We start from the raw sequence: 57,671 nt of genomic DNA on the forward strand, positions 1-57,671 counted from the left end.
GGCAGCCGCAGGAGCCGCAGCAGCGGCACCTTCGACTTCCAGCTCCAGCAGTTCGTCGCCTTCTTTCAGGCGGTCGCCCAGCTTCACTTTCAGGCTCTTGATGATACCGGCCTTCGGCGCAGGCACTTCCATGCTCGCCTTGTCCGACTCAAGTGTCAGGATGCTCTGGTCGGCTTCGATACGGTCGCCGACCTTCACAAACAGTTCAATTACTTCACCTTCACCGCTGCCGATGTCAGGTACGCGAATGAGTTCGCTCACAGAATCTCTCCTCAGCAGTCCAGTGGGTTGCGTTTTTCCGGGTTGATACCGAACTTGGCGATGGCTTCAGCCACCACTTTAGGTTCGATGTCACCACGGTCAGCCAATGCTTCCAGGGCTGCCAACACCACGAAATGACGATCGACTTCGAAGAAGTGACGCAGCTTTTTGCGGCTGTCACTGCGGCCGAAACCGTCGGTGCCCAGGACTTTGAATTCCTTGGACGGGACCCACTGACGAATTTGCTCAGCGAACAGCTTCATGTAGTCGGTAGACGCGATGACCGGACCTTGACGGCCGTTCAGGCACTCTTCGACGTAGCTCAGTTTAGGCTTCTGGCCAGGGTGCAGACGGTTGGTGCGCTCGACGGCCAGGCCATCGCGACGCAGTTCGTTGAAGCTGGTAACGCTCCACACGTCGGCGCCAACGTTGAACTGCTCACGCAGGATCTTCGCCGCTTCACGGACTTCACGCAGGATGGTGCCGGAGCCCATCAGCTGAACGTGGTGCGCCGCTTCGCGGGTGTCTTCTTCGAGCAGGTACATGCCCTTGATGATGCCTTCCTCGACACCGGCCGGCATGGCTGGCTGCTGGTAGGACTCGTTCATCACGGTGATGTAGTAGAAAACGTCCTGCTGCTCTTCGGTCATCTTCTTCATGCCGTCCTGAATGATCACCGCCAGCTCGTAGCCGTAGGTTGGATCATAGGTGCGGCAGTTCGGGATGGTGGCAGCCAGGATGTGGCTGTGACCGTCTTCGTGTTGCAGGCCTTCGCCGTTCAGCGTGGTCCGGCCGGCGGTGCCGCCGATCAGGAAGCCACGGGTACGGCTGTCGCCGGCAGCCCAGGCCAGGTCGCCGATACGCTGGAAGCCGAACATCGAGTAGAAGATGTAGAACGGCAGCATTGGCTGGTTGTGGCTGGAGTACGAAGTACCGGCAGCGATGAAGGAGCTCATGGCGCCCGCTTCGTTGATGCCTTCTTCGAGGATCTGGCCCTTTTTGTCTTCCTTGTAGAACATCACCTGGTCTTTATCGACTGGCTCGTAGAGCTGGCCGACGGAGGAGTAGATGCCCAACTGACGGAACATGCCTTCCATACCGAAGGTACGGGCTTCGTCCGGGATGATCGGAACGATGCGCGGGCCGATTTCCTTGTCCTTGACCAGCTGCGCGAGGATCCGCACGAAGGCCATGGTGGTGGAAATTTCACGGTCGCCCGAGCCGTCGAGGATCGCCTTGAGCGTATCCAGCGATGGCGTCGGTACGCTGAAGCTCTGCGCGCGGCGCTGTGGCACGAAGCCGCCCAGTGCAGTGCGGCGCTCGCTCAGGTAGCGGGCTTCGGCGCTGTTTGGCTCTGGCTTGAAGAACGGCAGGTTTTCCAGCTCGTCGTCTTTGACCGGAATGTCGAAACGATCACGGAACAACTTCAGGCTGTCTACGTCGACTTTCTTGGTGTTGTGCGCAGTGTTTTTCGCTTCGCCGGCACCGGTGCCATAACCTTTGATGGTCTTGGCCAGGATGACGGTCGGTTGTTCTTTGTGGTTGACCGCTTCGTGGTACGCCGCGTAGACCTTGTACGGGTCGTGGCCGCCACGGTTGAGTTTCCAGATTTCGTCGTCGGACAGGTCTGCAACCATCGCCTTGAGTTCTGGCGTGTTGAAGAAGTGTTCACGCACGAACGCGCCGTCTTTGGCTTTGTAGTTCTGGTACTCGCCGTCGATGACTTCGTCCATGCGACGTTGCAGGATGCCGTCGACGTCTTTGGCCAGCAGTGGGTCCCAGAAACGGCCCCAGATGACTTTGGTCACGTTCCACTGAGCACCGCGGAACACGCCTTCGAGTTCCTGGATGATCTTGCCGTTGCCGCGAACCGGGCCGTCGAGGCGCTGCAGGTTGCAGTTGATGACGAAGATCAGGTTGTCGAGCTTCTCGCGGCCAGCCAGCGAGATCGCGCCCAGGGATTCCGGCTCGTCGCACTCGCCGTCGCCCAGGAAGCACCAGACTTTCTGCTTGCCTTCCGGAATGAAGCCACGGGCTTCCAGGTACTTCATGAAGCGCGCCTGGTAGATTGCCTGGATCGGGCCCAGACCCATGGATACAGTCGGGAACTGCCAGAAATCAGGCATCAGCCAAGGGTGCGGGTAGGACGACAGGCCCTGACCGTCCACTTCCTGGCGGAAGTTGTTCATCTGGTCTTCGGTGATGCGGCCTTCCATGAACGCACGGGCGTAAACGCCTGGCGAGGTGTGGCCCTGGAAGTAGATCAGGTCGCCGCCGTGTTCGTCGGTCGGGGCCTGGAAGAAATAGTTGAAGCCGATGTCGTACAGGGTTGCGCTGGAAGCGAAGCTGGAGATGTGACCGCCCAGGTCAGAATCTTTCAGGTTCGTGCGCATCACCATGGCCATCGCGTTCCAGCGTACCAGCGAGCGAATGCGGCGTTCCATGAACAGGTCGCCAGGCATGCGTGCTTCGTGGGTAACGGGAATGGTGTTGCGGTATGGCGTGGTGATGGCGTAAGGCAATTGCGAACCGCTGCGGGTTGCGAGTTCGCCCATACGGGTCATCAGATAGTGAGCACGGTCTTCGCCTTCTTTGTCGAGAACCGATTCCAGGGCGTCCAGCCATTCCTGGGTTTCGACGGGATCGAGGTCTTGCATGGCTTGCTCCAGGGCGGAAAGGCTTCCAGAATCGGTTGCCTGAGTTTGCGACTGGCCTTGTGGGCAGACGATATAAATTCTTGGATTGCCGAGAGGTAGGATTCGGCGGCGTGTAGTTTTACTACAAATCATCGGGCATTTCAGCTATTCGAATGTATATACGAGTAGTAAAACTACAGATGAGCGGCTTGTGGCCTCCGGCTACGTTGTGAGAATAATCGTTAAGGTTGGTCTTTTGCCAACCGAAAAAGGTGAAAGCTTGATGCTGCCTGCCAAAAATAAAGAAATTTCAGCTATTTCTAACCTTTGTTCGACAGTCGATCAGGTAGTGCAATTTGAAAATTCACTACATGCAGCCTCCTACACGCCGATCAAGGATAGACCATGAGCCTCCCTACGCTTGCTGAACTGCCCGGCATTCTCCTGCCGTTTGTCACCCGCGCCGAGCAGTCGTTCCGTGCGGCCGTCGAGGCTCTTGATAATGATCATGGCCTGTCCGCCTGGACGCCTGAGCGCTGGGCGCAATTCGCCCGCGTCACCGCCGCCAGCGACTTCGTGATTGAACAGAGCGTACGTGACCCTTTGATGTTGCTGGCGCTGGTGCAGTCCGGTGAGCTGGACCGTGGCTATGCTCCCGGCGAACTGTGCGCGCAGATTGCGGCAGCGGTGAACGCGGCTGAAACCGAGGACGAGCTCGGTCGCGCCCTGCGCCGTCAGCGCACCCGCCATCAAGTGCGGATCATCTGGCGCGACCTGACCCGTCAGGCCGATCTGGTCCAGACCTGCCGCGACCTCTCGGACATGGCCGATGCGAGCATCGATCAGGCCTATCAGTGGTTGTACTCGCGGCATTGCCAGCAGTTTGGCGTGCCCACCGGGCGACGCAGCGGCGAGCCGCAGCAGATGGTCATTCTCGGCATGGGCAAGCTTGGCGCGGTCGAGCTGAACCTGTCGTCGGACATCGACCTGATCTTCGCCTACCCCGAAGGCGGCGAAACCGTCGGCGTGAAACGCTCGCTGGATAATCAGGAATTCTTCATCCGCCTCGGTCAGCGCGTGATCAAGGCGCTGGACCCGATGACCGTCGACGGCTTCGTGTTCCGCGTCGACATGCGCCTGCGCCCTTACGGTTCGTCGGGTGCGCTGGTGTTGAGCTTCAACGCGCTGGAGCAGTATTACCAGGATCAGGGCCGAGACTGGGAACGCTACGCGATGATCAAGTCGCGGGTGGTGGCCGGCGACCAGGTGGCCGGCGCGCAACTGCAAGACATGCTGCGCCCGTTCGTTTACCGGCGTTACCTGGACTTCTCCGCCATCGAAGCGCTGCGCACGATGAAGCAGCTGATTCAGCAGGAAGTCCGGCGCAAGGGCATGGCCGACAATATCAAGCTCGGCTCCGGCGGCATCCGCGAAGTCGAGTTTATCGCCCAGGCGTTCCAGCTGATCCACGGTGGCCGCGACCTGAGCCTGCAACAACGTCCTCTATTAAAAGTACTGAGCACGCTGGAAGGTCAGGGTTACCTGCCGCCGGCGGTGGTCAGCGAGCTGCGCGAAGGCTACGAATTCCTGCGTTACACCGAGCACGCGATCCAGGCGATTGCCGACCGCCAGACGCAGATGTTGCCGGACGGGGCGCAGGATCAGGCGCGCATTGCCTTTATGTTGGGCTTCGCCGATTGGGACGCTTTCCATGAGCGGCTGATGTATTGGCGCGGTCGTGTGGCCTGGCACTTTGGCCAAGTAATCGCTGACCCTGATGAAGAGGAAGGCACTGAAAGCGAAGTGGTGGTCGGCGGGGAATGGCTGCCATTGTGGGAGGAGGCGCAGGACGAAGAGGCCGCTTGTCGCCAGTTGGAGGAGGGCGGTTTCGCCGATGCCACCAAAGCGCTGAAAGCCCTGGCCAGCCTGCGCAGCAGCCCGCAATTGCGCGCGATGCAGCGTCTGGGGCGCGAACGCCTTGATGCGTTCATTCCACGGTTGCTGGCCCAAGCGGTCGAGCACGCCAACCCGGACCTGGTGCTGGAGCGCGTGCTGCCACTGGTCGAAGCGGTGGCCCGACGCTCCGCGTACCTGGTGCTGCTGACTGAAAACCCCGGCGCGCTGCGACGTTTGCTGACCTTGTGCGCCGCGAGCCCGTGGATCGCTGAACAGATCACGCGCTTCCCGCTGCTGCTCGACGAATTGCTTAACGAAGGCCGTTTGTTCAAGCCGCCCTTGGCGCCGGAGCTGGCCGCCGAGTTGCGCGAGCGCCTGACACGAATCCCCGAGGACGACCTCGAACAACAAATGGAAGCCCTGCGCCATTTCAAACTGGCGCACCGTTTGCGCGTCGCTGCGTCGGAAATCGCCGGCAGCCTGCCGCTGATGAAAGTCAGCGATTACCTGACCTGGCTCGCTGAAGCGATCCTCGAACAGGTGCTGGCCCTGGCCTGGCGCCAGACCGTGGCCAAGTACGGCACGCCGCAGCGCACCGATGGCACTTTGTGCGATCCCGGCTTCATCATTGTCGGTTACGGGAAAGTCGGCGGTCTGGAACTCGGGCATGGTTCGGACCTGGACCTGGTATTCATTCATGACGGCGATCCGCAGGCAGAAACCGACGGGCCGAAACCGATCGACGGCGCGCAATTTTTCACCCGGCTGGGGCAGCGGATCATTCACTTGCTCACCGCCCAGACCAACTCCGGTCAGCTGTATGAGGTGGACATGCGCCTGCGACCATCCGGTGCTTCGGGCCTGCTGGTGAGTTCGCTCGGGGCGTTTGCCCGTTATCAGGAAAACGAAGCCTGGACCTGGGAGCATCAGGCGCTGGTACGGGCGCGGGTGCTGGTGGGCAGTCAGGATGTCGGCCAGGCGTTTGAGAAGGTTCGTGCGGCGATATTGGGCAAAGTTCGGGATTTGCCGACCTTGCGTCAGGAGGTCAGCGAGATGCGCGCGAAGATGCGCGATAACCTTGGCAGCAAGAGCACCGCAGCCGGCACCGGGGCGAATGCCTTCGAAGCCACGGCGCCGTTCGATCTCAAGCAGGACGCGGGAGGTATCGTCGATATTGAATTTATGGTGCAATACGCGGCTCTGGCGTGGTCCGAAACACACCCGCCATTGCTGCGCTGGACCGACAATATCCGCATTCTGGAAGAGCTGGAACACGAAGGGTTGATGCCCGCCGAAGACGCCAGCCTGTTGCGAGAGGCCTATAAAGCCTACCGCTCCGCCGCACACCGGCAGGCCTTGCAGAAGGACGCCGGGGTGATACCGGGCGACCAGTTCGCGGACGAGCGGCGGCAGGTATTGCGGATCTGGAAAGAGTTGGGGTTAAGCTGAAACCGGCTACTTGAAACACCAATAACCCCTGTGGGAGCGAGCCTGCTCGCGATAGCGGAGTGTCAGTCACCATCAATTCAGGATGTGATGGCCTCATCGCGAGCAGGCTCACTCCTACAGGTGATCTGCAGTGTTTTGTAGAATTCTCGAGGCGGGGAGGCGTATGCCTCCCCGGTTCGTTTTTGGAAACCACATGAAAATTCTGATCGTTGGGCCCAGTTGGGTCGGTGACATGGTGATGGCGCAGACACTGTTTCAGTGTCTTAAACAACGCCACCCGCAATGCGAAATCGACGTGCTGGCCCCCGAGTGGAGCCGGCCGATTCTTGAGCGCATGCCCGAAGTTCGCCAGGCCTTGAGCTTTCCGCTCGGCCACGGCGCGCTGGAACTGGCGACGCGTCGGCGCATCGGCAAATCCCTGGCCGGTCAGTACGACCAGGCGATCCTGCTGCCCAATTCCCTGAAGTCGGCGCTGGTGCCGTTTTTCGCCGGCATCCCGAAACGCACCGGCTGGCGTGGCGAGTTCCGCTACGGCCTGCTCAATGACGTGCGCACGCTGGACAAAGAACGTTACCCGCTGATGATCGAGCGCTTCATGGCGCTGGCGTACGAGCCCGGCCTTGAACTGCCGAAACCGTATCCGCGCCCGGCCTTGCAGATCGATCCGGTCACCCGCGAAGCGGCGCTGGCCAAATTCGGCCTGAGTCTCGACCGTCCGGTGTTGGCGCTGTGCCCCGGTGCCGAGTTCGGCGAGTCCAAGCGCTGGCCGTCCGAGCATTACGCCCAGGTCGCCGAAGCGAAGATTCGCGAAGGCTGGCAAGTCTGGCTGTTCGGTTCGAAAAACGATCACGCCGTGGGCGAAGACATTCGCGCGCGGCTGATTCCCGGCCTGCGTGAAGAGTCTGTGAACCTCAGCGGCGGCACGTCCCTGGCCGAGGCTATCGACCTGATGTCCTGCGCGGACTCGGTGGTGTCCAACGATTCCGGCCTGATGCACGTCGCGGCGGCACTGAACCGCCCGTTGGTGGCGGTGTACGGCTCGACGTCGCCGGGTTTCACGCCACCGCTGGCCGAACATGTCGAGATCGTGCGCCTGGGCATCGAATGCAGCCCGTGCTTTGATCGCACGTGCCGCTTTGGTCATTACAACTGCCTGCGCCAGCTAATGCCGCAAGCGGTGAACGAAGCCTTGCAGCGGTTGCAGGGCACTGCGGTCGAGGTCAAATAGTTTGCGGGTTCTGCTGATCAAGACTTCTTCGCTGGGTGACGTGATTCATGCGTTGCCGGCGTTGACCGACGCATCCCGGGCGATTCCCGGCATCACGTTCGACTGGGTGGTGGAAGAAGGTTTCGCCGAGATCCCGACCTGGCACCCGGCCGTGGGCAAGGTGATTCCGGTGGCGATCCGTCGCTGGCGCAAGAACATCTGGCAAACCATCAAGAGTGGCGAGTGGAAGCGCTTCAAGCAAAGCGTTCGCGCCACGAAATATGATCTGGTGATTGACGCGCAAGGCCTGTTGAAAAGCGCCTTGCTGACCCGCTACGTCAAGGCGCCGGTGGCGGGCCTGGATAAAGGATCGGCGCGAGAGCCGATTGCTGCGCGTTTCTATGATCGACGCCTGGCGGTCGCCCGTGGTCAACACGCGGTGGAGCGAGTGCGTCAGCTGTTCGCCATCGCCTTGGGCTACGACTTGCCAAAAGGTCTGGGCGATTACGGCCTGAACGTCGAGCGCCTGGTGGAATTGCCGCGCAAGAATCCTTACGTGCTGTTCCTGCACGGCACCACCTGGGACACCAAGCACTGGCCTGAAGCCTATTGGCGCGAACTGGCCGAGCGCGTTGGCTATCTGGGCGTCGGCGTGAAGCTGGCGTGGGGCAATCCGGCCGAGAAGGCCCGGGCTGAACGCATCGCCAAAGACATGCGCCACGTCGAAGTGCTGCCCAAGTTGAACCTGGCGGGCATCGGCAAAGTGCTGGCCGGCGCGCAAGCGTGCGTGGCGGTTGACACCGGTCTCGGTCACCTCGCGGCCGCACTCGATGTGCCAACGTTGTCGCTGTTCGGTCCGACCAACCCTGGCCTGACCGGCGCGTATGGCAAGGCACAGATTCACATGGCCAGCGATTTCCCCTGCGCACCCTGCCTGCAAAAGAAATGCACCTATCAACCGACGGCCGAAGATGCCCGCCGGTTTGACCTGAAACGCGAGTCGCCGCTGTGCTTCACGCGTTTGAATCCCGAGCGTGTCGCGACCCGACTGAGCACGTTGTTACTGGCTGAGGAGCTGCGCTGATGCAATTGGCATTCGTCTTGTACAAGTACTTTCCGTTCGGGGGCTTGCAGCGCGATTTCATGCGCATTGCCCTGGAATGCCAGCAGCGCGGTCATCAGATTCGTGTCTATACGCTGATCTGGGAAGGCGACATCCCGCCGGGTTTCGAAGTGCTGGTGGCGCCGGTCAAGGCGTTCTTCAATCATCGTCGCAACGAGAAACTCAGCGAGTGGATGGAGGCAGATCTGGCCAAGCGTCCGGTGGACCGTCTGATCGGTTTCAACAAAATGCCAGGCCTGGACGTCTACTACGCCGCTGACGGCTGTTTCGAGGACAAGGCGCAGAACCTGCGCAACTCGCTGTACCGTCGTTGGGGCCGCTACCGGCACTTCGCCGAGTACGAGCGCGCGGTGTTCGCCAAGGACGCCAAGACAGAAGTGCTGATGATCTCCGAAGTCCAGCAGCCGCTGTTCATCAAGCATTACGACACGCCGCTGGAACGCTTCCATTTGCTGCCGCCGGGCATTTCTCAGGACCGTCGCGCGCCACCGAATGCGGCTGAGATTCGTGCCGGGTTCCGTCGTGAATTCAACCTGCAGGACGACGAGTTGTTGCTGGTGCAGATCGGCTCCGGGTTCAAGACCAAGGGCGTGGATCGCAGTCTCAAGGCGCTGGCCGCATTGCCCGCTGACCTGAAGAAACGCACCCGGCTGTTTGTAATTGGCCAGGATGACCCCAAGTTATTCCAGGTGCAGAGTGCCACCTTGGGGCTCGGCGACAACGTGACGTTCCTCAAGGGTCGCAGCGATATCCCGCGTTTTCTGCTGGGTGCCGACCTTTTGATTCACCCGGCGTACAACGAAAACACCGGGACCGTGTTGCTCGAAGCCCTGGTGGCCGGGTTGCCGGTACTGGTCAGCGCCGTGTGCGGTTACGCTCATTACATCGCTGAGGCCGACGCCGGCCTGGTGCTGGACGAACCCTTTGATCAGGCGCAACTGACGCAATACCTGACCAGCATGTTGAACGACGCTCAAGCACGGGCGGCCTGGAGCCGCAACGGTCTGGCCTTCGCCGAAACGGCCGACCTCTACAGCATGCCGCAACACGCGGCCGATGTGATTCTGGCGGAGCACGCTAAATGAAGTTGATGCTGGCTGAACCGTTCAAGAGCCTTTGGGCCGGACGCGACCCGTTCGCCGAAGTCGAAGGCTTGCAGGGCGAGGTTTATCGCGAGCTGGAAGCGCGTCGGACCTTGCGCACTGAAGTGAACGGCAATGGTTTTTTCGTGAAGATCCACCGTGGCATTGGCTGGGGCGAGATCTTCAAGAACCTGCTGACCGCCAAACTGCCGGTGCTCGGTGCGGGCCAGGAATGGAAAGCCATTCAGCGCCTGCAGGAAGTCGGCGTGCCGACCATGACCGCCGTCGCCTACGGTGAAAAGGGCAGCAACCCGGCGGACCAGCATTCGTTCATCGTTACCGAAGAGCTGGCGCCGACCGTCAGCCTCGAAGATTTCAGTATCGACTGGGTCAAGCAACCGCCGGAGCCCAAACTCAAGCGCGCGCTGATCGCCGAAGTCGCGCGCATGACCGGCATGATGCACCGCGCCGGGGTCAACCATCGCGACTGCTACATCTGCCACTTCCTGCTGCACACCGATAAACCGGTGACCGCCGACGATTTCAAACTTTCGGTGATCGACCTGCACCGCGCCCAGACCCGCCCGACGATTACCCAGCGCTGGCGTAACAAGGATCTGGCGGCGCTGTACTTCTCGGCCCTGGACATCGGCTTGACCCAGCGCGACAAATTGCGTTTCCTCAAGGGCTACTTCCAGCAACCGCTGCGCCAGATTCTGTCGGAAGAAGCGGGGCTGCTCGCCTGGCTGGAAGGCAAGGCCAACAAACTCTACGACCGTAAACAGCGATACGGGGATGCGCTCTGATGTCGGGCTGGAAACTGGAACCTGCTTATAGCGAGCTGGCAGAAGATTTCGGCAGCCTTGAAGCGGTGTTTGCGCTTAAGGGCGAGCGACTGACTCACGACCCATTGTCCGAAGTCATCCGCGTCAATCGCAATGGCGTCAACTATTACGTCAAGCGTTACGTCGGCGCGGGCAAGGGCTTGCGCCGTTATCTGGGCAAGCCACGGGTGAAAATGGAGTGGCAGAACCTCAAGCGCTTCGCCAAATGGGGCATTCCCACTGCTGAAGTGGTGGCCTGGGGGCTGGAGCGGCGTGGTGCGGCGTACGCTCGCGGGGCGATGATTACCCTTGAACTGCCGCATACCGTAGACCTGTCCATCCTGGCTGAACGGCATGATCCAAAACTGGCGGACCGCGCCTGGGTCGATCATGTCAGTCGGCAATTGGCCGGTTATACCCGGACCATGCACGACCACCGCTTTACCCATAACGATCTGAAGTGGCGCAACCTGTTGATCGACGACCAGGCCCGGCTGTTCCTGATCGATTGCCCCAACGGTAATTTCTGGCGCGGCTTCTGGCTCAAGTACCGTATCACCAAGGATCTGGCGTGCCTGGACAAGGTCGCCAAGTATCAGCTGTCGGCGACTCAACGCCTGCGCTTTTACCTGCAATACAGCCAACGGACACGACTCAATGCCGCCGACAAAAAACGGATCCGGCACGTGGTTAGATTTTTCGAGGGACGCGAATGACTGATTTTCTGGCTGCTGAAGACCGTGCGCTACTGGAGCGCCACGGCCTCGGCAACTTCGATGCGCTTTGGGTCAGGCAGCTTGATGCTGTGGATGAGCCCAACACCGTGCGCGGTGGCTGGAGCAGCGTGTTTCGGCTGGATCTTGAAGGTCACGGCTTCTACCTCAAACGGCAAAGCAACTACCAGATGCGCACGTTGCATGCGCCGTTTGGCGAACCCAGTTTTGCCCGGGAATTTCGCAACATCAGTCGTTATGAAAAGCTTGGCATTCCGGCGCTGAAAGCGGCGTTCTTCGGTGAGCGCAAAGTCGAGGGCGAAGTCCGGGCGATTCTGCTGACCCGTGCGCTGGACGGTTGGGATGACCTGGATTCGCTGTTGCAGCGCTGGTCGGAGCTAAGTGGCGCGCAGCACTCGGCGATTTTGCAGGCGTGTGGCGAGCTGGCTCGGCGCCTGCACGCGGCGCGTCAGGTTCATGGCTGCTTCTATCCCAAACACATTTTTCTGCGGGCCACCGGCGATGGTTACCAGGCCCAATTGATCGATCTGGAGAAAACCCGGCCGCTGCTGTGGGGCCGGCGTGACCGGGTCAAGGATCTGGAGCCGTTGACGCGGCGGGCGCCCGAGTGGAGCGATGCGCAGGTGCGTGAATTGCTGGCCGCTTACCTGGATCAATCGCAGGACAGTTCGCTGATCGATAGCTGGCTGGCGCGACTGACCGCGCGGCGCAGCCACAAGGAGGCGCGCTGATGCGTTTGTCCGAACTGAAAAGCGCCGGCCGTAGCCCGGCTCTGCCGCTGAGCGTTTCACTGGCCGATGCCGCCGGCCCTGCCGAGTTGCAATTGTTGAGTCTGTTGCGGGTGTTGCCGGGCCAGCGTTATGTCGGCGCCGGTGTCTGGCGTGGCCGTCCGGTGCTGGCCAAGTTGTTGGTCGGCACCAAGGCGGCCCGGCATTTCCAGCGAGAACTGGACGGTGTGCGCTTGCTCGCCGCTCAAGGTCTGACCACGCCGCAACTGCTGGCCGACGGCTTGAAGGACGGCGAGGGCGGCTGGCTGCTGTTCGATTTCCTTGAAGGCGCCGAGAGCCTGGGGGATACCTGGAAACAGGTCGAGCACTTGCCGGTGCTCGCGGATGGGCAAGGGGCCGTGTTGGCCGAGGCGTTGGGCGCGATCGGCCAGATGCACCGCAAAGGGCTGTGGCAGGAAGACCTGCACCTGGACAACCTGCTGCGCCAGGGCGGTCGACTGTATCTGATCGACGGCGCGGGGATCTGCAGTGAAACCCCCGGCCAGCCATTGTCGCGGCAGAAAGTCCTGGAAAATCTCGGGGTGTTTTTCGCCCAGTTGCCCAAGGCGCTGGAGCCTTTCACCGAAGAATTGCTGGTCTATTACCTGCTGAGCAATGGCGAGCATGCCTTGCCCATGGAAGCGTTGCAGAAACAGATCGACAAGGTCCGCAGCTGGCGCCTGAAAGACTTCCTGATCAAGGTCGGACGCGAATGCACGCTGTTCAGCGTGCAGCGCGGGGCCTTCGGGTTGCGGGCGATTCGCCGCGAGGAAGAAGCGGCGATGTCGCCGGTGCTGGAGCAGGCCGATGCATTGCTCGATCAGGGCCATCTGTACAAGACCGGCGGCGCGGCGAGTGTCGGAAAAGTCGCGGTGGACGGTCGGACGCTGGTAATCAAGCGCTACAACATCAAAGGCTTTGCCCACTGGCTCAAGCGCTTCTGGCGCCCGAGCCGTGCCTGGCACTCATGGCGCGAAGGCAATCGGCTGGCATTCCTCGGTATAGCCACGCCGAAACCGCTGGCCGTGCTGGAAAAACGTTTTCTCTGGTTGCGCAGCCGGGCGTATCTGGTGACCGAGCATTTGCCGGGCCCGGACATCATCGAGCGGTTTGCGCCGTACGTTGAAAGCGGTGAAGCGCCCGAGGCAGAGCTGGTTGCACTGGATCTGTTGTTTGCAGAACTGATTCGCGAGCGGATCAGTCATGGCGACTTCAAGGGCCACAACCTGTTCTGGCAGGAAGATCGCTGGGCACTGATCGATCTGGACGCGATGCGTCAGCACGGCTCGCTCGCCAGCTTCGCCCCGGCGTATGCGCGGGACCGGGCGCGGTTCATGCGCAATTGGCCTGAGAGCAGCGCGCTGTATCAGGTCATCGATCAGCGGCTGCCCAAAGAAATCGCCAGCGCTGCCTGAATCGGGCCTTCGGTCCTATCGTCGGAACGCCGCCCGGAGCCGGCTCGCTCCCACAATGGATCTGTGTTCACAGTACTTCCATTGTGGGAGCGAGCCTGCTCGCGATGGGGCCGGAACAGTCACCCGAGATTGGCGGACAAGTTCTTGTGAAATGTCCTACATGATCTCCGGACCCCATGAACTGTGCCCTGAATAGCCGCAATGCTAGTTTGCCTGACGTTCATGGAGGGCAAATCTTGACGATCAAAACGGCTGTTCTGCTCGGCACATTCTCACTGGCGCTATCTGGCTGCGGCACCGCCGTCACCGTCCTGCAAAATGACGAAGACGCGGCGCGTGACCTGCGCAAACAAAAAACCTACTGCCAGTCCATCCCGCGTATCTACAGCGGCATGGCCTACGATTTTTGTGTGCTGAATGCACCGCCAGACCCCACGGGTTTTCTTGTACCACTGGTTTTGCTGGACCTGGCATTGTCCGGTGCGCTGGACACCGTTGCCTTGCCGTACACGATTTACCGGCAAGGGGTCGATGGCAATCTCAGGATTTACTGGCGGCCGGGTCGCGGATGATCCTGGCCGTGCGTCCTGACCTTGGGTCATGTTTACGCCGCTGATAACCGTAGGGTCATTCCCGGCATGTTTACGCTATAATCCCGCCCTTTAGCTGTCTCTCGCCCCTTGCGAGGGCACATTAATTTTTGAGGCGCGTTGCGCCTGCATGCAGACTAAAGAGGCTAGACCCCTGTGGCATTGACGATTCTTGGCCTGTCCGGCGCCCTTAGCCATGATCCTTCCGCAGCCTTGTACATCGACGGCAAGCTGGTCGCGGCGGCTGAAGAAGAGCGCTTTGTGCGCGATAAACATGCAAAGAACCGCATGCCTTACGAATCGGCGAAGTTCTGCCTCGAGCAGGCGGGCATCAAGCCGTCCGACGTTGACGTGGTTGCGATTCCGTTCGCACCGATCAGCCTGTTCGGCAAGGCGCGCTGGCACTACGCCAAGCGTTACTGGTACGCCCCGGACCGCGCCCTCGACGCGATCCTGATGGGCAACCGTCGCTACAAGCGCTATCGCAACAAGATCGTCTGGTGCCTGGAGCAACTGGGCTTCGATCCGAAGAAAATCAAGATCGAGCCCGTCGAGCATCACCTGGCTCACGCTTCCAGCGCTTACCACTGCTCCGGTTTCAAAGAGAAAACCGCGATCCTCGGCATCGACGGCAAGGGTGAGTACGCCACGACCTTCTTCGGTTACGGCGAAAACGGCAAGATCCACAAGATCAAGGAATTCTTCGATCCGGACTCCCTGGGCGGCCTATACGGTGCGATCACCGAGTTCCTCGGTTTCGAGATGCTCGACGGCGAGTTCAAGGTCATGGGCATGGCGCCGTACGGCGACGCCAGCAAGTACGACTTCTCGCGCCTGGCCTCGTTCGAGAACGGCGAGCTGGTGATCAACACCGACTACGCCAACGTCATCGGCCTGCGCCGTTATAAAGAGAAGGGCAAGGGTTTCTACTTCTCGCCGAAGCTGATCGAGTGGCTGGGTCCCAAGCGCGAAGGCGACATCGCCGACGAGCCGTACATCCACTACGCCGCGAGCATGCAAGCGCTGTTCGAGAAACTGGCGTTGCAGATGATCGACCATTACCTGGGCGACGTGCTCAAGGAAACCGGCAAGCTGGCCTTCGCCGGCGGCTGTGCGTTGAACGTCAAGCTCAACCAGAAAATCATCGCCCGTGACGACGTCAAAGAGCTGTTCGTCCAGCCTGCGTCCGGCGATGCCGGCACTGCGGTCGGCGCAGCGGCTTACGTGTCTCACGCCCGTGGCGTGCCGGTCGAGAAGATGGAACACGTCTACCTCGGCCCGTCGTACAGCAACGAAGACGTGCTGGCAGCATGCGCCCGTCACCCGAGCAAGCCGGTATGGCGCAAGCTCGAGAACATGCCGGAAAACATTGCCAAGATCATGGTCGACGGCAACCCGGTCGCATGGTTCCAGGGTCGCATGGAGTTCGGTCCGCGTGCCTTGGGTGGTCGTTCGATCATCGGTTGCCCGAGCGCGACCGGCGTGGCTGACCGCATCAACCACCAGATCAAGTTCCGCGAGCGCTGGAGGCCTTTCTGCCCGTCGATGCTCGACACCGTCGCACCGCAGATGATCAAGATCGATCACCCGGCGCCGTTCATGACCTTCACCTTCGAAGTGGCTGAAGAGTGGAAAACCCGCGTGCCGGAAGTCGTCCACGAAGACGGCACGTCCCGGGCCCAGGTGCTCAAGCGCGAATACAACCCGCGCTACTACGACATGATGAAGGCGCTGGAAGTGCTGACCGGCAACGGCGTGTCGCTGAACACTTCGCTCAACCGTCGTGGCGAGCCGATGATCTGCTCGCCTACGGATGCCCTGAACATGTTCTTCGGCTCCGACCTGCAGTATCTGATCATGGAAGACATCCTGGTGGTCAAAGAGGGCGCGGACGCATATGACACGCTCGGCTGAACGCCATGTGCTGCAGTTCTGTCACGGCTATGACGGGCCGTTTCTGGACTGCGCCCGGCAGTACGCCAGCCTGTTCGCGGGGACCGGTTATCGAGTGACCACGGTGTTTCTGACCGGGGTTGCAGACAGCGAGGTTGCCGCGGGCTGTGCTTCCGATGAAGTGTTGTTCATGGAGTACAGCTCCAAGGCCATTCGTGGCCTGAAGCTGGGGGCCATCGGCGATCTGCGCAAGATCGCCGCTTCGCGCAACTTCAGCTTCTGCATCGCTCATCGTTTCAAGCCGATCTACATCGCCTTGTTGGGCACTTCGTTGCCGGTCATCGGTGTGCATCATGCGTTTGATGACTACAAGCGCGGCACACGCAAACTCTTCGCCCATATTTTCCGCAAGCGCCTGAGCCTGCTCGGGGTTTCCGACGCGGTGCGCGATGACATGCGCAGTTGCTTGCCGAAATGGCCGGCCGGGCGGATTCAGACACTCTATAACCGCATCGATGTGCAAACCTTGCAAGACAGCCAGGTGTCCGTTCGTGAAGCCCGGGAAACCCTGGGGTTGTCGATGGATGCCTGGGTTGTCGGCAACGTCGGGCGGCTGCACCCGGACAAGGATCAGGCCACGTTGCTGGAAGGTTTTGCGACGGCTCTGCCGGGTTTGCCGGCTAACAGCCAACTGGTCGTTTTGGGTACCGGTCGGCTGGAGCAGGACCTCAAGGCCCAGGCCCGCGAGTTGGGCATTGGCGATCGCGTACTGTTCCTTGGGCAGGTGCCCGAGGCTCGGCGTTATTTCCGTGCCTTCGATGTGTTTGCCCTGAGTTCCGATCACGAGCCGTTCGGCATGGTGCTGCTGGAGGCCATGGCTGCCGGCGTACCGTTGCTCGCCACGGCGTGTGGCGGCGCGAAGGAAGTGGTGGAAGGCGTTGGCATTCTGTTCCCGTTGGGCGATGCCGGGCACCTGGCTCAAGGGCTGCACCATCTGGCCGCAATGGATGAGCAACAACGTCGCCAGTGCGCCGAGCTGATGCTCGACCGCTTGCGTGAACGCTTCTCCGACCGTGCCGTACGCGATGCTTTCTGGCGTTTGCCACACGTTACCGAACTGGCACCGAGGGGCTGATGCTCAACCGACTACAAGGCTGGCGCGAGCGTGGCTGGGCGGTGGTCGATGCCTCGACATACGCCGAGGCCTGGCACCGTTATGGCGGCAGCGTCGCGACGCATCCGATGGTCGTCGAGCGACTGGCTCATTTGGCCGGCATTCCCGTGCGCTATCTGGCCTGGGCGCAAAACGGTGACGTCCAGGCGGCCATCCCGACCTGGGGGCGCGACCTTGCCTTGTCCAAGGACGTGCTCAAGCGCAACGGTAAAAAAGGCCTGTTCGACCTCGGCAATGCCGAGCTCATCCTGCCGGCCGCTGCTGATACGCAAGCGCCCCTGCGCCATCGCGCCCGTTATCTGTCAGCACTGAATGAAGGCCGGTTCGCCGGCATCAGGTTGCAGGCTGAACAATTGGCCATGGCCCGCACTCCGGAAGAGTTGTCGAAAAAGTTTCGCTACAACCAGCGCCGCGAATTGCGCTTGCTGGAGGAGGCGGGCGGTGTGGTGCGGCCAGTCAGCGAGTTTTCCAGCCGAGAACTGGCCGCGATTTATTGCGACCTGTTTAAGCGTCGCTGGGGCTTTGCTGCCACCGGCGCCGAGCGCATGGGCGAAGTGATCGAGTTGTTGCGTGATTTGTTGATCGGCTCGGTGATTTTCCTCAACGACGCGCCGATCGCGATTCAACTGGTTTACCGCGTCGAAGCGCCGCAATGGATCAGTGTCGAGTACATCAATGGCGGCGTGGATCCGCAAACCCGCGAGTTCAGCCCTGGCAGCGTGCTGAGCTTTCTCAATACGCAAAGTGCCTGGGAGCATGCACGGGCGCTGGACAAGCCCCTGCGCTTCTCCTTCGGTCGCGCCGATCGTGAATACAAGGATCGCTGGTGCAATCCTGTGCCAGTCTTCACCGTATGAGCCAATCCATGAGCCGTAAACAGCAATTGCTCAAGCGCCATCGGCGCCAGAAACGCATCGGCCTGCTGGTTGCGCTGGTGCTGTTGATTGCCATCGGCGTGCTGGTGGCCTGGTGGTTGCCGCTGATTCTGGCGGTCCTGGGCTGGATCGCTCACGAAGCATGGTTTGCCGACCATTTGTTTTATTCGCCCAAAGACGATTACGAGTACAGCTTCCCGCCCTATACCCAACAACCCAAGGTTCACCTGGACGGTGAGCATTTGCGGCTGGATGACGGCGTCATGTTGGTTGACGACGCGACCCTGGTGCTGGCGTTACGGATCAAAAGCACCTGGCTGGGGCGCTTTCTCGACCCGATAGTGGAATTGTCGGGTGGCGACAGTCCGGACCGGCAAGTCTTTGAGCGTGGTGTGAACGGTCTGCGTTACCTCAACCTCAGCGGCCAGGCGCAGGTTCTGTCCAAAGGCGAGCTGCGTCTGCGCGGGCGTTTCTGCCGATTGCTCGGCGAACCGGTGCTCTGGGCGTTCGAACATCCGGATTACAGCAATCGGCGGGTGATGGTGATCGCGCCCCATGCCGACGATGCCGAATTGGCCGCGTTCGGCTTGTACAGCAGTGCCAGCGAAAGCTGGATCGTGACGTTGACCGCCGGTGAAATCGAGGCCGAACACTATCAACAGATGGGGCTCAAAGGCGTCGAAGCATCCCGGTTGAAAGGATCGCTTCGCGCCTGGGACAGTATCAGCGTGCCATTGTGGGGTGGCGTACCCCAGGAGCGCTGTGTCCAGCTGGGCTACTTCTGTCTGCAGTTGCCTGCCATGCAAAACGCGCCGGCCGAGGCCGTGCTGTCCCGCGAGGCGCAACTGGACGATACCCGCTATTTTCGCCGATTCAATCCGTTCGCCCTGGGCAGTGACGTGGATGGCGTGCCGTCCTGGAACAACCTGCTGGCCGACCTGAAAGAACTGATCGAGCGCATTCAGCCTCAGGTCATTGTCTTGCCGCATCCGCGCTTTGACCCGCACCCGGATCATCAGTGCTCGCAGCAGGCGGTGATGCAGGCGCTGGGCGGTACAGCCTGGCAGCCCGAAACCTTGTTGCATTACGCGAATCACCTGCACGATAACGATCGCTGGCCAATGGGTGATGCTGGCGCGGGTGTGGCGATGCCTCCGCAGATCAGTGCCGAAGAGCCGTTGCGCCCTTGGTCGCTTTGCCTGTCGACCGAAAAACAGTGGCATAAGGCCATGTCGTTGGGCATGATGCACGACCTTCAGCCGCGACTTCCCCTCAAGCGTTTACTTCGCCGGGCGATACAGCGTTGTCTGGCGGGCAGACACTGGCCGGCTTTTGGCGAAAACGAGTTCTTCCGTAAAGCGGTGCGACGCCATGAGTTGTTCTGGGTCCATGAGCTGTCGGGAAAGAGAGAGACCAATTGAAAGTTCTGTTTCTGGTGCAGAAAGAGCAGCGAGCGATCCTCGATCGACTGTATGACGGTATCGCCGAGCAGTGCGAGTGTGACAAACGCGAATTGACCAGTGAGGAACAGGACGACTTGCGTGGCTACTTTCGCAAGCACGTAGATGTCTCCCGCTATGACCGGATCGTGTTCTTCCTGCGCTTCAAAAAAGAAATCAGACAGGTGAGGTTCATACAGACCCTGCCCAATCTGGTTATTCTGGAACACGATGCTTACCAGAATTACATTCCGTGCAAGTACACCGGAAAGTTCAGCGCCCATTACCGCAAGTTGCCCTGGGCGCGGGTGATCAGCTCGGGTTACATGGTCAGCCAGCGCCTGTGCGATGAAGGCTTCGACGCGCATTTCGTGCCCAAGGGCTACGATCAGGCGCTGTTGCAGAACCGTCAGCGTGAACGTGATATCGAGCTGGGTTTCGTCGGCAGCCTGAACAGTGTTGCCTATGCCGGGCGCAGGGCGATGCTAGAGTCCGTGGCCGAAGTCGAAAACCTGCTGATCACGCGCACCAAGTCGGGTGAGGAATACTGCGAGACGTTGAGCCGGATCCGTTATTTCGTGAGTGCCGATGTCGGCATGGGCGAATACATGATCAAGAATTTCGAGGCTATGGCCTGTGGTTGTGTGTTGTTTGCTTACGATCAGGGCGAAGAAGAGAATCGCGCACTGGGTTTTGTCGATATGCACAACATTGTGCTTTATCGAACGCGCGATGAATTGAGGGAAAAACTCGCGGTGTTGCGTGAGTCCCCGCAGCTGACCGAGTCCATTTCATTGGCCGGGCAGGCTCTGGTAGAGCAGCGTTACACCTTCCGCGCCGTTGGGCATGCGATTGTCGACGCCTTGCGCGCGCCGCTACGCGAGCACGTTCCGCTGGGCTGGAAAGAAAAAATACGCTTAACGCTCGGGCTGTGAAGCCGGCGGTAAAACCACTAATGGAGCGGTGTAAATAAATGCTGTTCAGCGAGACTAGCGACATTTCGGTCGTCATCACCAGTTGCGGTCGCTTCGATCTGTTGAAGCGAACCCTGGAGACGTTTGACCGGTTCAATACGGCTCCCATCCGCAGGGTATTCATTACCGAGGACTCCGGCGACAGCGCCGTCGAGGCCTGCATTCCGGAGCACTGGCGGGCGCATACCCGGTTCTTCATCAACAATCCGCGACTGGGGCAGCTACGATCCATCGATGCGGCCTATGCCGAGGTGCAGACCTCGTGGATTTTCCACTGCGAAGACGACTGGGACTTCTACCGCGAAGGCTTTATCGAAGAGTCCCAATGCTTGCTGGAAGAAGATCCGCAAGCCTTGCAGGTGTGGCTGCGCAGCTTCAATCATGACCTCAAGGTTCACAGCCCTTATGTGTTTTTGAACGAGCGCAAAGTCAGCCACGGCATTCCTTTCTACGTATTGGGCTCGCACAAGGCGGACTGGCAGGGTTTTTCCCTGAATCCAGGGCTACGCCGTCGCGCGGATTACCTCATTCATGCGCCGTATGCTGCGTACTCCGGGGAGAAAGACCTGTCGCGGCTGTATGCCGGGGAAAACCGCTATGCGTTGATTCTGGAAAACGATGCGGTCTTGCATACCGGTTTCGGCGAGCATGTGGTGGTTCCGCAGGAACGCAAAAACAAGTTACGGCGCAAGCGTCTCGATCGGATCAAGTTGATCGTGGCTCTTATTCTCGGAGTGGCAATAGGTTGGGCAGTCAATGGGATTTAGTGGCATGAAGCCAGAAAGAATTACCCTCACGTCGTATTTTGGATTGGCGCTCTGCCTGTTTCTCTTGAGCTTTGTGGTGGGTTGGTCATCGAAGTGGACCAATAATCTGTTTTACGGCCTGATGGTCTTGCCGGGCCTGGTGTTCCTGATCAAGGAGAAAGGCGCGGGCCTGCTCAAGCAATCGCTGGCGTGGGGATGGCTGGCTTTGCTTCTGTGGTTTTTGGTGCCTGCGATGAATGCCGGTGAGCCACAGTTCTTCAAACACATCGTTTATGTGCTGATGTTTGTCATGGTGGCCGGTGCGTTCACCGATCCGCAGTTTTTCCGCAGTCTTGCGTTTGTTCGCGCGCAGTTCTGGATCTTGACGCTGTACATTTTCATTTGCGCGTTCCATAGCTGGGCGACCGGTGAGTTCGCGTTCGGCAGTCGTGTTGCGCTGCTGCCGGCACGTTTGCAGAACGTCATTTATGCCAGCATCTGGCTGTTCTGTTCGTTGGCGCTGGCATTGCCGGTCTGGCTCAGAGAGCGAAAGCTGATTGAAGCTGCCGTTGCCATCGTCTTGTCGGTGTTCGCAGTGGTGTTCGTCCTGCAGACGCGTACTGCGTTGGTGGGTGCCGTGTTTCTGTTGGGCTGCTGGGTGCTTTATGGCGTTTACCAGAAGCCGCGACTGGTTGGCAGCGCCCTGGCGATCTGCCTGGTAATCCTGGGCCTTCTGTTCCTGGCGGTACACAACGAACCCTGGTACCTGAGCCTCTGGACGCGGGGTGATTCGTACCGTATCGAGATTTTCCACATCATGGTCGGCGAGTGGGAACGTTGTGGCTGGACGTTGGGCTGTGGCGTCGGTTTCCATACCGATCAGTTGCTCAATGGCACGATGCCGATCCAGCATCCGCATAACATTTTCGTGGCCATGGGGCTTTACGGCGGCGCGGTGGCGCTGGTGTTGTTTGTCGCGCTGATGGTGGCTTCGCTTTGGCAGGCCTGGCGACTGCGTGATGCCTGGGGCATGTACCTGGCGTGTGCGCTGGTGATGCTGAACTTCGATGGCAGCCTGCTGATCGGCAACCCTGACGAGTTATGGCCACTGGTGTTGCTGCCTTCGGCGATGATTCTCTCGCGTGCATTGAAAGCGCAGCGCCAGGCTCTGGCGTAATGCCTGACCTTCGCCTCCTCCCCGGAGGCGAAGGCGTCCAGATCATTTTTGCAGGGCGATGCTCAGTTCTTCCGCAGAGCAAACGCTTTGGGTCTGGCCATAATTCTGCATGAACACCTCACCGCGATCGTCGAGCAACCACTGGCGATCCTGCGGGTAACGCACCATATGCTTGAAGTTGCGCAGCCGCAGGGTCTTGCGCAGCGGACGGCGATAGACCCGCATATCGGCAATGTCGATCAAACCCAATTGATGCTCGGGCGTCAGCACGATGTTGCCCAGGTGCGCCGAGCGGAAATAGATCCCGCGCTCATGCAGGGTCGCCATGAACGCCCCCAACTGGCCGCGCAGCGGATCAGCGTCGCCTTCGTCGTCCAGCAACTGACGCAGGGTCTGACCCGGTAACGGATCGTAGTGCACGGCGTCGCGCGCGATACTCGCGATGCGGTAGACCTGACGAATCGACGGGCAGGGAATGTGCCGTTCACGCAATGCATCGCAATTGTCGGCAAAACGTTTGGCGTACGGATACCAAGCGGCCGACGACAACAGACGCTTGCGGCGGAACAGCTTGAGGATCGAGCCGTCCGTCAACCGCAGCACCTTGTCTCCCGAACCATCCGCTTCAAGGACTTGTGCACCCTCGCGCAGGGCGAGGTATCGGGTGTGGTCAAGCGCTTGCATCAATACTCCGGGGTCGACGCCGTGAGGCATGGATAGCCGGCCATATTACCGCAGCTCAGCGACTAAAATGGCCTGTGTTACACTCGCGGGCTCTTTTCTCATACAACGGGTTCTCATGACTAGCCCTGATTCGCCTGCGCCGTCGAGCTTGAAGATTTACCTGCGCCTGCTGTCGTATGTGCGCCCGTACTGGGGCCTGTTTGCCATCAGTATCATTGGCTTCGTGATTTTTGCCTCGACACAGCCGATGCTGGCCGGGATTCTCAAATACTTCGTCGACGGCTTGAGCAACCCGGAAGCGGTGCTCTTCCCGAATGTTCCCTACCTGCAAGACTTGCAGTTGCTGATGGCCGTGCCGCTGCTGATCATCCTGATCGCGGCATGGCAAGGCCTGGGGTCGTTCCTGGGCAACTATTACCTGGCCAAGGTCTCCCTCGGGCTGGTTCACGATCTGCGCGTCGAGCTGTTCAACAAATTGCTGGTGTTGCCCAACCGTTATTTCGACACCCATAACTCCGGGCACCTGATTTCGCGCATCACCTTCAACGTGACCATGGTCACCGGTGCTGCCACGGATGCCATCAAAGTGGTCATTCGCGAAGGCCTGACCGTGGTGTTCCTGTTTGGCTACCTGTTGTGGATGAACTGGCAATTGACTCTGGTGATGGTGGCGATCCTGCCTGTCATCGCGATCATGGTCAGCAGCGCCAGCAAGAAATTCCGCAAGCAAAGCAAGAAGATCCAGGTGGCGATGGGCGACGTGACGCACGTGGCCTCCGAAACCATTCAGGGCTATCGCGTGGTGCGCAGCTTCGGCGGCGAAAGCTATGAAGAGCGGCGCTTTGCCGAAGCCAGTCAGGGCAACACCGACAAGCAATTGCGCATGACCAAGACCGGCGCGGTCTACACGCCGATGCTGCAGTTGGTGATCTACACCGCTATGGCGGTGCTGATGTTCCTCGTGTTGTTCCTGCGCGGCGACGCCACCGCAGGTGACCTGGTGGCCTACATCACCGCAGCCGGCCTGTTGCCGAAACCGATTCGCCAGCTGTCGGAAGTCAGTTCGACCATCCAGAAAGGCGTTGCCGGTGCCGAAAGCATTTTCGAGCAACTGGACGTCGAGCCTGAGATCGACAACGGCACCGTCGAGCGCGATCGCGTCAGCGGTCACCTTGAAGTGCGTAACCTGAGCTTCACTTACCCGGGTACCGACCGTGAAGTGCTGAAGAACATCAGCTTCAGCGCGGCGCCGGGGCAAATGATTGCGCTGGTGGGGCGCTCCGGCAGCGGCAAGTCGACCCTGGCCAGTCTGATTCCGCGTTTCTATCACCATGAAACCGGCGAGATCCTGCTTGATGACGTAGAAATCGAAGATTACCGTCTGCGTAATCTGCGTCGGCATGTGGCGCAAGTGACGCAGCATGTGACCCTGTTCAACGACTCCATTGCCAACAACATTGCCTACGGCGACCTTGCCGGTGCGCCGCGTGAAGACATCGAAAAGGCCGCCACGGACGCTTATGCGATGGACTTCATCTCGCAAATGCCGCAAGGCCTGGACACTCAGGTCGGCGAAAACGGCGTGTTGCTGTCCGGTGGTCAGCGTCAGCGTCTGGCGATTGCCCGGGCCTTGTTGAAGAACGCACCGTTGCTGATTCTCGACGAGGCGACTTCGGCGCTCGATACCGAATCCGAGCGACACATTCAGGCGGCGCTGGATCAGGTCATGAAAGGTCGCACTACGCTGGTGATCGCTCACCGCTTGTCGACCATCGAGAAGGCCGACATGATCCTGGTCATGGACCATGGGGAAATTGTCGAGCGCGGCACCCATGCCCAGCTTCTGGCGCAAAACGGCTACTACTCGCGCCTGCATGCGATGGGGCTCGATGCACCGGCAGAAAACATCGCCTGACCCGACGCGAGGGTGAGCCTGGCTCACCCTCGCGCTAACCGACGTGCAATGCGTCCGGTGAATTGTATCCAGACCTTTACCTTTCTTGACCAAACCTGAATAAATCTCGGCAACGCGCTTGTTAAGGTTCCTGAACGAACTTTGACTTCAATCGAGGGGGCCATCCCCTTCGCGCGGGTGCTGCAATGTTGCAACGTTATCTCTGGAAGCTGTTGCCCAAGGCGCAACGGCAATTCTTGCTGGGGCGTCTGTCGGTCGTGGACCGTCAGGTGGTCAATCGGTCGATGTCGGCCAACCTGTCCTACCCCCAGCCTTTCACACAGCGTTCCTGTCTGTTCATTCACGTCCCCAAATGCGCCGGGAGCAGTGTCTGTGCGGCGCTGTTCGATGGCTGGAGCCCGGGGCACTTGCCCTTGTACTGGTACGAACAGCAATTTCCCGAGCAGTTTGCCGACAGTTTCAAGTTTGCTTTTGTTCGCGATCCGCTGGAAAGGGCGTACTCGGCCTACGCTTTTCTGCGGGGCAACGAGCTGAGCCTGCGCGATCAACCTGCGCAAAAGCTGGTCAGCCACTACCGCGATTTCGACGATTTCGTCGCTCGCTGGCTGCACCCGGAAACGATCCACCGGCAGCTGCATTTTGCTGCGCAAACGGATTTTCTCACCGATTCCTTCGGGCATCTGGCGCTGGATTTCATTGGCTATCAGGAGCATCTGGAGCGTGACTTTCAGCGCGTGTGCGAGCAGGTAGGCGACGCGGTGCCGCTGCCGCACATCAACAGCTCGCAGCAGCGGCGCACGGCGCCTGCCCGTGACTTTTGCTCGGTACGCACCCGTCGGCTGGTACGGCGGGTGTACCAGCGCGATTACGAGATGCTCGGTTATGAATGAGGCGCTGTCGATGTCAGTCCCCGGGATCAGGCCTTATGCGTTGTCGCTGTCGATCAACGACCGTGCCGCGATCAAATCGCAGCGGCCGCGCTGCCTCTGGCTGACGGGGTTGTCCGGCGCGGGCAAGTCAACGCTGGCCAATGCCCTTGAGCTGCAACTCAACGAGCTCGGGCGGCATACCTTTGTGCTCGATGGTGACAATCTGCGCGCCGGTCTGTGTCGTGACCTGGGGATGGGGGCTGAGTGTCGTCGGGAAAATATCCGGCGCATGGCCGAAGTGGCCCGCCTGATGGTCGATGCCGGCCTGATCGTGATTGTTGCGGCGATTTCGCCGTTTCGGGCCGAGCGTGATGCGGCGCGGCGGCTGTTCGCCGAGGGCGATTTTATCGAGGTGTATGTGAGCACCTCGTTCGCGGTGTGCGCGCAGCGCGACCCCAAAGGCTTGTACCGGGCGGCCCGGCAAGGACGGATCAAGGATTTCACGGGGATCGACAGTCCCTACGAGGCACCGTTGTGTGCCGAGTGTGAAATCGACACGCAAACGCTGGAGATGGCAGACGCTTGCCAGCGGTTATCGGGTTTATTGCTCAATAAATGAGCAATAAACTCTGCAAAATCATCCCGTTGCAGCCGCCACACAAGCCCACGCCAACCCTGTGTTAATATCCCGCCCCTGTTCATTCTGTATGTGGGTTGCTCCATGAAGTTGTCCATGCCGCGATTCGATCAAGCCCCTGTCTTGGTGGTCGGCGATGTCATGCTCGACCGTTACTGGCATGGTGGTACCTCACGGATTTCCCCTGAGGCGCCGGTACCCGTCGTCAAAGTCGAGCAAATCGAGGACCGCCCGGGCGGTGCCGCGAACGTTGCCCTGAACATTGCCGCCCTCGGCGCGCCAGCCTCGCTGGTCGGCGTGACCGGCGACGATGAAGCCGCCGACAGCCTGGCCAACAGCCTCAAGGGCGCTGGCGTTCGGGCGTTGTTCCAGCGCATCGCGCACCAGCCGACCATCGTCAAGCTGCGGGTCATGAGCCGTCACCAGCAACTGCTGCGTATCGACTTTGAAGAACCCTTCGCCACCGACGCGTTGGCGCTCGGCGAGCAAGTCGATGAACTGCTCGAAGGCATCAAGGTGCTGGTGCTGTCCGACTACGGCAAAGGCGCGTTGAGAAATCATCAAGTGCTGATCCAGGCCGCCCGTGCCCGTGGCATTCCGGTGCTGGCCGATCCCAAGGGCAAGGATTTCTCGATCTACCGGGGTGCGAGCCTGATCACTCCGAACCTCAGCGAGTTCGAGACCATCGTCGGCGGTTGCGCCGATGAGCATGAACTCGTGAGCAAGGGCGCGCAGCTGATGCACGACCTCGACCTCGGCGCGTTGCTGGTGACTCGCGGCGAACACGGCATGACCCTGTTGCGCCCGGATCATCCGGCGTTGCACCTGCCGGCTCGTGCACGTGAAGTGTTCGACGTGACCGGTGCCGGTGACACGGTCATTTCCACCCTGGCGGCGGCGATTGCCGCGGGCGAGGAATTGCCTCACGCCGTGGCCCTGGCCAACCTGGCGGCAGGCATCGTTGTCGGCAAGCTCGGTACGGCGGCCATCAGTGCCCCGGAACTGCGTCGCGCCATCCAGCGTGAAGAAGGTTCCGAGCGCGGTGTGCTGGGCCTTGAGCAGTTGTTGCTGGCGGTCGACGATGCGCGTGCGCATAAAGAGAAGATTGTCTTCACCAATGGCTGCTTCGACATCCTGCACGCCGGCCACGTGACGTATCTCGAACAGGCGCGCGCTCAAGGCGATCGTCTGATCGTTGCGGTCAACGACGATGCTTCGGTCAGCCGCCTGAAAGGGCCGGGTCGTCCGATCAACAGCGTCGACCGTCGCATGGCGGTACTGGCTGGTCTTGGTGCGGTGGATTGGGTGATCAGCTTCCCTGAAGGCACCCCGGAAAACCTGCTGCGCGAGGTCAAGCCGGACGTGCTGGTCAAGGGTGGGGACTACGGGATCGACCAGGTCGTCGGTGCGGACATCGTGACGGCGTATGGCGGAACGGTAAAAGTGCTGGGGCTGGTGGAAAACAGTTCCACGACCGCGATAGTCGAAAAAATCCGCAAATCCGAGTGACACCAAACCCTGTAGGAGCTGGCTTGCCAGCGATGGTCGTTAACGATGACGCGTGTTTCCTGAATAAACGCGGCGTCCTTTAGCCCATCGCTGGCAAGTCGGGCCGCCGCATCGCAGCTCCTACAGGGGCAGGTGTACACCTGCTGGGGTTTAAGAACTAACCTTCTTGCGCGGTACGATCTTTTTCAGCAATTGCTTCGCCTTCCCGCGCAACCGCGCCAAACCGGAATCCTTCCCCGGCGGGTTCAAGCCTTGCTGGCGCACCCAATCCTTCCAGCGAATCCGCTCATCGCGCACCAGCCAGCCTTGCTGCTGGGCAAAGCTCTCTGCCAGATACAATCCGCGTGTGCTCGCCGGGTAAAGCTGATCCTTTTTCAGGGTATACAACTCGGCCATCGGCTGGCCGTCCTGCAACGGCATCAGGTACAAGTCGGGACGCTTGCGGTCGAGGCGGGCCACCAGTTGATCGCCCTCCAGTCGTTCGTCGACATGAAACAGGCTCAGGGATTTGGCTTCCTTGGGCACGTCCAGGCGCAAGTCATAGATCAATTGCAGCGACGCCGTCGGCAGATGCACGTAGGCGCGCGGGCGTTCGATCAACTGCAGGTTGGCGCAGCGCACCGGCCGCGCCGAGCCGGATAGCGGCGTCAGCCGAAACGGCAACGCCTCGCGATAGTGCAGCGCGGCGGAGTAGGGCGCCGGCAGCCAGGTGTCGTTGAAACGCCCGCCGAGCCAGCCTTCCGGCGTTTCCAGCAGGCACTCTTCGGCAATCTCCTGGATGGCGGTGTGCAGCGGCAGGTTCAGTTCGTGGGCCGGCACGTAACCGGAGATCAGCTTGAGCACCACGTCGCCACGGTCTTGCCGACGCTGACGTACCAACACCCAGTAATCGCGGTTCTGCCAATGCAGGGTCAGGCGCACCGAAACCCCGAGATTGGCCAGCTCCACGGCGAACCGTTCGCTGTCAGCCACCGTCACCGGGCGGCGACGTTGCAACGTCTGGGAAAAATTCAGCGGCATCCCGACGCTTTGATAACTCAGGCCTTCAGGAGTCGCTTCGACGAATAACGGCAGGGTCTTGAAGTTGCTCGGGTTCTTTCTAATGAGCGTACGCGGCATGTCGGCTCCTGCTTAAGGCCGCGTGGGGCGGCATCAGTTGCTACGTAGGACCTGGGCAACGGTCGCGACGTTGTGGGCGAGGTGCAGCGGATTGATGGTCCCGACAATAGCACTGGCCACACCCGGATGTTCAAACAACAACTCGAAACTGGCGCGCACCGGATCCACGCCTGGACTCAGGCAGACGTGACCGCTGGCGAGGGCTTTTTTGACCAGGATGGCTTTGCCGTGATCAGCAGCATAGTCAATGACCGGCTTCTCGTTCCGTTCGTTCAGATTGTAGGTGACCATGGCGCAATCACCTTGTTCCAGAGCCTTCAAACCGCCTTCGACGGTTTTGCCGGAGAAACCATAGCCACGAATCTTGCCTTCGGCCTTGAGCGCGGCGAGGGTCGCGTAGACTTCGCTGTCGTTGAGGATCGCCAGGTCGTTGCCGTCGGAGTGCACCAGCACCAGATCGATAAAATCGGTTTCCAGGCGTTGCAGGCTGCGTTCCACCGAGAGCCGGGTATGCGCGGCGCTGAAATCGTGGCGGGACTGGCCGTCGGCAAATTCTTCGCCGACCTTGCTGACGATCACCCAGTCCTGGCGTTGACCGCGCAACAACGGGCCGAGTCGTTCTTCACTGCGACCATAGGCCGGGGCGGTGTCGATCAAGTTGATGCCCAGGTCGCGCGTGAGTTTGAGCAGCATGCGCGCTTCGTCATCGTCGGGGATCTGGAAGCCGTTGGGGTATTTCACGCCTTGATCGCGACCGAGTTTGACGGTACCCAAACCCAGGGGCGAAACCATCAGGCCGGTGCTGCCCAGCGGGCGATGCAAGTCATGCAGGGTCGGTTGGCTCATGGCAGCAGTTGCTCCCAGGCCGGGACACCCATCGGTGGCTTCGGCAACTCGGGCAGCGGCGCGGGATGGCTTGGCTGGATGCCGTCACGTTGCAATGAGCTGATGACACGGTCGGCAAAGTCCGGCGCCAGCGCCAGTTTGGTCGGCCAGCCGACCAGCAAACGGCCTTCTTCGGTAAGGAAGGCGTTGTCCGGTCGCGTCAGGCCCGATTGCAGCGGCTCGGCGCGGTCCACGCGCAAGGTCGCCCATTGCGCGGTGCTCAAGTCGATCCATGGCAGCAACTGGCCGAGTTCTTTTTGCGCGGTGGCAATTTGCTCGGCGGGTTCGCGGGCAACCCCTTCGGCCTCGGCGATATCGCCACCCAGGTACCAGACCCATTGGCCATCGGCGGCCGGATGGGTAGTCACGGTGATGCGCGGCTTGGTGCCGCCACCCAGGCAATGGGCGTACAGCGGTTTGAGGCCGGGGCCTTTGGCGATGATCATGTGCAGCGGTCGACGTTGCATGGCGGGCTTGGTCAGCCCCAGTGCTTCGAGTAGCGCTGCCGTCCCGGCACCGGCGCTCAAGATGATGCGTTGGGCGCGGATTTCACGCTCGTCGACCTTCAGGCCGACCAGAACGCCAGCGTCCAGCAACGGCTCGATCGTCTTCCCGGCGAGCAAGCCGTCACCGGCCAGGTCGGCGAGGCGCTGAATCAGGCTTGGCACGTCGATCACCAGTTCTGCCAGGCGATAGACCTTGCCCTTGAAGCGCTTGTCTTGCAGGGCGGGTGGCAATTGGTCGCCCTTGACCTGATCGACGCGGCCGCGCACGGCTTTGCTGGCGAAGAAGCTGGTGAGGTTGCCGGCGATCGTGCCGGGGGACCAGAGGTAATGGGCTTCGGACAACAGGCGCACACCGGACAAATCCAGTTCGCCGTCACCGGCCAGGGCTTCACGCCAGCGGCGCGGCATGTCGGCGATGGCTTCCGAGGCGCCAGTCAGGGCGCCATGCAGCGCGTATTTGGCGCCGCCGTGGATGATGCCTTGGGACTTCAGGCTCTGCCCGCCACCGAGGGTGGCGCTTTCCACCAGCACGGTCGAAAAACCCTGGCGGCGCAGGCGCGCGTTCAGCCAGAGGCCGGCGACACCAGCGCCGACAATCAAAACGTCGGTGGAAATAACGGATGGCATGCAGCGACCTCAGTGTTCAAGACGAGGGCGCAGTATACAGACTCGAAGAATGGAGGTTTTGCTGGCAATCAATCCATAGCCAGACACAAATCCTGTGGGAGTGAGCCTGCTCGCGATGAGGGCGGTACATTCAGCAGTGATGTTGACTGACATACCGCAATCGCGAGCAGGCTCGCTCCTACAATGGATTGTGTTTCAGGTTTTAGTGCCCGGCGGTTTTGGAGAAGAGCTGGATAACCACAACGCCAAGCACGATGAGCGCCATCCCGAGCATCGCCGGCACATCGAGCTTCTGCCCGTAGATAAACAGCGCCGCGACGCTGACCATCACGATCCCCATGCCGGCCCACACCGCGTACGCCACACCCACCGGCACGCTGCGCACCACCAGCGTCAGCATCCAGAAGGCAATGCCATAACCGACGATCACCAGAATCAGCGGCAGCGGTGTGCTGAAGCCTTTGACCGCTTTCATCGAAACAGTGGCGATCACTTCGGCGCAGATGGCGATGGCCAGGTAGTAGTAAGCGGTCATGGGTGCATCCTCGTGTGAAGTGTTGCTTTATGAGGTCGGCATTTTAGAGGTTGCTCAGATGGGGTAAAGTCATTACCTATCTGTATGGGAGATGGGTTATCCATGAACATTCAATGGAATCTGGAGCAGCTGCGTTTGTTCGTCAGCGTTGCCGAACAGCGATCGTTTTCCGCTGTGGCGCGGGACCAACGCAAGGCGCAGTCGGCGGTCAGCAGTTCGATAGCGCTGTTGGAAGAAGACCTGGGTGTGAGCCTGTTCGACCGCAGCAGCGGCCGGCAGCCGAAACTCACTGAGGCCGGCAATGCGTTACTGGATGAGGCGCGGGAAGTGCTGCGTCAATGCGAGCGCCTGAATGGTCGGGCGCTGGCAATGACGCGTGGGCAGGAAGCTCGCCTGCGCGTGGCTCAGGATGAGGCGATGCCGTATCAGCCGATCATTGAAAGTTTCGAAGCCCTGGCGAAACAGTTTCCCAGCCTTGAAGTGCAATTGACCAGCGCTGCCCAGGGCGATGTGGCGCGCAAGCTGGTGGAGCGCCGGGCCGATCTCGGTCTGTTGTTTTACCACGATCAGATTCCCGAGGCGCTCGAACGGCGAGTGCTGGGCAGCGTCGAAATGGTCACGGTGTGCGGCGTCGGGCATCCATTGGCAACGCAGGCTCCGGTCGATTGTCAGCAACTGGCGCAGCATCGGCAGTTGCTGATGTCGACCCAGTCCAGTGTGTATCCCGGCAGCGAGCCGGCCAGCCCGCAGGTCTGGCGGGCCGACAGTTTCTACGTGATGGCCGAATGGCTGGTGCGTGGCCTCGGCTGGGCCTGGTTGCCTCGGCACGTCGTGCAGTATCCGGCGTATCAGGGGCTGATGGTCGAACTGGCCAGCGAATGGACGCCGCCGGCGCTGGTGGTGGAGCTGGTCTGGCGCCGTGATGAGCCGCTCGGCCCGGCAGCCCGTTGGTTGGCGGAACGTTTTGCCGTGCACTTGCAGGCGATCGGCGAAAAAACCGATAAACTCCGCCGCCATGAATAGAATTCTCTACACCGCGCTGTTTTATCTGGGGCTGCCACTGGTAGCGATTCGGCTGTGGCTGCGCTCGCGCAAGGCACCGGCGTATGCCAAACGCATCGGCGAGCGGTTCTCGCTCGGGCTGCCGGCGATGAAGCCTGGCGGCATCTGGGTGCACGCGGTGTCCGTGGGCGAAAGCATTGCTGCAGCGCCGATGATTCGCGCATTGCTGCTGCGTTATCCAGCACTGCCGATCACCGTGACCTGCATGACGCCGACGGGCTCCGAACGCATCCACGCCTTGTTCGCCAACGAGCCACGCATCCAGCACTGCTATTTGCCTTACGACTTGCCATGCGCGGCGGCGCGGTTTCTTGATCGGGTCCGGCCAACACTGGCGGTGATCATGGAAACCGAACTCTGGCCCAACCACATTCACCAATGCGCCAAACGCGGGATTCCTGTGGCGCTGGCCAACGCACGACTGTCCGAGCGTTCCGCCAAAGGCTATGGCCGCTTCGGTAAATTGACTCAGCCGATGCTCGCCGAAATGAGCCTGTTCGCCGTGCAGACCGAAGCCGAGGCCCAGCGCTTCCGCGATTTGGGCGCCCGGGCAGAAACGGTTGAAGTGACCGGTTCGATCAAGTTCGACCTGACCATCGACCCGCAACTGCTCCAGCGTGCCGCCGAATTGCGTGGGCAATGGCGGGCGCAGGAGCGTCCAGTGTGGATCGCCGCCAGCACTCACGACGGTGAAGACGAAGTGGTGCTGGCGGCGCATCGTCAACTGCTCGACAGTCATCCTGATGCGTTGCTGATTCTGGTGCCGCGTCATCCGGAGCGTTTCAATTCGGTGTTCGAGCTTTGCAAACAACAGGGCTTCGCCACGGTGCGTCGTTCCTCCGGCGAACCGGTCACCGCCGATACGTCGGTGTTGCTCGGCGACACCATGGGCGAGTTGCTGTTTTTGTATGCCCTGGCCGACAGCGCTTTTGTCGGCGGCAGTCTGGTGCCGAACGGTGGCCATAACTTGCTGGAACCCGCCGCGCTGGCGAAACCGGTGCTCAGTGGGCCGCACCTGTTCAACTTCCTCGAAATCGCCGCGCAGTTGCGCAGCGCCGGGGCGTTGCAGGAAGTGGAAGATGCCGAGGGGCTGGCGCTGGCGGTGCAGCGGTTGTTCGAATTGCCGCGCGATGCGCAGCGAATGGCAGACGCGGGGCTGAAAGTGATGCGCACCAATCAGGGCGCGTTGCAGCGGTTGCTGGATGGGTTGGATCGATTGATCAATCGCTGACTTGTAGGAGCCAGGCTTGCCGGCGAAGGCTTCCTTGAAATCGCCTTCGCCGGCAAGCCTGGCTCCTATGGGTTTTGCGTGAACCCAGAAACTCCGTCACCCCCCGATACTGTAGGAGCCAGCTTGCTCGCGATGGCGTTTTCGGAATCGCCATCGCCGGCAAGCCGGCTCCTACAGGTTTTGCGCACCCCTCAAAATCACCGTCATCCCCGATTCTGTAGGAGCCAGCTTGCTGGCGAAGGCGTCTTCAGAACCGCCATCACCCGCCCATTACTGCCCCGGTTTTGCCTTTAACTGCTCAGCCGCAGCCTTGGCCAGGTCCGGTGGCAGGAAGTCCTTGTCCGGGTTGTAGTCAGCCTTGAGATAGCGTTTGAGGTCCTGCAAATCCCCCGGGTTCAGCGTGCCGGCGGCTTGCTTCAGGCGCAGGTTGTCGAGGATGTAGTCGTAGCGGGTGTTGTTGTAATTGCGCACCGAGGTGTACAGCTGACGCTGCGCGTCGAGTACATCGACGATGTTGCGCGTGCCCACCTGATAACCGATTTCGGTCGCTTCCACCGCACTCTGGTTGGAGATGATCGACTGCTTGCGCGCCTGCACCTGCTCGACATCGGTGTTCACCGCGCGGTGCAGGTTGCGGGTGTTTTCCACCACTTGCCGACGCAGGCCTTCACGCTGTTGTTCGGTCTGATCCAGTCGCGAGTACGACTCGCGAACCTGCGAACTGGTCAGCCCGCCGCTGTAGATCGGGATGTTCAATTGCAGCGCCAGCGTACGTTGCTCGACGGGGCCACCATACGGCTGGCCGAAGCCGTTCGGGTTGCTGAAGCCCAAGGCATCGTTGTCGCCTTTCTCATACTTGGCCACCGCATCCACCGTCGGTGCGTGGCCGGCCTTGCGCTGCTTCAGGGTTTCTTCGGCGGCGCTGACCGCGTAGTTGCTGGCCAGCAGATTCAGGTTCTGTTTGGCGGCGGTGTCGACCCAGGCCTTGGCGTCGTTCGGCGCCGGCGGCAGGATCGGCAAGGTGTGGACGATGCCCTGAATCGAGTTGTATTGACGGTTGGTCAGGGTGATCAACGCTTCAAACGCATCATCCACCTGACGCTGCGCAACGATCCGGTTGGCCCGTGCGGTGTCGTAACTGGCTTGCGATTGCAGCACGTCGGTCTTGTCCGACAGGCCGACATCGAAGCGTTCGTTGGACTGGTCGAGCTGACGCTTGAACGCCGCTTCCTCAGCCTTGGTCGAGGCCAGGTTGTCCTGGCTGCGCAGCACGTTGAAGTAGTCCTCGGCGGTTTGCAGGATCAGGTTCTGCTCGGTCGCCGAGAGTTGCAGGGCGGCTTGTTCATTGACGTCCTTGGCGGCCTGGTACTGGAACCAGCGATCGGCACGAAACAAAGGCTGAGCCAATGTTGCCTGATAGGAATTGGCGCTACGGTTGGCAACGGACGACGGTTGATCGATATCGGTGCGCACGTTGGCCAACTGGGCGCCGCCGGAAATATTCGGCAGCAAGCCGGCGCGCGCCTGGGGCACGACTTCTTTCTGCGCGCCGTATTGGGCGCGGGCGGCGGCCAGGTCGGCGTTGTTGTCCACCGCTTCCTGGTAGACGCTGACCAGATCGGTCTTGGTCGATAAGGGCGCTTCTGCTGCCCAGGCCATTCCATTGGAAGCACAAGACACGGCAAGGGCCAGTGAGAGTTTGCGCAGCATGAGGCCATCCCTAAAAATTACGCTGATAATTTGAGCGCCAAAGGTAAGGCGCTGACCACCCAGCGTCAATGCGCGGCATGGCCGTTGCGAGTGTAGTTGCGCATACGTGCGGCAACAATCGTCTGATTGCGCCATTCATCATGGTGTTTACTGCGGTGTTGGCGTTCTTTGTCAGTTGTGTCTAGACTGGCCGGGTTCTTGTCGGGGTGCCTTGCTATGAGGCTGAGATCGAATAATTTCGGATCCCGTTGAACCTGATCAGGTTAGCGCCTGCGTAGGGAACAAGATTTCTCGTCACCCGGCGAGTCCTCTTGTGCTTCGTCCGGGATGTTGTTCGACAATCGAACACCCCTCGAGCACTGAGCACAGCACTGCTGGTTTTCCCAGCGCCCGTGCGTCCATTCGATTACAGGTTCGCTCCGACAAAAATCCACTGCCTGGATGTGTTCGGAGAGCCCGTGATGACGATAAAACCAAAAAACATAACGAACCTGAGTGACTCGGCCCAAGTCGATCAACAATCGGTTCAACCGTTTACCCGCTCGCAAAAAATCTACGTTCAGGGCTCCCGCCCGGACATCCTCGTGCCGATGCGCGAAATCAGCCTCGATGTGACCCCGACCGACTTCGGCGGTGAGATCAACGCGCCGGTTGTCGTGTACGACACTTCGGGTCCGTACACCGACCCCAACGTGATCATCGACGTGCGCAAAGGCCTGGCCGACATCCGCTCGCCGTGGATCGAAGCCCGTGGCGACACCGAGCGTCTGCCCGGCCTCAGCTCGAACTTCGGCAAGGAGCGCCTCGCCGATCCGGAGCTGACCAAGCTGCGATTCGCTCACGTGAACAACCCGCGCCGCGCCAAGGCCGGTGGCAACGTCACGCAAATGCACTACGCGCGTCAGGGCATCATCACGCCCGAGATGGAATTCGTCGCCATCCGCGAAAACATGAAGCTTGAAGTCGCCCGTGCCGCTGGCCTGCTGGATCAGCAACACGCCGGCCACAGCTTCGGCGCCAGCGTGCCGAAAATCATCACCCCCGAATTCGTTCGTGAAGAGATCGCTCGCGGTCGCGCGATCATCCCGGCCAACATCAACCACACCGAACTGGAACCGATGATCATCGGCCGTAACTTCCTGGTGAAGATCAACGGCAACATCGGCAACAGCGCACTGGGTTCGTCCATCGAAGAAGAAGTGGCGAAACTGACCTGGGGCATTCGCTGGGGCGCGGACAACATCATGGACTTGTCCACCGGCAAGCACATTCATGAAACCCGCGAGTGGATCATCCGCAACTCGCCAGTGCCGATCGGCACCGTGCCGATTTATCAGGCGCTGGAAAAAGTCGGCGGCGCTGCCGAAGACCTGACCTGGGAGCTGTTCCGCGACACGCTGATCGAACAGGCCGAACAGGGCGTCGATTACTTCACCATTCACGCCGGCGTGCTGCTGCGCTACGTGCCGCTGACCGCCAAGCGTGTGACCGGCATCGTTTCCCGTGGCGGTTCGATCATGGCCAAGTGGTGCCTGGCGCACCACAAAGAAAACTTCGCTTACACGCATTTCGAAGAGATCTGCGAGATCATGAAGGCCTACGACGTCAGCTTCTCGCTGGGCGACGGCCTGCGTCCGGGCTCGATTGCCGACGCCAACGACGCCGCGCAGTTCGGTGAGCTGGAAACCCTCGGCGAGCTGACCAAGATTGCGTGGAAGCACGACGTGCAAACCATGATCGAAGGCCCGGGCCACGTGCCGATGCAGTTGATCAAAGAGAACATGGACAAGCAGCTCGAGTGCTGCGACGAGGCGCCGTTCTACACCCTCGGCCCACTGACCACCGACATCGCACCAGGCTACGACCACATCACCTCGGGTATCGGTGCGGCGATGATCGGCTGGTTCGGTTGCGCAATGCTCTGCTACGTGACGCCGAAGGAACACTTGGGCCTGCCGAACAAGGATGACGTGAAGACCGGGATCATCACTTACAAGATCGCCGCGCATGCCGCCGATCTGGCGAAGGGACACCCGGGCGCGCAGATTCGCGACAATGCCTTGAGCAAGGCGCGATTCGAATTCCGTTGGGAAGACCAGTTCAACCTGGGCCTCGATCCGGACACCGCACGTTCGTATCACGATGAGACGTTGCCGAAGGATTCGGCCAAGGTCGCGCATTTCTGTTCGATGTGCGGGCCGAAATTCTGCTCGATGAAAATCACCCAGGAAGTCCGCGAATACGCGGCCAACCAGCGCATCGAGACCGTCGACGCCGAAGTCGCCCGGGGATTGGCGGAACAGGCAGAGCGGTTCAAGCAGGAAGGCAGTCAGCTGTACAAGAAGGTTTGATCTGATCCGCAGCGTCAGTGCTTCCTGACTGGCGCATACCCTGTAGGAGCGAGGCTTGCCCGCGAAGGCGTTTTACCTGACACACCGCCTTCGCGGGCAAGCCTCGCTCCTACAGGTGCAGTTCAACACAACAACAAATGTTCCTCTGAGATAACACCCTTGAGCATTCAACCCAGCACTTATTCACCCGACATCGCGGTGCCGACCGACAAACGTGTCTTCGGCGGCCGTGATCTGTTTTCCCTGTGGTTCTCCCTCGGCATCGGCCTGATGGTCTTGCAGACCGGCGCATTGCTCGCGCCAGGTCTTGGCCTGTCCGGTTCGCTGCTGGCGATCTTCCTCGGCACGCTGGTTGGCGTTCTGCTGCTGGCCGCTGTCGGCGTGATTGGCAGTGACACCGGCCTGTCGTCGATGGCCGCGCTCAAACTCAGCCTCGGTGCAAAAGGCGCGAGCCTGCCAGCGGTGCTGAACCTGCTGCAACTGATCGGTTGGGGCTCCTTCGAAATCATCGTCATGCGCGATGCTGCCAGTCTGCTCGGCGCGCGTGCGTTCAGCGAAGGCAGTCTGTTCTCCAGTCCGCTGCTCTGGACGTTGTTCTTCGGTGCCTTGGCGACCTTGCTGGCCGTCAGCGGTCCGTTGACCTTCGTGCGCCAGATCCTGCGCAAATGGGGCATCTGGCTGCTGCTGGCCGCGTGCATCTGGCTGACCTGGAACCTGTTCGCCAAAGCCGATCTGGCGGCGTTGTGGGCGCAGGCCGGTGACGGTTCGATGCCGTTCGCCGTGGGCTTCGACATTGCCATCGCGATGCCGCTGTCGTGGCTGCCGCTGATCGCTGACTACTCGCGTTTCGGCAAGCGTGCGAAAAACGTGTTCGGCGGGACGGCGATTGGCTTCTTTATCGGTAATTTCTGGCTGATGAGCCTGGGCGTGGCTTACACCCTGGCGTTCGCGCCGAGCGGTGAAGTGAATGCCTTGCTGTTGGCGCTGGCCGGTGCCGGCCTGGGGATTCCGCTGCTGTTGATTCTGCTGGATGAGTCGGAAAACGCGTTTGCCGACATTCACTCGGCGGCCGTTTCCAGCGGGATTTTGCTGCGCTTGAAAGTCGAACACCTGGCGTTGGCCATCGGTGTGGTCTGCACCCTGATCGCCTTGCTGGCGCCATTGGCCCAGTACCAGAACTTCCTGCTGTTGATCGGTTCGGTGTTTGCGCCGCTGTTCGGCGTGGTGCTGGTGGATCACTTCATCCTGCGTAAACGCAGTGCTCAAGTGGCGTCAGCCGCATTGCGCTGGCCGGCGCTGCTCGCCTGGCTGGGCGGGGTCAGCACCTATCACTTGCTGGCCAATCTGTATCCGGACATCGGCGCAACCCTGCCGTCGTTGATTCTGGCAGGGCTGCTGCAACTCGTGCTGGGTCGGGCCTTCAGTTACGGCCGGGAAACAGCTCGGGCTTGATGATGCCGTTCAGGCGAGGGTAGGGGATCTTCAGTTCGACGTGGCCCAGCGCGTAAGGCGCGATGGTGCTCACGTCGTACTTGAGGATCACCCCGCCGTAGGTCAGCGCTATGTTCTGGGTTTTCTGGAACGGCCAGCTCTTCACGAACTCCGGCTCCTGATCGAGCTTGGTGCTGATCAACCAGCTGTTGTGCGCAACCTGCGCCGCTTTCCAGAATGCCTCTTCCTGACCTGGCACCAACATGTCGGACAAGGTCAGCACTTTATGCTGCTGGCGCGAATAGTTGATGAAGCTGCGGCCCGGCGTGCCATGTGCACCGCCGGTGTCCAGGTAGCTGGAAAATTCGACGATCACCAAGCCGTCATGCTGCTCACGTACCTTGGCTTGCAAGTAGCTGCTGTAGCGCGGGCCGGCGGTACGCAAAAACTCATCGCGATAGGCCGCCAGCGTCGGTGCCACCGGGGCGTCGGGCGAGGTGCGGGTCATTTGCAGCAGACGTTTTTCGACAATGCCGTCCAACTGCGGCTCGGCGGGGAAGCGCAGCGTATCGATGTTCACCAGTGGGCATTCAGGTGTCGTGCAACCCGGTTTCAGCTGTTCGGATGCATCGCGGGTAGTCTCCAGCGGCGCCCGGTAGTTGGGCTGGAACAGGCTTTGGCAAGCGCCCAGGGTCAGGGCGATTGCGGCCACGGAGGCGATTTTAAAAAGCGACATGGGCGTCCTTCGTAAAACAGGGAAAGGCAAAAAGTTATCCGCTTCGACTCTCAACGAAGCAGTCAGTTCGCCACTAAGCTAATTAGAGTTGGTTTCGCCCTCACCGTCTATCCCGCTGACTGGAAAGGGGCTGCATCAAACGGCGCGGGCGCGTTAGGATGGCGCGAAGTCGAGGTTGCAAGTAACCAAAAGGAGCCTCGGATCGGACTAGCAGTAAACGAGGATTGTCATGACTGATTTTGCCAACGCCATTCCGACCGCCGTTGATATCGTTCGGCGCGAAAAGTGCTACGAGGGCTTTTACAAGCTCGATCGCGTGCACTTGCGCCACGAGTTGTTCGCCGGTGGCATGAGCCGCGAAATCAATCGTGAAGTGTTTGTTCGCCACGATGCGGTCTGCGTGTTGCCCTACGATCCGCAGCGCGATGAAGTGGTGTTGATCGAGCAGTTTCGCGTCGGCGCCATGGGCAAGACTGACAATCCCTGGCTGATTGAACTGGTCGCTGGTCTGATCGACAAGGATGAAGTGCCGGAAGAAGTTGCTCACCGCGAAGCGCAGGAGGAAGCTGGGCTTGTATTCGGGGCGCTCTGGCCGATGACCAAGTATTTTCCATCGCCGGGTGGCAGCAATGAATTCGTGCATTTGTTCCTGGGGCGTTGCGAGACAACCGGGGTCGGCGGCCTGCATGGGCTGGAGGAAGAAGCAGAAGATATCCGCGTCACGGTCTGGGCGTTCGAAGATGCCCTGCAAGCCGTACGCGACGGACGAATTGCCAACGCGGCCAGCATCATTGCCTTGCAATGGTTAGCTTTGAACCGCGCTGAAGTGAGGGGGTTATGGTCGTAAACAAGTTGCGCGATCGCTACCGGGTGGACCTCGTGGGGCTGCAAGCCTCTTGCGAGGCCAACTACGCGCGCCTGATGCGACTGCTGCCGGACATGCGCAACGAACCGGCGGCGCGGCGCATTGCCGTGACCCACGGCGAGCAGATGCTCGGCGTGCTGGCCCTTGAAGTGCTGCAGGTCTGTCCATACACCACGACCCTGCAAGTGCGCCAGGAACACAGCCTGCCGTGGCTGCCGGTGCCACAACTGGAAGTGCAGGTCTATCACGACGCCTGCATGGCCGAAGTGGTCAGCGCCGAACATGCGCGACGCTTTCGCGGGATCTATCCTTACCCGAACGCCTCGATGCACCAGCCGGACGAAAAGGCGCAGCTGAACATGTTCCTGGGTGAATGGCTGAGTCATTGCCTGGCGTGTGGGCACGAATACGCCGTTGTGCGCTGAGTGTGAACTGCGTCAGCTTCTCGGATTTCCTCTTTCGTTCGTCCCCCAGCATAATCGCGGCATTCCACTTATCCCGTGTTTAGCCCTGGGAGAACGCCTTGCCGAGCGTATCCACTTTGACCCCCGCCGATTCGGCGTTGCTGGTGCAACTGTCCGACAGCCATCTGTTTGCCGAAGCGGACGGCACGTTGCTGGGCATGAATACACGCGACAGCCTGCAAAAGGTCATCGAGCTGGTCAGGCAGCAACAGCCGCAGATCGATCTGATCATTGCCAGCGGCGATCTTTCCCAGGACGGGACGCTGGAGTCGTATCAGCAGTTTCGCGATCTGACCCGGCAACTCGATGCGCCGGCGCGCTGGATTCCCGGCAATCACGACGAACCGCAGATCATGGCCGAAGCCGCCGTGCACAGCGCGCTGCTGGAGCCGGTGGTGGATGTCGGCAACTGGCGCGTCACGTTGCTCGACTCGGCGGTGCCGGGGTCAGTGCCGGGGTATTTGCAGGATGAACAATTGCAGTTGCTGGCGCGCTCGCTGAGCGAGGCGCCGGAGCGCCATCATCTGGTGTGCTTCCACCATCATCCGGTGTCGATCGGGTGTGCGTGGATGGAGCCGATCGGGTTGCGCAATCCCGAGGCGTTGTTTGCCGTGCTGGACCGGTTCCCGCAAGTACGTGCGGTGCTTTGGGGGCATGTGCATCAGGAAATCGATCAAGTGCGTAACGACGTGCGCCTGATTGCCTCGCCCTCGACCTGCATTCAGTTCGAACCGGGCAGTGAGGATTTCAAGGTTGGCGAGCAGGCGCCAGGGTATCGGTGGTTGCGGCTGTTGCCCGATGGTCGGCTCGAAACCGGCGTAGAGCGCGTGACCGGGTTCGACTTTCAGGTCGATTACGGTTCCAACGGCTACTGAATATCTGCGATGGCGTCCGCTCAGACGACGTGAATTCCACGGATATCCCCGATTCCCCCGACACCCTGTAAACTCCGCCTTCTTTACCCGACGCACAGGGAGTTCAAATGTCCGGTTCGATCCTTTATATCCACGGTTTCAACAGTGCGCCTTCGTCAAAAAAGGCCACTCAGTTGATCGAAGTGATGGAGCGTCTGGGTTTGAGCGATCACCTGCGCGTTCCGGCCCTGCATCACCATCCGCGCGAGGCCATCGGTCAGCTTGAGCAGGCGATACTGGAGCTTGGGCGGCCACTGCTGGTCGGCAGCTCACTCGGCGGCTACTATGCGACTCACCTGGCCGAGCGCCATGGCTTGAAAGCCCTGTTGATCAACCCCGCCGTCAGTCCGCACCGGATGTTCGACGGGTATCTGGGGACGCAGAAAAACCTGTATACCGATGAGGCCTGGGAATTGACCCACGACCATGTGACGGCCCTGGCCGAACTGGAAGTGCCGGCGCCCCAGGACCCGCAGCGGTATCAGGTGTGGTTGCAGACGGGCGACGAAACGCTGGATTATCGCCTCGCCCAGCAGTATTACCGGGCCTGTGCCTTGCGCATTCAGGCCGGTGGCGACCATAGTTTCCAGGGTTTTGCCAGGCAATTGCCGGCAATGCTGAGTTTTGCCGGCATCGGCGCAGATTTGTATCAGGCGATTGATTTCACTGCACTGTGAGTCATCGCCTCTATTTAATAGAACATTTGACGACGAGACCCCATGGCCACTCCCAGCGCTAGCTCTTATAACGCAGACGCCATCGAAGTCCTCTCGGGCCTCGACCCGGTGCGCAAACGCCCCGGCATGTACACCGACACCAGTCGGCCGAACCACCTCGCCCAGGAAGTCATCGACAACAGCGTCGACGAAGCCTTGGCCGGGCATGCGACGTCGGTGCAGGTCATCCTGCACGCCGATCACTCCCTGGAAGTCAGCGATGACGGCCGTGGCATGCCGGTGGACATTCACCCGGAAGAAGGTGTGTCGGGCGTCGAACTGATCCTCACCAAACTTCATGCGGGTGGCAAGTTTTCCAACAAGAACTACCAGTTCTCCGGCGGTTTGCACGGGGTGGGTATTTCGGTGGTCAACGCCTTGTCGACCGAAGTCCGGGTGCGCGTGAAGCGCGACGGCAACGAATACCAGATGACCTTCGCCGACGGTTACAAGAAGACCGAGCTGGAAGTGGTCGGCACCGTTGGCAAGCGCAACACCGGCACCAGCGTGTTCTTCGCGCCAGACCCGAAGTACTTTGACTCACCAAAATTCTCCATCAGCCGCCTCAAGCACGTGCTCAAGGCCAAGGCCGTTCTGTGCCCGGGGCTGCTGGTCAGTTTTGAAGACAAGGCCACCGGCGAGAAAGTCGAATGGCATTACGAAGACGGCCTGCGCTCCTACCTGGTGGACGCGGTCAGCGAATTCGAACGCCTGCCGGACGAGCCGTTCTGCGGCAGCCTGGCCGGTAACAAAGAAGCGGTCGACTGGGCGCTGCTGTGGTTGCCGGAAGGTGGTGACAGCGTGCAGGAAAGCTACGTCAACCTGATCCCGACGGCCCAGGGCGGTACGCACGTCAACGGTTTGCGTCAGGGCTTGCTCGATGCCATGCGCGAGTTCTGCGAATTCCGCAGCCTGCTGCCACGCGGCGTGAAGCTGGCGCCAGAAGACGTCTGGGAACGCATCGCCTTCGTCCTGTCGATGAAAATGCAGGAGCCGCAATTCTCCGGCCAGACCAAAGAGCGTCTGTCGTCCCGCGAAGCGGCGGCGTTCGTGTCCGGCGTGGTCAAGGACGCGTTCAGCCTTTGGCTCAACGCTCACCCGGAAACCGGCATGCTCCTGGCGGAGCTGGCGATCAACAACGCCGGCCGTCGTCTGAAGGCCAGCAAGAAGGTCGAGCGCAAGCGCATCACCCAAGGCCCGGCACTGCCAGGCAAGCTCGCCGACTGCGCCGGGCAGGACCCGATGCGTTCCGAGCTGTTTCTGGTGGAAGGTGACTCCGCCGGCGGTTCTGCCAAGCAAGCGCGGGACAAAGAGTTTCAAGCGATCCTGCCGTTGCGCGGCAAGATCCTGAACACCTGGGAAGTCGACGGCAGCGAAGTGCTGGCCAGCCAGGAAGTGCACAACATTGCCGTGGCCATCGGTGTCGATCCAGGCGCGGCAGACATGAGCCAGCTGCGTTACGGCAAGATCTGCATCCTCGCCGACGCCGACTCCGACGGTCTGCACATCGCCACGTTGCTGTGCGCGCTGTTCGTCCAGCATTTCCGCCCGTTGGTGGATGCCGGTCACGTCTACGTCGCGATGCCGCCGCTGTACCGAATCGATTTGGGCAAAGAAATTTACTACGCCCTCGACGAAGCTGAGCGTGACGGCATTCTCGACCGTCTGGTGGCCGAGAAGAAGCGCGGCAAACCACAGGTCACCCGATTCAAAGGTCTGGGTGAAATGAACCCGCCGCAACTGCGGGAAACCACCATGGACCCGAACACCCGGCGTCTGGTGCAACTGACCCTGGAAGATTTCGAAGCGACCTCGGAAATGATGGACATGTTGCTGGCGAAGAAACGCGCCGGTGATCGTAAATCCTGGCTGGAATCCAAAGGCAACCTGGCCGAGGTTCTTGGCTGATGCGGGTTGGCTTTGCCCTGGCGTGTGCGTTACTTCTGACCTCGGCTTCGGCGTTTGCCGAGCCGGCTCCGGAGTTGCGCCTGTTGTCCGAGCATCCCGTGGAGGGCATGCGCGGCGGCAACCTGTCGGGGCTGGCCCAGTGTGGCAAGAATCTGTGGGCCGTTTCCGATCGCGACGACGATCAGATCTACCGACTCGAAACCGGCGACACGGTCTGGCAGGCTGAAACCGTGCGCATCGGTGTACCGCCAGTGCCGGACAGCGATTTACCCTGGGGTTTGCGTTCGCGGACCTGGGTGGCGTCCTTCGCGCGCGGCGGGGACCTGGATTTTGAAGGCATCACCTGCGACAGCGCCGGCAATCGCTACATCGTCAGCGAGTCCCATGCGGCGATTCTGCAAGTGCCGCCCGTTGGGCCGACGTCCTGGCTGAAGATTTCGCCGATGCTGGTTCGCGAGGCACGGGCCAGCGGTATGTTGTTGCACTTCAATGCATTGTTCGAGGGCCTAGCGATCAATCCGGAGGGCGACCAGTTATGGTTGGCCGCCGAGCGTGAGCGCCGAGGACTGCTGTTGATCAAGCGTCAGCAAACGGTCTGGGATTGCGACGGCGGCTGCGTGCTGCTGAGCGAAGCCGGGATGGAAATGCAGCCGGCGAAATTTCCCAAGGCCAGAGCGGTGTCGCGGGATTTCGCCGATCTGTCGTTGTTCAACGGCAAACTGTTCACCCTTGAGCGTAACGCGTTTGAGATTTGCCGCCGTGACGCGGTGACGGCCAAGGTCGAGCGTTGCTGGTCGTTTGCCGACGAGGCATTGCAGGAGAACCGTCGTTATCCACAGGGCTATGGCCTGACGGAAGCGTTGATTGTCGACGCCGATGGCGCCTGGGTCGGCATTGATAACAACGACGGTGCCCGTGCTGATGGCGAGTATCGCCCGGTCGTCTGGCGCTTTGCCGCGCCGGAAGGTGGCTGGAGTGCCAAGCCATGACGCCGCAAACACCAGGCAAACGCGCCGGTCGGGTGTTCATGGTGCTGGCCTGGTGCGCAGCGCTATTTCTGGCGACACGGTTTTTCGGCCAATGGGAGGAGCGTCAGCAAAATCCCAACGTCGTCGTCAGCTCGGAACAGGGCGAAGGTTTTATCGAAGTGAAACTGGCCAGCAACACCCAGGGGCACTTCGTCGCCAGCGGCCAGATCAACGGCCAGTCGGTGGATTTCATGCTGGATACCGGGGCGACCGATGTGGCGATCCCGGCAGAAATGGCCGAACGGCTGAAACTTGAACAAGGCTTCGGGGTGACCCTGAGCACCGCCAACGGTCGCACCGAGGGTTATCGAACCCGTGTCGACCGGCTGCAACTGGGCGACATTGTGCTGCGTGATGTGCGCGCCATCGTCGTGCCAGGCCTGGATGGCAAGCAAGTGCTGCTCGGTATGAGCGCGCTGAACAAACTTGAATTTACCCAGCGCGGTGGCACCATGCTGCTGCGCCAGACAACGAACCGATGAGGCCCGCATGAGCGACTCCCTTGATCTCAGCCTGGACGGTGTAGAGCGCCGGTCACTGGCTGACTTCACCGAAAATGCCTACCTCAACTACTCCATGTACGTGATCATGGACCGTGCCTTGCCGCATATCGGCGACGGCCTGAAACCGGTACAGCGACGCATCGTCTACGCGATGAGCGAGTTGGGGCTGGACGCCGATTCCAAGCACAAGAAGTCGGCGCGTACCGTCGGTGACGTGCTCGGTAAATTCCACCCGCACGGCGATTCGGCCTGCTACGAAGCCATGGTCCTGATGGCCCAGCCGTTCAGCTACCGCTACACGCTGGTCGACGGCCAGGGTAACTGGGGTGCGCCGGATGATCCCAAGTCCTTCGCCGCCATGCGATACACCGAAGCGCGGCTGTCGCGTTATTCCGAAGTGCTGCTCAGTGAACTGGGTCAGGGCACTGCGGACTGGGGCCCGAACTTCGACGGCACACTCGACGAGCCATTGGTGTTGCCGGCACGTTTGCCGAACATCCTGCTCAACGGCACCACCGGCATTGCCGTGGGCATGGCCACCGACGTTCCGCCGCACAACCTGCGCGAAGTCGCGACCGCCTGCGTGCGTTTGCTCGATGAGCCAAAAGCCACGGTCGAACAGCTCTGTGAACACATTCAGGGTCCGGATTACCCGACCGAAGCGGAAATCATCACCCCGCGCGCCGACCTGCTGAAAATGTACGAAACCGGCAAGGGCTCGGTGCGCATGCGCGCCGTGTACCACATCGAAGACGGCGACATCATCGTCACCGCGCTGCCGCATCAGGTGTCTGGCGCCAAGGTGCTGGAGCAGATCGCGGCGATGATGCAGGCCAAACCGTCCAAGGCCCCGCAGATCGCTGACCTGCGTGACGAATCCGACCATGAAAACCCGTGCCGGATCGTGATCATTCCGGGCGCACGGAAAAACTTCGACCACGACGCGCTGATGCAGCACCTGTTCGCCAGCACCGAGCTGGAGTCGAGCTACCGGGTCAACATCAACATCATCGGCCTGGATGGCAAGCCGCAGCTGAAGAACCTGCGTGCGTTGCTGGTGGAATGGCTGGAGTTCCGCGTTCAAACCGTGCGTCGTCGTCTGCAATTCCGCCTCGACAAGGTTGAGCGTCGCCTGCACCTGTTGGACGGTTTGTTGATTGCCTACCTCAACCTGGATGAAGTGATTCACATCATCCGCACCGAAGAGCATCCGAAAGCCGCCCTGATCGCGCGTTTCGCCCTGAGCGAAATCCAGGCCGAGTACATTCTCGACACCCGTTTGCGTCAGTTGGCGCGACTGGAAGAAATGAAGCTGCGCTCCGAGCAGGATGAACTGCTCAAGGAACAAGCCAAGCTGCAAGCCCTGCTGGGCAGCGAAGCCAAGCTGAAAAAGCTGGTGCGCACCGAGCTGATCAAGGACGCCGAAACCTACGGCGACGACCGTCGTTCGCCAATCGTCGAGCGCGCCGAGGCCAAGGCCTTGACCGAGCACGATCTGCTGCCGAACGAGAAAGTGTCCGTAGTTCTGTCGGAAAAAGGCTGGGTCCGCTCCGCCAAAGGGCACGAAATTGACGCCACCGGGCTTTCCTACAAGGCCGGGGACGGTTTCAAGGCCCTGGCGGCCGGGCGCTCCAACCAGTTTGCGGTGTTCATCGACTCTACCGGTCGCAGCTATTCGGTGGCCTCGCACACCTTGCCTTCGGCCCGTGGCCAGGGCGAACCGTTGACCGGTCGTCTGACGCCGCCGCCAGGCGCGACGTTTGAATGCGTGCTGATGCCGGAAGACGATTCGCTGTACGTGATCGCCTCCGATGCCGGTTACGGTTTCGTGGTCAAGGGCGAGGACTTCCAGGCCAAGAACAAGGCGGGTAAGGCGCTGCTGAGCTTGCCGAACAACTCGAAGGTCATTCTGCCGCGCCCGGTGGCGGATCGTGAGAACAACTGGCTGGCGTCGGTGACCACCGAAGGTCGCTTGCTGATCTTCAAAATCAGCGATCTGCCACAATTAGGTAAGGGCAAAGGCAACAAGATCATCGGGATTTCCGGTGAGCGTGTGGCCAGTCGCGAAGAATATGTCACGGACATCGCTGTACTGCCGGATGGAGCCACCTTGGTGCTGCAGGCCGGAAAACGTACCTTGTCACTGAAAGCGGACGACCTCGAACACTACAAAGGTGAGCGTGGACGTCGTGGTAACAAACTTCCAAGGGGCTTCCAGAGGGTAGATGCGCTGCTCGTCGAAAACCTCAATTAACCGCGCTAGAGCGCTCGATCTACGATTTAACGCGTAGATCGACGCTTTGCCGCTGGAGTCGGAACGCATATTCACGGATGATATGGCCTTTCCAAGCGCCGGCGTGGCCGAGCGTTCTTCATATTTATTGAGTATTTTCACTGTGGTGTGCCTTGTGGCAACCACCTGGATGGGACGATGACTGCTCTGCGCCTTCCTTTTATTTTGATGCTCGCTGGCGTTCTTGGCCTGGCGGGTTGCAGCGTTCACCAACCGGTGTCGCTGTATCAGCTGGACAGCGGAAGTCCGGCTCAGCCTGCGCAAAGCGCGGGCATGGCGGTATTGCTCGGCCCGGTAACGGTTGCCGATTACCTGCAGCGTGAAACGCTGTTGCAGCGTCAGCCGGATGGCAGTCTTCAGGCCTCGACCGATGGTCGTTGGGCCGGCAGCCTATCTTCCGACATCGATCAACTGTTGCTGCGTCAGGTAGCGGGTCATCTGGACAGTCAGCGTGTGGTGCTGGCGCCGGCGAGCGTGGGCTTCACGCCGGATGTTCAGGTACTGCTGACCATCACGCGCCTGGACTCGGGCGAGTCGCAACCGGCGATCCTCGATGCTCAATGGCGTTTGATCGACCGTCGCGGGCAGGTTCGCGATAACCGCATCGTTCATCTGCAAGAACAGCACGCGGGCGGTACGGCGGCGCAGGTTCAGGCTCAGGGTGTGTTGTTGCAGAAGCTCGCCGAACAGCTGTCTATCGCGCTCAAGCCATTGGCCAATCAGCCACCGATTGCAGAAGCGCCAAAAAAACCGGCAGCCAAGCCTGTGGCTCCGGCGACAGAGCAAGAGAAACAGCCGAAGATCCCGATGGCTGCGCCGATTCGTACGGATATGGAAGTGTTCAGGTTCTAAGGCCTGGATAGATTTCAAACAAGGCCCGCAGAGATGCGGGCTTTGTTGTTTTTGCAGATTGGAAGTACTCGGTGCTGCTGACGGCCCCATCGCTGGCAAGCCAGCTCCTACAAGTCCCGCGTCGTGCATACATCATGCGGGCAACACGATTTCTGTAGGAGCTGGCTTGCCGGCGATGACGGTGGGGCAGCCAATAAAAAACCCGCAGACAATCACTTGTCTGCGGGTTTTTTTACTGCGGGGCTAAGGCTTACGCCCGACGCTCATGCATCCGCGCCAACTGCCGCTCCAGCATCGACGGATAAGGCTCCATCAACCGCTCCACGCAGCACGCACCCTCAGGGCTGGCAATCGGGCGGATCCGCGCGCGCTGGCGAATCAGCGCGTCGTCACTGATCTTGCGCTCCACCAGCAGCAGATTGCGGCTGTGTTGCGACAGGGCCAGGGCGTCCTGGGCGGTTTCGGTCAGCAACAGGTCGATCTGGCTCAGACCGAACAGCTCATCACCCAAGGTCACGCCCAACTGCAATTGCAGGGTGATGCCGCTGTCGGCGACTTCGATCTGCAACTGATGGCCCAGAGCTCGCAGCAACTCGCCGCAGCAGATGGCGTTGGTCAGGTAGTCGTCGCCGCTGTCCTCGGTGTGGAACACCATCAGCGTGCTGCCATCGTTCAGGCTGTGCAGTTCGCCCTCATAGAGCGAGGCCGCCTGATCGAGGCAATCGCGATAACGTTTGAGCAGTTCTTCCAGGCGCGCCCGTGGCAGGCGGCGCAATTGATCCTGGGCACCCAGTTGCACGGCCAGCACTGCGCTGTGTTGCGGCACGTTCGATATCGGCGCTCTGGCTACTGGTTTCGCGGCTGTCGATTCGTCACGCAAATCGGCAAACGCATCGTCGTCATCCTCGTCTTCGACGGTGCTGACGATGTGCCGTGGCGCAGGTTTGAGGCTGGCGACAGGCTTGGTCTCGTCGAAACTCGGGTCGCGCAGGTTGCGCACTTCGAAGGACGGCTCGGCGTCATCGTCGTAATCGACGTCGTCGAACTCCGGTTCCGGTGCGGGCTCAGGCTCGGCCGGTTCCGGCGCGAAATTGGCGTGCAGCTGGCGAGCCAGGTCGCCGATTTCATCCTGACGGTCGGTGGCCGGGGTGTATTCGTCGATGTTGCGCAGCCACACGCGCAATTGCAGCAGCGGCGTGGAGATGTGCCGACCCAGGCGCAGGCTCAAGGCCAGCGACAGTGCCAACAGAATCGCACTCAAGATGCCCATGCTTTGCAGGCTGATGGTCATCGGCTGCTGGAATTGATCCATGTCCAGGCTGATGCGCAGTTGCCCGGCGGTCACGTCCTGGAAGGTGATCTTGCTCTGGTACATGCCCTCGGCTTCGCCCAGCAGGCCGTGCTTGGGGCGCTGACCGGCTTCGGCGAGGATGCGGTTATCCACGCTATAAATGGCGGCGTGGGCCACCAGCTTGTTCTTGGTCAGGTTGTTGAGCAGCACGTTGAGGCTGAGGATGTCGTTGGACACCAACAGCTCAGTGGCGGACGTGGCGGTCTGCGTGGTCAGGCTTTCGCCCAGCGCATCTGCCTGCTCGTGCATGGCCTGCTTGAACTGCAAACCCATCACGCAGGCGTAGATCACCAGGGCCAGAGCGACCAGGATCACGTTATGGCTGGCGATGCGCAATGCAATCGGTACACGGCGGTGGCGCAGTGCACGGAAGATCAGCAGAAAGAAGTTATCGGTTTTAACTGGCGTGGGCCGGTTCACTTGAGCTCGGCTCTTTTGTCCGTGAAGTTGACGCGCAGTATAGCGACAGGCCCTAGACCGGCAAAGCGCTCACGGTGCCCGATGGTCACTGAAAGTGGGTAGAATGCGGTTTTTTTCCACCTGCGGGGGTGCGCCTTGCGCGAAATCGTCCTGATAAACATCACTGGTGAGGACCGTCCGGGTCTCACCGCGGCCATTACCGGCGTTCTGGCCCAGGGTGGTGTGAACATTCTCGACATTGGTCAGGCGGTGATCCACGACACCTTGTCGTTCGGCATCCTGGTTGAAATTCCTGACACCGAGCAAGGCAAGTCGGTGCTCAAGGACATCCTGTTCAAGGGCTATGAGCTTGACCAACAGGTGCGTTTCACGCCGGTGTCCGAAGAGGATTACCAGCAATGGGTCGGTAATCAGGGCAAAAAACGCCACATCGTGACGCTATTGACCCGCAAAGTGACTGCCGGGCAATTGCAGGCCGTGAGTTCGATCACCGCCAAATATGGCCTGAACATCGACCACATCGATCGCCTGTCCGGGCGCATGCCGCTGGATACCCCGGCCGATAAAGGCAAGGGCTGCATCGAGTTTTCCGTGCGTGGCGAAGCGGCGGATCCGCAAGCGTTGCGGGCCGAGTTCCTCAGCGTCGCCCAGGAATTGAACGTCGACATCGCCTTCCAGGAAGATTCGCTGTTCCGCCGCAACCGTCGTCTGGCGGTGTTTGACATGGACTCGACGCTGATCGAAGCCGAAGTCATCGACGAACTGGCCAAGGCGGCCGGTGTGGGCGATCAGGTTTCGGAGATTACCGAGCGGGCGATGGCCGGCGAGCTGGATTTCCGTGCCAGCTTCAAGGAGCGCCTGGCGTTGCTCAAAGGGCTGGATGTCAGCGTGCTGGATTCGATCGGTGCCTCGCTGCGCCTGACCGAAGGCGCCGAAACCCTGTTCGCCGAACTCAAGCGTCTGGGCTACAAGACCGCGATTCTGTCGGGCGGCTTCACCTACTTCGCCAAGCAATTGCAGGCCAAGCTGGGCATCGACTACGTGTTCGCCAACGAGCTGGAAGTGGTCGATGGCAAGGTTACCGGCGTGGCTGTCGAGCCGATTGTCGATGCGCAGCGCAAGGCGGATCTGCTGAAGGAGCTGGCGCACAAGGAAGGCTTGCGTCTGGAGCAGACCATTGCGGTCGGCGACGGCGCCAACGATTTGCCGATGCTGGCGATTGCCGGGCTGGGCGTGGCATTCCGGGCCAAGCCGCTGGTCAAGCAATCGGCGAAGCAGGCGATCTCCACGTTGGGGCTGGATGGCGTGCTGTATCTGCTGGGCTTTCGGGATCGTGACGGGCAGCTCTGAGTCTTGTATTGACTGATAGGGCCTCTTTGCGGGCAAGCCTCGCTCCTACAGGTTCGCGGTATTGTCGTAAACCTGTAGGAGCGAGGCTTGCCCGCGAAGGACGCACCGCGGTCTCAGGACTTCACCCTCAAAGCGTCTGCCACAACGAATAAAACTCTTCCTCGACACCGACAACGCCGCTCCCCGCGGCGCTGTCGTTTCTGGCGGCCTCAAGTGAACGATACGCAAACTGATTGAAGCTGTTGGTGCTCGACACCCGCCGATCCAGTCCGGCCCGGCGCTCCTCGCCGTTGGTGTTGATCAGCACCTTGTGCCCTTCCTGGAACGGCAGGCGCGGAGCGAGCAGGGTGGCCGGCAAATCTATCGCGCTGATGGCCGGCAGCAACAGGCCGCGCAGGTAGTGGCTGTGGTCGTCCCGGGTGCGCACCAGTTGCAGGCCACAAGGTTCGGCGTATGGCGCGACTTGCTCGATGCCCATCTGCGTGCCGCCGCCGCGAACCTGGCGGATCCAGCGCACCACCGCAATGCTCCACCTGCGCCCGCCGTGTCCTCGATGTCGACCATCTCGCCAGCCTTTAACTCGGCAGGTACTGCGTCAGGCCAGGCCAGGCAATAACCGCCCGGGCTGTGATTGATCACGGACAGGACGTACGTCGAAAAGTGGCGGTTGCGGTCGCGGGCTTCGTGATTGTCATCATTGCGCAGTTGCGGGTATTCGATTTCTTCGTAGGGCAGCAACGCGTCGGCGGTGCCGTGGGGCGCGTAGCAGAAGGTGGGGACTGGTTTCATTCATGCCGTGGACAAACTCCAACCGGGAAATGGGCAGTGAATGACCAGACTTTAGCAGCGATGCCCCCGGGACGGGCATTGCAATTGCCCCTCTGTAGGAGCGAGCTTGCTCGCGAAAAACTCGAGAACGACGCGGAGTGTCAGATTTGCCGCGTTATCGTTGACGACCATCGCGAGCACGCTCGCTCCTACAGGTGATCGAGGGGGATCAGGCTTTCGGCAGGCCCATGCCCTGGCCCATCTGCACCGGCGAACCGGCCGCCAGTTCTTCAGCCCATTGCACTTGATCCGGGCCGAACAGCACAACAGCCGTCGAACCCAGTTTGAAACGACCCAGTTCCGCACCTTTCTCCAGGTGGATCGGCGCACGGGCAGCTTCGTCGTAGCGGAAGGTTTTCAGCTCGCGTTTCGGTGGAGTTACCAGACCAGCCCACACGGTTTCGATCGACGCCACGATCATCGCGCCCACCAGCACCACGGCCATCGGCCCGCGCTCGGTGTCGAAAATGCACGCCACACGCTCGTTGCGGGCGAACAGCTCCGGAACGTTTTCCGCCGTGGTCTGGTTGACCGAGAAAATCCGCCCCGGAATGTAGACCATCTCGCGCAGGGTGCCGGCCAGCGGCATGTGCACGCGGTGGTAGTCTTTCGGCGACAGGTAAATCGTCGCGAAATCACCACCCATGAACGGCGCTGCGTTGGCCGCGTCACCACCCAGCAGTTCCAGCACGCTGAAGCTGTGGCCCTTGGCCTGGAACACGCGGCCGTGCTCGATTGGGCCGAGCTGGCTGACCGCGCCGTCGGCCGGGCTGAGGATGGCGCCCGGGGTTTCGTCCAGCGGACGAGCGCCGTCTTTCAAGGCGCGGGTGAAGAACGCGTTGAAATGCTCGTAGGCGGTCAGGTCTTCGACCAGGGCCTGGGACATGTCCACCTGATAACGCTTGGCGAACCACGCGGTGAACGCATTCTTGAACCAGCGCACACGGCATTCGGCGATGCAGCCGGCCATTCGCGAGAGCAAGTGGTGGGGCAGCAGGTATTGGCTGAGGATAAACAAACGCTTATTCATTAACTGTCCTTAAAAACCTTAAATCTCTACAGGCGTATCGGGATGGTTACCCCATTCGCCCCAGGAGCCGGCGTAGCCTTTGACCCGCGGATAACCGAGGGACTTGGCCACCAGATAGGTGAAGCCAGAACGGTGGTGAGTCTGGCAGTGGGTAATCACTTCTTTGTCTTTGCTGATCCCGAGTTGTTCGAGGATCTGCGGCATGTCCGAGCGGATGCGCAGGTTGCGCGCCCGGTCCATGCCTGCCGTCCACTCGAAGTTGACCGCACCGGGAATGTGTCCGCCCTTGGCTGCCAGGACTTTCTCGCCGGAGTACTCCAGCGGCCCGCGCGCATCCCAGATCGCCAGGTCGGCGGCGCCGAGACGGCTTTGCAGGTATTCGCGGGTGGCGGTGGGTTCGTCGTGCAGGGTCAACGCAACCGGGCCGCCGACCGCGGGCGGGATCTGGATCGACATCGGCGAGCCTTCCGCCAGCCATGCCGTCAGACCGCCGTCGACATAGTGATACTTGTGGTGGCCGATGACATCCAGCAGCCAGATAAAACGCCCGGCCCAACCGCCGCCTTCGTCGTCATACACGACGTAGACCGCATCGGGGTTGTGGCCCAGTTCACCGAACAACGCTTCGAGAGCCGCTTGCGGCGGCATCAGGCCCGGCGCCGGTGGCTGGCCGAGTTGCGTGCGTTTCGGATCGACGAAGCGCGCGCCGGGAATATGCCCTTCGGCATAGCGGGCGCTGCTGGTCAGGTCCACCAGAATCAGATCGCGGGCGTCGAGGCGAGAGAGCAAGTCGCTCGGTTCGATCACCAGCGGCAAGCCAGAGAAGTCAGACATGTGAGGTCTCCAGAGCACAAAGGGGAGGATTGTAGCGGGTCATTGGCCGCGATGGCTAAAGGTGTGCAGGGCTTTCTCGATGCACTGCGCGGTTTTGCCAAAGGCTTGCACGGTAATTTCGGAGAACGGCCCGCCGCCCTGGTCCGCCACCACGATCATGATCACGCGGCCGTTGTTGACCAGCGAGCGCAACAGCAGGTGTTCGCCGCCGAACTGCGAGCGCAGGCTGGCCGGCAGCAGCGCCGAAAATTGTGCGTTGTTGGCCGGGGTCAGGCGTACCTGGGCTTGCTGCGAGAGCAGGCGTTGCAGCACGGTGCTTTGGCTGACCACGAAATTCAGGCCAGCCGTTTCTTTCGGCAACCCGGCAATCTGGTGCACGCGCAAATTGGCGTGCGTGCGGTCGGCCATCAGGATCATCACCCGGCGCATGCCACATGCAACCAGTGCATCGCGGGCCGAGTTTGTCAAGTGCATGGCATTGGTGAAACGACTCGGCTCCACCAGCAGCTCGGCGCATTGTTTGCGCCACTTGGCCAGGTCCTCGGCGGTCGGCGCCGGGGCCGGCAGCAAACCAGCGTGCACACGGTTCATGCCCTGCGGCCAGAGCAGCGCGACGGCGGGGTGCCAGAGGTCCGGCATGGCGTGCTGGCGCGCACTGTTGGCGGCCTGCTGGTGAAGTTGCTGCTGCACCTCGTCCATCGGCATTTGCAGGTAAAGACTGGTCAGGTACTGCCAGCGTTCACTGTGCGGACAGTCCCAGGCGTGCTGTGCCGACAGCGCCAGACCGTTGGCCAGCAACACCGTGTTGGCCGGCTGATTGAGCCAGCGGCGCAACGTCGGATCGTCATCGAGACGGTTCTGCTGGCGCAATGGATGATCGCTGTCGCGCGCGATGCGCAGGACTTTCACCAGTTCCCGTTGCTCATTGAGTAACAGCTTGTAACCCTGCTGCACCCAGTTCGGCAGGTGCCAGACTTCCACCAGTGCCTGACCGATTTCCAGCAGGCGTACGCCGAATAATTGTTTCTCGACTTTACGTGCGGACTCGCCCTTATGGATGACCCGCAGCTCCCATTCTTCGAGCAATTGCGGATGGGTCAACGCCAATGGCCACAGCGGCGATAAAAACAGCAGGCTGCCCCAGTGGATGTCCTGCCACAGTCGCGCCAGGCGAGCGGCGAAAAAGCCGTTGGCCTGTTGCGTCGCGTGCTGGCTGATCATCTGCAACTGACGCAGGGCCACGGGAATGTCCGATTCCGGCATCGCGGGCAGCCGTGCGAGCAGTTCTTCGGTGCGCTTCAAACCGAGGCGATTGATCGCCACCTCAAGGTTTTCCGCAGGCTCGGTCATGCTGCCGTGGGTGTGCCGGTTGGCTTCACGAATCACGCTCAAGGCCAGGGCGGGGCTGTCCTGCATCAGCTCGGCGATATCGCGCAACGAGCTGCGGTTGTCGCCGATGGCCTTGCAGACCCGGTCATGACTGCCTTGCGGAACGGGCAGGTGCACGCCGTCCAGAAGCTTTACCCAGCCTTGGAGAGTGTTTGGTTTTGGAGTTGGTACGTTCGTTTCGTTAGCCATGGTTGGACGCGATCATCGTCTGCATTACCTATGCCCGAAGTGGGCCAAATTGGCTTTTCGCCTGAACTGGCTATAGTCTGGCGCAGTTTTGCCGATAAGTAGAAGAAGAGATTTTTTAACTTCCGAATATGACCTTGAACCCGACTCAGTAAGTGCTCTCCTACCTATGGCTAAAATAATCGGCATCATCGTCGTATTCGCGAGCGTGCTCGGCGGATACGTGCTTTCCCACGGCAAGATTGCCGCCCTGATTCAACCCTTCGAGGTGATGATCATCGGTGGCGCGGCCCTTGGTGCATTCCTCCAGGCCAACCCCGGTTACATGACCCTGCACGTGCTCAAGAAGTCCTTGAGCATGTTCGGATCGCGCTTCAACCACGGCTACTATCTTGAAGTGTTGGGGCTGATCTACGAGATCCTCAACAAGAGTCGCCGCGAAGGCATGATGGCCATCGAAGGCGACATCGAAGATGCCGCCGCGAGCCCGATCTTCGCCAAGTACCCGTCAGTGCTCAAAGACGAGCGCATGACCGCGTTCATCTGCGATTACCTGCGCATCATGTCCTCCGGCAACATGGCTCCCCATGAGCTGGAAGGCCTGTTCGACATGGAACTCTACAACCTCAAGGAAGACCTCGAGCACCCGTCCCACGCGGTGAACGGCATCG

The 57,671-nt window shown here is 60.6% G+C and carries 49 protein-coding genes, 1 pseudogene and 1 riboswitch (1 of these 51 running past the window's edge); of the genes and pseudogenes, 36 read left to right on the forward strand and 14 right to left on the reverse strand.

The window, feature by feature from the left end:
* Together PMI32_RS18430 and aceE are read right to left on the reverse strand one after the other, a co-directional pair.
* Positions 1-261: acetyl-CoA carboxylase biotin carboxyl carrier protein subunit (locus tag PMI32_RS18430; protein ID WP_008027849.1), on the reverse strand; the 261-nt coding region annotated here is incomplete at its 3' end.
* Between the two features lie 11 nt (positions 262-272).
* Positions 273-2,918 (reverse strand): pyruvate dehydrogenase (acetyl-transferring), homodimeric type, encoded by a 2,646-nt coding sequence (gene aceE, locus PMI32_RS18425; protein ID WP_008027850.1) that lies wholly within the window; start codon positions 2,916-2,918, stop codon positions 273-275.
* 190 nt (positions 2,919-3,108) lie between these two features.
* On the opposite strand from aceE, the gene PMI32_RS30265 reads away from it, so the two are divergent.
* The 17 genes from PMI32_RS30265 (at position 3,109) to PMI32_RS18345 (ending at position 22,262) form a co-directional block, all read left to right on the forward strand.
* On the forward strand, positions 3,109-3,306 hold the full coding sequence (locus PMI32_RS30265) for a hypothetical protein (RefSeq protein WP_157214357.1): 198 nt from the start codon (positions 3,109-3,111) through the stop codon (positions 3,304-3,306).
* The gene (glnE, locus tag PMI32_RS18420) at positions 3,303-6,242 is read left to right on the forward strand and encodes a bifunctional [glutamate--ammonia ligase]-adenylyl-L-tyrosine phosphorylase/[glutamate--ammonia-ligase] adenylyltransferase (RefSeq protein ID WP_008027851.1); all 2,940 of its coding nucleotides are present in this window, start codon (positions 3,303-3,305) and stop codon (positions 6,240-6,242) included. Before PMI32_RS30265 ends, glnE begins: the two co-directional genes overlap by 4 nt.
* Before the next feature lie 193 nt (positions 6,243-6,435).
* Complete coding sequence (waaF, locus tag PMI32_RS18415; RefSeq protein WP_008027852.1) at positions 6,436-7,470, forward strand: lipopolysaccharide heptosyltransferase II; 1,035 nt, start codon at positions 6,436-6,438, stop codon at positions 7,468-7,470.
* A 1-nt stretch (position 7,471) separates the two neighbouring features.
* Positions 7,472-8,533, forward strand: a complete 1,062-nt coding sequence (gene waaC, locus PMI32_RS18410; RefSeq protein ID WP_008027853.1) for a lipopolysaccharide heptosyltransferase I — start codon at positions 7,472-7,474, stop codon at positions 8,531-8,533.
* Positions 8,533-9,657 carry a glycosyltransferase family 4 protein gene (locus tag PMI32_RS18405; protein ID WP_008027854.1) on the forward strand — a complete coding sequence of 375 codons (1,125 nt, stop codon included), beginning with the start codon at positions 8,533-8,535 and terminating at the stop codon, positions 9,655-9,657. The genes waaC and PMI32_RS18405 overlap by 1 nt, the downstream gene beginning before the upstream one ends.
* Positions 9,654-10,460, forward strand: coding sequence for a lipopolysaccharide core heptose(I) kinase RfaP (gene rfaP, locus PMI32_RS18400; RefSeq protein WP_008027855.1), 807 nt, complete (start codon positions 9,654-9,656; stop codon positions 10,458-10,460). The genes PMI32_RS18405 and rfaP overlap by 4 nt, the downstream gene beginning before the upstream one ends.
* Positions 10,460-11,194, forward strand: coding sequence for a lipopolysaccharide kinase InaA family protein (locus tag PMI32_RS18395; protein WP_008027856.1), 735 nt, complete (start codon positions 10,460-10,462; stop codon positions 11,192-11,194). Before rfaP ends, PMI32_RS18395 begins: the two co-directional genes overlap by 1 nt.
* Positions 11,191-11,943, forward strand: coding sequence for a lipopolysaccharide kinase InaA family protein (locus PMI32_RS18390; RefSeq protein ID WP_008027857.1), 753 nt, complete (start codon positions 11,191-11,193; stop codon positions 11,941-11,943). The genes PMI32_RS18395 and PMI32_RS18390 overlap by 4 nt, the downstream gene beginning before the upstream one ends.
* The gene (locus PMI32_RS18385; protein ID WP_008027858.1) at positions 11,943-13,394 is read left to right on the forward strand and encodes a lipopolysaccharide kinase InaA family protein; all 1,452 of its coding nucleotides are present in this window, start codon (positions 11,943-11,945) and stop codon (positions 13,392-13,394) included. Before PMI32_RS18390 ends, PMI32_RS18385 begins: the two co-directional genes overlap by 1 nt.
* A 236-nt stretch (positions 13,395-13,630) precedes the next feature.
* Positions 13,631-13,966 (forward strand): YceK/YidQ family lipoprotein, encoded by a 336-nt coding sequence (locus PMI32_RS18380; RefSeq protein ID WP_008027859.1) that lies wholly within the window; start codon positions 13,631-13,633, stop codon positions 13,964-13,966.
* A 174-nt stretch (positions 13,967-14,140) separates the two neighbouring features.
* Positions 14,141-15,898 carry a carbamoyltransferase family protein gene (locus PMI32_RS18375; RefSeq protein WP_008027860.1) on the forward strand — a complete coding sequence of 586 codons (1,758 nt, stop codon included), beginning with the start codon at positions 14,141-14,143 and terminating at the stop codon, positions 15,896-15,898.
* Complete coding sequence (locus PMI32_RS18370; RefSeq protein ID WP_008027861.1) at positions 15,882-17,012, forward strand: glycosyltransferase; 1,131 nt, start codon at positions 15,882-15,884, stop codon at positions 17,010-17,012. Before PMI32_RS18375 ends, PMI32_RS18370 begins: the two co-directional genes overlap by 17 nt.
* Positions 17,012-17,908, forward strand: coding sequence for an antimicrobial resistance protein Mig-14 (locus PMI32_RS18365; protein ID WP_008027862.1), 897 nt, complete (start codon positions 17,012-17,014; stop codon positions 17,906-17,908). The genes PMI32_RS18370 and PMI32_RS18365 overlap by 1 nt, the downstream gene beginning before the upstream one ends.
* A gap of 8 nt (positions 17,909-17,916) precedes the next feature.
* Entirely contained in the window at positions 17,917-19,347 is a 1,431-nt protein-coding gene (locus PMI32_RS18360) for a PIG-L deacetylase family protein (protein ID WP_008027863.1), read from the forward strand.
* Positions 19,344-20,300, forward strand: a complete 957-nt coding sequence (locus PMI32_RS18355) for a glycosyltransferase family protein (protein ID WP_008027864.1) — start codon at positions 19,344-19,346, stop codon at positions 20,298-20,300. The genes PMI32_RS18360 and PMI32_RS18355 overlap by 4 nt, the downstream gene beginning before the upstream one ends.
* Before the next feature lie 38 nt (positions 20,301-20,338).
* The gene (locus PMI32_RS18350) at positions 20,339-21,106 is read left to right on the forward strand and encodes a glycosyltransferase family 2 protein (protein WP_008027867.1); all 768 of its coding nucleotides are present in this window, start codon (positions 20,339-20,341) and stop codon (positions 21,104-21,106) included.
* Positions 21,107-21,110: 4 nt separating this feature from the next.
* Positions 21,111-22,262 carry an O-antigen ligase family protein gene (locus tag PMI32_RS18345; protein ID WP_008027869.1) on the forward strand — a complete coding sequence of 384 codons (1,152 nt, stop codon included), beginning with the start codon at positions 21,111-21,113 and terminating at the stop codon, positions 22,260-22,262.
* A 42-nt stretch (positions 22,263-22,304) separates the two neighbouring features.
* Here PMI32_RS18345 and PMI32_RS18340 read toward each other — a convergent pair whose 3' ends face one another.
* The gene (locus PMI32_RS18340; protein WP_008027872.1) at positions 22,305-22,946 is read right to left on the reverse strand and encodes a BUD32 family EKC/KEOPS complex subunit; all 642 of its coding nucleotides are present in this window, start codon (positions 22,944-22,946) and stop codon (positions 22,305-22,307) included.
* Positions 22,947-23,061: 115 nt separating this feature from the next.
* Here PMI32_RS18340 and msbA point away from each other — a divergent pair, with 115 nt between their 5' ends.
* From msbA to hldE, 4 genes are all read left to right on the forward strand, one after another.
* Positions 23,062-24,861 carry a lipid A export permease/ATP-binding protein MsbA gene (gene msbA, locus PMI32_RS18335; RefSeq protein ID WP_008027874.1) on the forward strand — a complete coding sequence of 600 codons (1,800 nt, stop codon included), beginning with the start codon at positions 23,062-23,064 and terminating at the stop codon, positions 24,859-24,861.
* 185 nt (positions 24,862-25,046) lie between these two features.
* The gene (locus PMI32_RS18330) at positions 25,047-25,751 is read left to right on the forward strand and encodes a sulfotransferase family 2 domain-containing protein (protein ID WP_008027875.1); all 705 of its coding nucleotides are present in this window, start codon (positions 25,047-25,049) and stop codon (positions 25,749-25,751) included.
* Positions 25,744-26,349 (forward strand): adenylyl-sulfate kinase, encoded by a 606-nt coding sequence (gene cysC / locus PMI32_RS18325; protein WP_008027877.1) that lies wholly within the window; start codon positions 25,744-25,746, stop codon positions 26,347-26,349. The genes PMI32_RS18330 and cysC overlap by 8 nt, the downstream gene beginning before the upstream one ends.
* 102 nt (positions 26,350-26,451) lie before the next feature.
* Positions 26,452-27,876, forward strand: a complete 1,425-nt coding sequence (gene hldE, locus PMI32_RS18320) for a bifunctional D-glycero-beta-D-manno-heptose-7-phosphate kinase/D-glycero-beta-D-manno-heptose 1-phosphate adenylyltransferase HldE (protein ID WP_008027879.1) — start codon at positions 26,452-26,454, stop codon at positions 27,874-27,876.
* Between the two features lie 150 nt (positions 27,877-28,026).
* Here the strand turns inward: hldE and PMI32_RS18315 are convergent, their stop codons facing one another.
* From PMI32_RS18315 to PMI32_RS18300, 4 genes are all read right to left on the reverse strand, one after another.
* Positions 28,027-28,995 carry a hypothetical protein gene (locus PMI32_RS18315; RefSeq protein ID WP_008027881.1) on the reverse strand — a complete coding sequence of 323 codons (969 nt, stop codon included), beginning with the start codon at positions 28,993-28,995 and terminating at the stop codon, positions 28,027-28,029.
* Positions 28,996-29,028: 33 nt separating this feature from the next.
* Positions 29,029-29,841, reverse strand: a complete 813-nt coding sequence (locus PMI32_RS18310; protein ID WP_008027882.1) for an aldo/keto reductase — start codon at positions 29,839-29,841, stop codon at positions 29,029-29,031.
* Positions 29,838-31,013, reverse strand: a complete 1,176-nt coding sequence (locus PMI32_RS18305) for an NAD(P)/FAD-dependent oxidoreductase (protein ID WP_008027885.1) — start codon at positions 31,011-31,013, stop codon at positions 29,838-29,840. Before PMI32_RS18305 ends, PMI32_RS18310 begins: the two co-directional genes overlap by 4 nt.
* 202 nt (positions 31,014-31,215) lie before the next feature.
* Positions 31,216-31,548 (reverse strand): DMT family transporter, encoded by a 333-nt coding sequence (locus tag PMI32_RS18300; protein ID WP_008027887.1) that lies wholly within the window; start codon positions 31,546-31,548, stop codon positions 31,216-31,218.
* Positions 31,549-31,650: 102 nt separating this feature from the next.
* Here PMI32_RS18300 and PMI32_RS18295 point away from each other — a divergent pair, with 102 nt between their 5' ends.
* Positions 31,651-32,571, forward strand: coding sequence for a LysR family transcriptional regulator (locus PMI32_RS18295; RefSeq protein ID WP_008027889.1), 921 nt, complete (start codon positions 31,651-31,653; stop codon positions 32,569-32,571).
* Entirely contained in the window at positions 32,564-33,841 is a 1,278-nt protein-coding gene (gene waaA, locus PMI32_RS18290; RefSeq protein WP_008027891.1) for a lipid IV(A) 3-deoxy-D-manno-octulosonic acid transferase, read from the forward strand. The genes PMI32_RS18295 and waaA overlap by 8 nt, the downstream gene beginning before the upstream one ends.
* A gap of 270 nt (positions 33,842-34,111) precedes the next feature.
* Here waaA and PMI32_RS18285 read toward each other — a convergent pair whose 3' ends face one another.
* Complete coding sequence (locus PMI32_RS18285; RefSeq protein WP_008027893.1) at positions 34,112-35,551, reverse strand: TolC family outer membrane protein; 1,440 nt, start codon at positions 35,549-35,551, stop codon at positions 34,112-34,114.
* A gap of 192 nt (positions 35,552-35,743) precedes the next feature.
* A riboswitch (TPP riboswitch) is annotated at positions 35,744-35,849 on the forward strand.
* Positions 35,850-36,012: 163 nt separating this feature from the next.
* Between PMI32_RS18285 and thiC the strand changes: the two genes are divergently transcribed.
* Together thiC and cytX are read left to right on the forward strand one after the other, a co-directional pair.
* Positions 36,013-37,902, forward strand: a complete 1,890-nt coding sequence (thiC, locus tag PMI32_RS18280) for a phosphomethylpyrimidine synthase ThiC (protein WP_008027894.1) — start codon at positions 36,013-36,015, stop codon at positions 37,900-37,902.
* A gap of 159 nt (positions 37,903-38,061) precedes the next feature.
* A complete protein-coding gene (cytX, locus tag PMI32_RS18275) occupies positions 38,062-39,354 on the forward strand; it encodes a putative hydroxymethylpyrimidine transporter CytX (RefSeq protein WP_008027897.1) in 1,293 nt (430 codons plus the stop codon).
* Here the strand turns inward: cytX and PMI32_RS18270 are convergent.
* A complete protein-coding gene (locus PMI32_RS18270; RefSeq protein ID WP_008027898.1) occupies positions 39,323-40,069 on the reverse strand; it encodes an RsiV family protein in 747 nt (248 codons plus the stop codon). The two genes, cytX and PMI32_RS18270, sit on opposite strands and share 32 nt — an antisense overlap.
* A gap of 229 nt (positions 40,070-40,298) precedes the next feature.
* On the opposite strand from PMI32_RS18270, the gene PMI32_RS18265 reads away from it, so the two are divergent.
* The 9 genes from PMI32_RS18265 to PMI32_RS18225 all read left to right on the forward strand — a co-directional run bounded on the left by PMI32_RS18265 (position 40,299) and on the right by PMI32_RS18225 (position 49,612).
* The gene (locus PMI32_RS18265; protein WP_008027900.1) at positions 40,299-40,916 is read left to right on the forward strand and encodes an NUDIX domain-containing protein; all 618 of its coding nucleotides are present in this window, start codon (positions 40,299-40,301) and stop codon (positions 40,914-40,916) included.
* Entirely contained in the window at positions 40,907-41,359 is a 453-nt protein-coding gene (locus tag PMI32_RS18260; protein WP_008027902.1) for a DUF1249 domain-containing protein, read from the forward strand. Before PMI32_RS18265 ends, PMI32_RS18260 begins: the two co-directional genes overlap by 10 nt.
* A 98-nt stretch (positions 41,360-41,457) precedes the next feature.
* Positions 41,458-42,273: a 3',5'-cyclic-AMP phosphodiesterase gene (gene cpdA / locus PMI32_RS18255; protein ID WP_008027904.1), complete on the forward strand. Its 816-nt coding sequence runs from the start codon at positions 41,458-41,460 to the stop codon at positions 42,271-42,273.
* 107 nt (positions 42,274-42,380) lie between these two features.
* Positions 42,381-42,989, forward strand: a complete 609-nt coding sequence (locus tag PMI32_RS18250; RefSeq protein ID WP_008027906.1) for a YqiA/YcfP family alpha/beta fold hydrolase — start codon at positions 42,381-42,383, stop codon at positions 42,987-42,989.
* A gap of 42 nt (positions 42,990-43,031) precedes the next feature.
* Complete coding sequence (parE, locus tag PMI32_RS18245; RefSeq protein ID WP_008027908.1) at positions 43,032-44,936, forward strand: DNA topoisomerase IV subunit B; 1,905 nt, start codon at positions 43,032-43,034, stop codon at positions 44,934-44,936.
* Positions 44,936-45,925, forward strand: coding sequence for an esterase-like activity of phytase family protein (locus PMI32_RS18240; protein ID WP_008027910.1), 990 nt, complete (start codon positions 44,936-44,938; stop codon positions 45,923-45,925). The genes parE and PMI32_RS18240 overlap by 1 nt, the downstream gene beginning before the upstream one ends.
* Positions 45,922-46,446 carry a retropepsin-like aspartic protease family protein gene (locus PMI32_RS18235; protein WP_008027912.1) on the forward strand — a complete coding sequence of 175 codons (525 nt, stop codon included), beginning with the start codon at positions 45,922-45,924 and terminating at the stop codon, positions 46,444-46,446. Before PMI32_RS18240 ends, PMI32_RS18235 begins: the two co-directional genes overlap by 4 nt.
* A gap of 7 nt (positions 46,447-46,453) precedes the next feature.
* Positions 46,454-48,721 (forward strand): DNA topoisomerase IV subunit A, encoded by a 2,268-nt coding sequence (parC, locus tag PMI32_RS18230; RefSeq protein WP_008027914.1) that lies wholly within the window; start codon positions 46,454-46,456, stop codon positions 48,719-48,721.
* A gap of 177 nt (positions 48,722-48,898) precedes the next feature.
* Positions 48,899-49,612 (forward strand): PqiC family protein, encoded by a 714-nt coding sequence (locus PMI32_RS18225; protein WP_008027916.1) that lies wholly within the window; start codon positions 48,899-48,901, stop codon positions 49,610-49,612.
* A gap of 250 nt (positions 49,613-49,862) precedes the next feature.
* On the opposite strand, the gene PMI32_RS18220 is transcribed toward PMI32_RS18225, so the two are convergent.
* Entirely contained in the window at positions 49,863-51,383 is a 1,521-nt protein-coding gene (locus tag PMI32_RS18220) for an AhpA/YtjB family protein (RefSeq protein ID WP_008027917.1), read from the reverse strand.
* A 135-nt stretch (positions 51,384-51,518) separates the two neighbouring features.
* Between PMI32_RS18220 and serB the strand changes: the two genes are divergently transcribed.
* Positions 51,519-52,733 (forward strand): phosphoserine phosphatase SerB, encoded by a 1,215-nt coding sequence (gene serB / locus PMI32_RS18215; RefSeq protein ID WP_008027919.1) that lies wholly within the window; start codon positions 51,519-51,521, stop codon positions 52,731-52,733.
* A gap of 127 nt (positions 52,734-52,860) precedes the next feature.
* Here the strand turns inward: serB and PMI32_RS0128770 are convergent.
* From PMI32_RS0128770 to PMI32_RS18200, 4 genes and pseudogenes are all read right to left on the reverse strand, one after another.
* Positions 52,861-53,504, reverse strand: a pseudogene (locus PMI32_RS0128770) (cyclic-di-GMP receptor FimW-related protein); the annotation flags it as partial.
* 226 nt (positions 53,505-53,730) lie between these two features.
* Positions 53,731-54,591, reverse strand: coding sequence for an archaetidylserine decarboxylase (gene asd / locus PMI32_RS18210; protein ID WP_008027923.1), 861 nt, complete (start codon positions 54,589-54,591; stop codon positions 53,731-53,733).
* Between the two features lie 18 nt (positions 54,592-54,609).
* Entirely contained in the window at positions 54,610-55,425 is an 816-nt protein-coding gene (locus PMI32_RS18205; protein ID WP_008027926.1) for a rhodanese-like domain-containing protein, read from the reverse strand.
* 39 nt (positions 55,426-55,464) lie between these two features.
* A complete protein-coding gene (locus tag PMI32_RS18200) occupies positions 55,465-57,003 on the reverse strand; it encodes an HDOD domain-containing protein (RefSeq protein WP_008027928.1) in 1,539 nt (512 codons plus the stop codon).
* Between the two features lie 166 nt (positions 57,004-57,169).
* Here PMI32_RS18200 and motA point away from each other — a divergent pair, with 166 nt between their 5' ends.
* Positions 57,170-57,671, forward strand: partial view of a flagellar motor stator protein MotA gene (motA, locus tag PMI32_RS18195; protein ID WP_008027935.1) — the 5' portion only. The gene runs 350 nt beyond the window's last position; 502 of the gene's 852 nt are visible here — the first part of the coding sequence; its start codon is at positions 57,170-57,172; the stop codon falls past the right edge of the window.

It is taken from the genome of Pseudomonas sp. GM60, assembly GCF_000282415.1.
Classification (GTDB): Bacteria; Pseudomonadota; Gammaproteobacteria; order Pseudomonadales; family Pseudomonadaceae; genus Aquipseudomonas; species Aquipseudomonas migulae.

What these genes read in the sequence shown, in the direction of transcription:
- PMI32_RS18200 (WP_008027928.1), bottom strand. Translation starts at nt 57,003, where the DNA reads ATGGCTAACGAAACGAACGTACCAACTCCAAAACCAAACACTCTCCAA.
- hldE (WP_008027879.1), top strand. Translation starts at nt 26,452, where the DNA reads ATGAAGTTGTCCATGCCGCGATTCGATCAAGCCCCTGTCTTGGTGGTC.
- PMI32_RS18260 (WP_008027902.1), top strand. Translation starts at nt 40,907, where the DNA reads ATGGTCGTAAACAAGTTGCGCGATCGCTACCGGGTGGACCTCGTGGGG.
- parE (WP_008027908.1), top strand. Translation starts at nt 43,032, where the DNA reads ATGGCCACTCCCAGCGCTAGCTCTTATAACGCAGACGCCATCGAAGTC.
- rfaP (WP_008027855.1), top strand. Translation starts at nt 9,654, where the DNA reads ATGAAGTTGATGCTGGCTGAACCGTTCAAGAGCCTTTGGGCCGGACGC.
- PMI32_RS18315 (WP_008027881.1), bottom strand. Translation starts at nt 28,995, where the DNA reads ATGCCGCGTACGCTCATTAGAAAGAACCCGAGCAACTTCAAGACCCTG.
- PMI32_RS18265 (WP_008027900.1), top strand. Translation starts at nt 40,299, where the DNA reads ATGACTGATTTTGCCAACGCCATTCCGACCGCCGTTGATATCGTTCGG.
- PMI32_RS18235 (WP_008027912.1), top strand. Translation starts at nt 45,922, where the DNA reads ATGACGCCGCAAACACCAGGCAAACGCGCCGGTCGGGTGTTCATGGTG.
- PMI32_RS18350 (WP_008027867.1), top strand. Translation starts at nt 20,339, where the DNA reads ATGCTGTTCAGCGAGACTAGCGACATTTCGGTCGTCATCACCAGTTGC.
- PMI32_RS18345 (WP_008027869.1), top strand. Translation starts at nt 21,111, where the DNA reads ATGAAGCCAGAAAGAATTACCCTCACGTCGTATTTTGGATTGGCGCTC.
- PMI32_RS18330 (WP_008027875.1), top strand. Translation starts at nt 25,047, where the DNA reads ATGTTGCAACGTTATCTCTGGAAGCTGTTGCCCAAGGCGCAACGGCAA.
- waaF (WP_008027852.1), top strand. Translation starts at nt 6,436, where the DNA reads ATGAAAATTCTGATCGTTGGGCCCAGTTGGGTCGGTGACATGGTGATG.
- PMI32_RS18360 (WP_008027863.1), top strand. Translation starts at nt 17,917, where the DNA reads ATGAGCCGTAAACAGCAATTGCTCAAGCGCCATCGGCGCCAGAAACGC.
- glnE (WP_008027851.1), top strand. Translation starts at nt 3,303, where the DNA reads ATGAGCCTCCCTACGCTTGCTGAACTGCCCGGCATTCTCCTGCCGTTT.
- waaA (WP_008027891.1), top strand. Translation starts at nt 32,564, where the DNA reads ATGAATAGAATTCTCTACACCGCGCTGTTTTATCTGGGGCTGCCACTG.
- PMI32_RS18305 (WP_008027885.1), bottom strand. Translation starts at nt 31,013, where the DNA reads ATGCCATCCGTTATTTCCACCGACGTTTTGATTGTCGGCGCTGGTGTC.
- PMI32_RS18285 (WP_008027893.1), bottom strand. Translation starts at nt 35,551, where the DNA reads ATGCTGCGCAAACTCTCACTGGCCCTTGCCGTGTCTTGTGCTTCCAAT.
- PMI32_RS18270 (WP_008027898.1), bottom strand. Translation starts at nt 40,069, where the DNA reads ATGTCGCTTTTTAAAATCGCCTCCGTGGCCGCAATCGCCCTGACCCTG.
- PMI32_RS18370 (WP_008027861.1), top strand. Translation starts at nt 15,882, where the DNA reads ATGACACGCTCGGCTGAACGCCATGTGCTGCAGTTCTGTCACGGCTAT.
- PMI32_RS18385 (WP_008027858.1), top strand. Translation starts at nt 11,943, where the DNA reads ATGCGTTTGTCCGAACTGAAAAGCGCCGGCCGTAGCCCGGCTCTGCCG.
- PMI32_RS18240 (WP_008027910.1), top strand. Translation starts at nt 44,936, where the DNA reads ATGCGGGTTGGCTTTGCCCTGGCGTGTGCGTTACTTCTGACCTCGGCT.
- PMI32_RS18310 (WP_008027882.1), bottom strand. Translation starts at nt 29,841, where the DNA reads ATGAGCCAACCGACCCTGCATGACTTGCATCGCCCGCTGGGCAGCACC.
- asd (WP_008027923.1), bottom strand. Translation starts at nt 54,591, where the DNA reads ATGAATAAGCGTTTGTTTATCCTCAGCCAATACCTGCTGCCCCACCAC.
- PMI32_RS18205 (WP_008027926.1), bottom strand. Translation starts at nt 55,425, where the DNA reads ATGTCTGACTTCTCTGGCTTGCCGCTGGTGATCGAACCGAGCGACTTG.
- msbA (WP_008027874.1), top strand. Translation starts at nt 23,062, where the DNA reads ATGACTAGCCCTGATTCGCCTGCGCCGTCGAGCTTGAAGATTTACCTG.
- PMI32_RS18405 (WP_008027854.1), top strand. Translation starts at nt 8,533, where the DNA reads ATGCAATTGGCATTCGTCTTGTACAAGTACTTTCCGTTCGGGGGCTTG.
- aceE (WP_008027850.1), bottom strand. Translation starts at nt 2,918, where the DNA reads ATGCAAGACCTCGATCCCGTCGAAACCCAGGAATGGCTGGACGCCCTG.
- PMI32_RS18395 (WP_008027856.1), top strand. Translation starts at nt 10,460, where the DNA reads ATGTCGGGCTGGAAACTGGAACCTGCTTATAGCGAGCTGGCAGAAGAT.
- cysC (WP_008027877.1), top strand. Translation starts at nt 25,744, where the DNA reads ATGAATGAGGCGCTGTCGATGTCAGTCCCCGGGATCAGGCCTTATGCG.
- PMI32_RS18295 (WP_008027889.1), top strand. Translation starts at nt 31,651, where the DNA reads ATGAACATTCAATGGAATCTGGAGCAGCTGCGTTTGTTCGTCAGCGTT.
- PMI32_RS18250 (WP_008027906.1), top strand. Translation starts at nt 42,381, where the DNA reads ATGTCCGGTTCGATCCTTTATATCCACGGTTTCAACAGTGCGCCTTCG.
- PMI32_RS18390 (WP_008027857.1), top strand. Translation starts at nt 11,191, where the DNA reads ATGACTGATTTTCTGGCTGCTGAAGACCGTGCGCTACTGGAGCGCCAC.
- parC (WP_008027914.1), top strand. Translation starts at nt 46,454, where the DNA reads ATGAGCGACTCCCTTGATCTCAGCCTGGACGGTGTAGAGCGCCGGTCA.
- thiC (WP_008027894.1), top strand. Translation starts at nt 36,013, where the DNA reads ATGACGATAAAACCAAAAAACATAACGAACCTGAGTGACTCGGCCCAA.
- PMI32_RS18225 (WP_008027916.1), top strand. Translation starts at nt 48,899, where the DNA reads ATGACTGCTCTGCGCCTTCCTTTTATTTTGATGCTCGCTGGCGTTCTT.
- PMI32_RS18300 (WP_008027887.1), bottom strand. Translation starts at nt 31,548, where the DNA reads ATGACCGCTTACTACTACCTGGCCATCGCCATCTGCGCCGAAGTGATC.
- PMI32_RS18365 (WP_008027862.1), top strand. Translation starts at nt 17,012, where the DNA reads ATGCTCAACCGACTACAAGGCTGGCGCGAGCGTGGCTGGGCGGTGGTC.
- PMI32_RS18340 (WP_008027872.1), bottom strand. Translation starts at nt 22,946, where the DNA reads ATGCAAGCGCTTGACCACACCCGATACCTCGCCCTGCGCGAGGGTGCA.